This window comes from Streptomyces sp. NPDC048415 (assembly GCF_040651675.1).
Classification (GTDB): Bacteria; Actinomycetota; Actinomycetes; order Streptomycetales; family Streptomycetaceae; genus Streptomyces.
The window spans coordinates 1-46,795 of sequence record NZ_JBEZKJ010000065.1; the positions used below are offsets into that span (position 1 = coordinate 1).

Below are 46,795 nucleotides of genomic sequence, written 5' to 3' on the forward strand. Positions count from 1 at the left end.
GCGGTCGCCGGCCGGGGCTCACCCGTGCGAAGTGTTACGCCGCCTTCGCCTTCGTGGCGTACATGTCCACGTACTCCTGACCCGACAGGCGCATGACCTCGGTCATCACGGAGTCGGTCACGGCCCGCAGGACGTAGCGGTCGCGGTCCATGCCCTCGTACCGGGAGAACTCCATGGCCGCGCCGAAGCGGACCGTGACCCGGCCGGGGCGCGGGAAGCCGGCGCCGCCGGGCTGGATCTTGTCCGTGCCGATGATGGCGAACGGGACGACGGGCGCGCCGGTCATCAGGGTCAGCCGGGCGATGCCGGTACGGCCCCGGTAGAGACGGCCGTCGGGGGAGCGGGTGCCCTCCGGATAGATGCTGAAGACCTTGCCCTCCTCCAGCACCCGGCGCCCGGTCATCAGCGCCGCCACACCGCCGCGACCACCGTCCCGGTCGACCGGGATCATGCCGACGCCGGTGAAGAACCAGGCCATCACCCGGCCCTTGAGGCCCTTGCCGGTGACGTACTCGTCCTTGCCGATGAAGAAGACCTGACGGTCGCAGAAGAGCGGCATGATCATCGAGTCGATGAACGTGAGGTGGTTGCCGGCCAGGATGACCGGACCGTCGCCCGGGATGTGCTCCACGCCCTCCACCCGTGGGCGGAACATCAGGCGCATGATCGGTCCGAGCACTGCCTTGATGAGCGCGAAGCGGGACAACGGGCCCTCCGGTGTCAAGGGATTCGGTATGAGTCTGTGCAGGTGAGGACGATACTCGCGGCCCCGGGGGTATTGCACATCGGGCACGTCGGGTTCACCGAGGTCTTACTCATTGTTGACGCACGTTTACCTGCGGTGTCGCGCCGTGGGTCGCGCGTAACGTGACCGCCACGATGTGACGGAGATCGCCCTTGGAGCCCGCCGGACGCGTACCCGATACGGTCCGCGCCAAGCCGACGCATCGTCAGATCGTTGTCCTCGGACGACATCCAGCGTCACCCTCGTGTTCCCGCCGGCGTCTCCCCTCCGTCATGCGCGCGCCCCTACGATCGGCCCGCACTGGCGACGACAGGACGACGGAGGCGCTCATGGGAACGCAGGACTCGGACGAGCGGGCACGCGGGACCGGACGGCGGGCACTGCTCGGCGCGGCGGTGCTCGGGGCGGGCGCGGTGCTCGGGGCGGCGGGCACGGCGAGAGCCGCCGACGCGCGGCACGCGGGCGGCGGGCTGAAGAGCCTGCCCGTGCCTACGGTCATCGGACACCGCGGGGCCAGCGGCTATCGGCCGGAGCACACCTTCGGCTCCTACCAGCTGGCCCTCGACCTGGGCGCGGACATCATCGAGGCCGGTGACCTGGTGCCCACCAAAGACGGCCACCTCGTATGCCGTCACGAGCCCGAAATCGGCGGGACGACGGACGTCTCGGCACACCCCGAGTTCGCCGACCGCAAGACCACCAAGACGCTCGACGGGGTCGCCACGACAGGCTGGTTCACCGAGGACTTCACGCTCGCCGAGCTGAAGACCCTGCGGGCGATAGAGCGCATCCCCGCCAACCGCCCGCACAACACCCTCTACGACGGCCGCTGGGAGATTCCCACCTTCGAAGAGGTGCTCCAGTGGCAGGACGAGCAGACCCGGCGGCGCGGCAAGCAGGTCTGGATCTACCCCGAGACCAAGCACCCCACCTACTTCCGGGCCCTCGGCCTCGGCCTCGAGGAGCGGGTCGCCACGCTGCTGCGCAAGTACGGCAAGGACAAGAAGAACTCGCCGGTCATCCTGCAGTCCTTCGAGCCGAGCAGCATCCAGCGGCTGAACAAGCTCCTCGGCAACCCGCTCGTCGTGCTGCTCTCCAGCGCGAACACCCGGCCCTGGGACTTCGTCACGGCGGGCGACCCGCGCACGGTCGCCGACCTCGTCACGCCCAAGGGCCTGGAGTGGATCGCCTCGTACGCCCAAGGCATCGGCCCCACCCTCGACCTGGTCATACCGAAGGACGCGAGCGGCAACCTCACCACGCCGACCACGCTCGTCGCCGACGCGCACGACGCGGGCCTGATCCTGCACCCGTACACCATGCGCAACGAGAACCCCTTCCTGCCCGCGAACTTCCGCAAGGGCACCGACCCGACCGCCTACGGTGACGCCTTCGGCGCGTTCAAGACGTACTTCGAGACAGGTATCGACGGCGTCTTCTCCGACAACGCGGACACCGCGCTGATGGCCCGCGCGGCCTTCGTCAACGGATGACCCCGCCACCCCGGATGGGGTGACAACCGGCCGCCCCGGCAACCTCCTGCCGGGGCGGCCGCGTCGTGCCGCATATGACCCACGAGATGGTTTCCACGCTGCGCCCGCTGCTCGCCGCCGAGGCCTCCGCCGAGGCATATGCGTCCGGCGCCGAGCAGAGCGACCTTGAACAGGCCGTCTGGCTGCGCCTGCTGGAGCGCCTCGACTCGGACAGGCCGCCCGTCGATCCGCAGGGGTGGTTGCGCCGCGCCGTGCGCTCCGAGGCCCGGCGTAGCCGTCGTACGGCCCGCGCCGAACAGCCGTACGCCTCCGATCCCGCCGATGACAGCGGGCCGGGACCCGAGCAGCAGGCCATGACCGCCGACCGCCATCGCGCCCTGCACGCCGCGGTGCGCCGCCTGCCCGGCCGCTGCCCGAGTCTCATGGCGGCGCTGCTCTCCCCGAAGGACCTCACCTACCGGGAGATCGCAGGGGAGTTGGGTATCTCACAGGGCAGTCTTGGTCCGGAACGTTCCAGATGCCTGGGATGTCTGCGTCGATTGCTCGCGGTGGAGGTTGCGACTCGCTGACGGCGGGGATAGGAGTGAGGGACGACTGGTGGAACAGGTGAGCGGGAGGCATGCACACATGGGCATGAGCGTGACCATCTCGGCGGCGACCGAGCAGGACGCCGAACAGATCCTCAAGCTGCAGTACCTCTGCTACCAGAGCGAGGCCGAGCTGTACGGCGACTACGGCATCGAGCCGCTCACGCAGCCGCTCGACTCCCTCAGGGCGGAACTGGCCGAGGGCACGGTGCTGGTGGCCCGGCTCGGAGCGGAGGTGGTGGCCTCGGTGCGCGGCGCCGTGGACGCGGAGGGCACGGCCCGCATCAACAAGCTCATCGTCCACCCGCGCATGCAGCACCACGGCCTCGGCGGACGCCTGCTCGCCGCGATCGAGGCGCGGCTCGGCGCCGACGGCACGGCCAAGTCCTTCCAGCTCTTCACCGGCCACCGCAGCGAGCGCAATCTGCGCCTATACCGCAAGCACGGCTACGCGCCGGTCTCCCAGGAGCGCGTCGACGACCGGCTCACGCTGGTGACCCTGGCCAAGGGCGCCGACGCGAGCGCGTACGCCGCCAGCGCCTGACCTACGCCGACTGCTCGGCCGTACGCGCCTTGCGCAGCCAGTACATCGCCGACAGCGGCAGCAGCACCGGGATGAACAGATAGCCCATGCCGTAGTCCGACCACACCGTCGCGTCGGGGAAGGCGGACGGCTCCACCAGCGTCCAGGTCCCGACGGTCAGCACGCCCGCGAGCTCGGCGGCGCAGCACACCAGCGCCGCCTTGCGTGCCGTCTCCCCGCCGCGTACGAGCGAGTACGTGATGAACCCGTAGACGACGCCGGCGACCGCGGACAGCGAGTAGGCGAGCGGGGCCTTGTCGAACTCCGTCGAGATCTGCACGGCGGAGCGCGAGACCGCGCCGACGACCATCACGCCGTACAGCCACAGCAGCAGGATGCCCGGGCCGTTGATGAGCCGCGTCCGCTTCTTCTTCTTCTTCTTCTCGACCACGGTGACCTCGGCCTTCGTCACGTCAGCCTCCCCAGATGTCATACAGGCGCACTTCGAGCACGGCGAGGACCACACCGCCGGCCGCCACCGTGACCGAGCCCCAGCGGGTGCGCTCCGCCAGCGACATGAAGCCCGCCGCCGGAATGCACGCGAAGGCGCCGAGCAGATAGGCCACGAAGATCGTCGTGCCCTGGTCCGGCTTCTCGCCGCGCGCCAGCTGGACAATGCCGATCACGAGCTGGATCACGGCGAGCAGCGACACCACGGCCATGCCGATGAAGTGCCAGTCCTTCGTGGGCTGATCACGGTAGGCGGCCCAGCCGCACCAGGCGGCGAGCGCGAGCGCGGCGACGGCCGTCGCGACCGTCAGGGCATCAAGCATGCCGTGACCCTATTACGGGCCAAAAGACCCGATGCGCTCGACCCCGGGGTGCCCCGTAGGGTCGAGGGCATGAAGATCCACGCTGAAGCCCTCCTGTTCGACAACGACGGAACGCTCGTCTCATCCCTCGAGTCGGTGAACCGGTGCTGGACGCGCTGGGCACAGGAGTACGGCATCACCGCCGAGGACTTCGCCCGGATCGAACTGCACGGCCGTCCCGCCATCGAGATAGCCGCCGACCTGCTGCCCGCCGACATCGTCCCCGAGGCCCTCGCGCGCATCGAGCAGCTGGAGGTCGAGGACGTGCCCGGCGGGGTCGTGGCGCTGCCCGGCACCCTCGCGCTCCTCGACTCGCTGCCCGCCGAGCGCTGGGCCGTGGTCACCTCCGCCACTCGCCGGCTGGCCGAGGCCCGGCTCGACGAGGTCGGCATCCGCCCCAAGACGCTGATCGCCGCCGACGACATCACCCGCGGCAAGCCCGACCCCGAGCCCTACCTCCTCGCCGCCCGCGAACTGGGCGTCGACCCGGCCCGCTGTGTCGTCTTCGAGGACGCCCCCGCCGGTCTCCAGGCCGGCCGCGCCGCCGGCATGACCACCGTGGCGTTGGCCACAACCCACCAGCCCCACGAGCTGCACGCCGACCTGGTGGTCGAGGACCTCTCCGCCCTGTCCGTACTGGTCACGGCCCAGGGAGTGGAGATCTCCGGCTGAGGCCGCACAGTGTCCACCGCTGTCCGCTATTCGGACAGCGGTGGCGGGCCCCAGCTGTGGGTCTGCTTTACTTGATCCCATGACCACGACGAGCAGCCGCACCTTTGCGACCGAGGCGACCATGACGCCCGGTGCTCGTTGTATGTGTCGAATGTGCGCCTTCTAGAGGGCCCTCGCACCATCGCCTGATCTCGCGCCCCGAAGCGAGATCGCCGCGCCCTGTGTCCGTACCGCGTACGTGACCGGGCAGCCCCGCGCACAAGTTCTCCCTCCGGATCCCCGGATCCACCCGGTTTCATCGCCACCGCGAGAACCGTGCCGCGTTCAAGACCGAATGCACCCGTGCCCGGCGCACACCCACGCCCTGCACTCGACAGTGACGGAACCCCAGTGATCACGACAACGGGCCTCACCAAGGTCTACCGCTCGCGCGGCCGTGAAGTGACCGCCCTCGACGGCGTCGATCTGCACGTCCGCGAAGGAGAGGTGTACGGCGTCATCGGCCAGTCCGGCGCCGGCAAGTCCTCGCTCATCCGCTGCGTCAACCTCCTGGAGCGCCCCACCTCCGGCACGGTCAGCGTCGCCGGACAGGACCTCACCGCCCTCGCGGGGCGCGGCCCGCGCGCGGGCAGGGAACTCCGCAGGGCGCGCAGCCACATCGGGATGGTCTTCCAGCACTTCAACCTGCTGTCCTCGCGCACCGTCCAGGACAACGTCGAGCTGCCGCTCGAAATCCTCGGCAAGGCGGGGAAGGAACGCTCCGCCAAGGCGCTCGAACTGCTCGACCTGGTCGGCCTCTCCGACAAGGCCAAGGCCTTTCCGGCGCAGCTCTCCGGCGGTCAGAAGCAGCGCGTCGGCATCGCCCGCGCCCTGGCCGGCGACCCGAAGGTGCTGCTCTCCGACGAGGCGACCAGCGCCCTCGACCCGGAGACCACCCGCTCCATCCTCCAGTTGCTGCGCGACCTGAACCGGCAGCTGGGCCTGACCGTGCTGCTCATCACCCACGAGATGGACGTCGTCAAGACCATCTGCGACTCGGCCGCCCTCATGGAGAACGGCCGCATCATCGAGTCCGGCACGGTCAGCGAGCTGCTCGCGACGCCCGGCTCCGAGCTGGCCGAGTCGCTCTTCCCGGTCAGTGGCGAGGCCTCCGGCGACGACCGCACCGTCATCGACGTCACCTTCCACGGCGAGGCCGCGACCCAGCCCGTCATCTCCCAGCTCTCGCGCACGTACAACATCGACATCTCGATCCTCGGCGCGGCGATGGACACCGTCGCGGGCAAGCAGGTCGGCCGGATGCGCATCGAACTGCCCGGCCGTTACGAGGAGAACGTCGTGCCGATCGGGTTCCTCCGTGAGCTGGGCCTGCAGATCGACGTCCTTGGCGAGGAGCCCGTACTGGTGAAGGATGGTGCCAAGTGACCTGGTCCGAGATGCAGCCGCTGCTGTCCCAGGCGTGCTGGGACACGCTCTACATGGTCGGCTGGTCCACCCTCATCGCGATCGTGGGCGGTCTGCCGCTCGGCATCCTGCTCGTCCTCACCGACCGCGGCGGACTGCTCCAGAACGTCGTCGCGAACAAGGTCATCGGGCAGGTCGTGAACATCGCCCGCTCGATGCCGTTCATCATCCTGATGGTCGCGCTGATGAACTTCACCCGCACGATCACGGGGACGACGATCGGCCGCGAGGCCGCCATCGTGCCGCTGGCCATCGGCGCGATTCCCTTCTTCGCGCGTCTGGTTGAGACGGCTGTCCGTGAAGTGGACGGCGGGCTCGTCGAGGCCGTGCAGTCCATGGGCGGCAACACCTGGACCGTCGTGCGCAAGGTCCTCGTACCTGAGTCGCTGCCTTCGCTGATCTCCTCCGCGACCACCACGATCGTCGCCCTCATCGGCTACTCCGCGATGGCCGGCACCGTCGGCGCCGGCGGCCTCGGCGACATCGCCATCCGCTACGGCTACCAGCGCTTCGAGACCGGACTGATGTGGATCACCGTGGCGATCCTCGCCGTGGTCATCTCGCTCATCCAGTTCGCGGGCGACTACGCCGCCCGTGGTCTGCACCGACGCGGCGGGCAGTCCGGTGCCGCGCCGAAGCTGAGGCTGCTGAAGGCCAGGGAGCCCGCGACCGCGGACGTCGGCAAGGTCGCCTGAGGTCGTCCGAGTTCCCCGCTCACCCACCCGCAGATTTCCCCGTACCACCCCACACGGGGACAGCTACACCCAAATGGAAAGGCACTTTTCGTGCGTAACGCCACCAAAATCACCACCGCCGTCTTCGCCGCCGGAGCCCTTACGCTCGGTCTCTCCGCCTGCGGTTCGGACAAGGGCTCCGCCTCCTCCGACACCAGCGGTCCGCTGATCGTCGCCGCGAGCCCCACCCCGCACGCCGAGATCTTGAACTACGTCAAGAAGAACCTGGCGAAGAAGGCGGGACTCGACCTGGAGGTCAAGGAGTTCCAGGACTACATCGTGCCGAACACGGCGACCGAGGACGGCTCGGTGGACGCCAACTACTTCCAGAACCAGCCGTACCTCGACGACTTCAACAAGAAGCGCGGCACCCACATCGTGCCCGTCGTCACGGTGCACCTGGAGCCGCTCGGCCTCTACTCCCACAAGGTCAAGAGCGCCGACGCGCTGAAGAGCGGTGCGACCATCGCCGTCCCGAACGACGCCGTCAACGAGGCGCGCGCCCTGAAGCTGCTCGCCGCCAACGGGCTCATCACGCTCAAGGACGGCGCCGGCACTGAAGCGACCCCGCAGGACATCTCCAAGAACCCGAAGAACCTCAAGTTCAAGGAGGTCGAGGCGGCCCAGACCCCGCGCTCCCTGGACGACGTGGACGCCGCGGTCGTCAACGGCAACTACGCCATCTCCGCCGGACTCAAGCCCGCCAAGGACGCCCTCGTCCTGGAGTCGGCGAAGAACAACCCGTACGGCAACTTCCTCGCCGTCAAGAAGGGCAACGAGGACGACCCGCGTGTGAAGAAGCTCGCCAAGCTCCTCACCTCGCCCGAGGTCAAGAAGTTCATCGAGGACAAGTACGCCGGCTCCGTCATCCCGTCCTTCTAAGCCGTTCCAGGGGGCGAACGCGCTGCGCAAGCACGGCATATCGGCGGCGGCCGCCGCACTGGCCCTCGGCCTCGGCGTGAAAGCCCGTGGCTCGGGTTCGGACTCCGGAAGCGGTGGTGGTGAAAGCGACGCCCTGGTCGTCGGCGCCACCGCCGTCCCGGCGGGCGAGGTCCTGTCGTAGGTGGAGGACACCTCACTGGTCGCGAGCCCCTGAAGGCACGAACCGGGCACCCGGTTGTAGTCGGCGATGACAATTCTGGTGTCGCCGTAGCCTCCTGCCGACGTTCATGTCGTGGGGCCCCGTCAGCGATCCCGTCCGAGGTGAAGAAGTTCATCGAGGACGAGTGCAAGGGCTCGTCCCGCCGGTCACCTCCGGCTGAGGCGCCGCTCTCGTCACCGCACGGGGTTCACTCCATTACCCGGAGTGGACCCCGTTGTGCGGTTCAGTGGTTTCATGCTGCATGCTGGGCAGTTCAGCGGGCCGACTGGTTTCCCGGGCCCGAAGTCCCCGACGGTTACGGAGCGGCGCATGACGAGCACCTTCCCCGACATCTCCATCAGCACGGAGCGGTTGGTCCTGCGTGCGCTCGACGAGGACGACGTGCCCGCGCTGGCCGAGATGATGAACGACGAGATGGTGGCGGCCTGGACGTCGGTGCCGCAGCCCTTCACCGAGGACGGCGCCTGCACCTGGATCACCGAGTACGCGCCCACGGAACGTACCGCGGGCCGTGGACTCGACCTCGCCGTCACCGAGTTCCTCACCCAGCGCCTGGTCGGCGTCATCCAACTGGGCAAGACGAACTGGCATGTGCGGTCCACCGAACTCTCGTACATCATCGCCCCCTGGGCACGCGGCGAGGGCTACGCCTCCGAGGCGGCGCTCGCCACCGCCCAATGGCTCTTCCGCGACCAGAAGTTCGAGCGCATCGAACTGCGCACGGCCGCCGACAACACCGCCTCGCAGCAGGTCGCCCAGAAGATCGGCTGCATCAGTGAGGGAGTGCTCCGCAACGCCTGCATAGCGCGCACCCGTACCGAGGACGGCCGCTGGGTCGACCTGCGCACCGACTTCATCGTGTGGAGCCTGCTGCCGGAGGACCTCGACGGTGTCGGCGAGCAGCTCGCCGACACCGGCGGTTTCACGTCGTTCTCCGACTGGAACTGAGTAGCTACGTCCGACAGGGACACCGAGAAGATCCGAAGTACGGGAGACCTCGAACCGGGCCCCGAGAGCCACTGGAGTCTGGGATTCCGGGAGCTCCGGACCGGAATCCGCGGGACCGCTCCCACGCCCGGAGCCCGTCGCGGCGCGGCCCCGGCCGCACCAGGTACCCTCACGGAGCCCGCTCTCGGGCTGCCCCCTGACTACCTGCGAAGACCTTCTGGAGACTGACGACGATGGCCGACCGGGTCACGGTGATCGGCTGGGACGGCTCGCCGCTGACCGCCGCGGCGCGCTCGGCGCTCGGTGCCGCCACGCTGGTGGCCGGCGCGGCACACCACCTCGCGCTCCCCGAGGTCCCCGCGACCGCCGAACGCATCCGCCTCGGCAGCGTCGCCCTCGCCGCTCGCCGGATCGCCGGCCACCGGGGCACCGCCGTCGTCCTCGCCGATGGGGACCCGGGCTTCTTCGGAGTCGTACGCACCCTGCGAAGCCCCGAGTTCGGCCTGGAGGTCGAAGTGGTGCCCGCCGTCTCCTCGGTGGCCGCCGCCTTCGCCCGCGCCGGAATGCCCTGGGACGACGCACACGTGGTCGTCGCACATCCCCGCACCCTGCGACGCGCGGTGAACGTATGCCGCGCCCACACCAAGGTCGCCGTTCTTACGTCCCCCGGTGCCGGACCCGCCGAACTCGGCCTGCTCCTCGAAGGGGTGCACCGCACCTTCGTCATCTGCGAGGAACTCGGCACCGCGCGCGAACAGGTCACGATCCTCACCTCCGACAAGGCCGCCGACCACACCTGGCGCGACCCCAACGTCGTCATCGTCATCGGAGGCTTCGTGGCCGCGGCCGAGGGCGGCGGCTGGATCGCCGGACGTGACCCGGGAGCCGGACCGCGCGGCTGGGCGCTGCCCGCCGGGGCGTACGGCGGCGCGCTCGGCGAAGGAGAAACGGATCTGCTGCGCGCCGCCCAACTCGCCCGTCTGGGACCGCGCGTCGGCGACCTCGTATGGGACATCGGCTCCGGCAGCGGCGCCTTCGCCACCGAGGCGGCACGCACCGGCGCCGCCGTCATCGCGGTCGACCGCAACCCCGGCTCCTGCGCCCGCACCGAGGAATCCGCCCGCCGCTTCGGCGTCCAGATGCAGATCGTGCACGGCAGCGCGCCGCACATTCTGGACAACCTCCCCGAACCCGACGTCGTCCGGGTCGGCGGCGGGGGAGTGGCGGTGGTCTCGGCCGTCGCCGACCGCCGTCCGCAGCGCATCGTCACGCACGCCGCGACCCGTGACGCGGCCGAACTCATCGGCCGCGACCTGACGGAGCACGGCTACCAAGTCGAGTGCGCGCTCATTCAGTCCGTCGAACTCGATACGAGGGCCTGGACGGAGAAGGAGCGGAGCGTCGCGTTCCTGCTCAGCGCACTGCTGCCCGACCGCGCCCCGTGATCCTGTTGTCGTACTGCGCGCGGTAGGCTGGCCGATCGTTGTACCGCTCCGGGTGATCGACCTTTCGTCGGTCAATGTCCGGAAAACGCGCCCGTTTTGAGGCGTGTGTGGTACGGCAGAACCTGAGGACGCGCAACGTGGCGCAGTCCACAGCGGGCGCTCGCGGATCAAGCTGTCGCGAGGGCGGGACGACCGGGACAATGCCAGTTAATGGCTTTGTCGTCTTTGTTGGCCGGTCGTTCGTGCCGCTGGGCACGCACGCTCGTTCTTCACTGTGGGGCGGTCGGTGCGCCGTTCCGGGCGAGCTGGACTTGGAAGCACTAACCGATGGGCGAGGGGTACGCATGACCGACACCGGCCAGGTCCCGGGCGAGGGACTGCCGGAGAACGCAGGCATGGTGGAGCAGCCGGGCGTCACCGCGCCGGGCGCGTACACCTTCCTCGACCCCTCCGAGAACCCCGCCGAGGACGACGACCTGCTCCTGATGCCGGGCGCGCCGGGAGCACAGGGCGCGTGGGGCAACGAGGTGCCGCCGCCGACTCCGATGCCGTTCGTCCATGAGCAGGGTCTCGTGCACGAGCAGGGTCTCGTTCATGAGCCCGGCCCGCACGAGATGGCCGGGCGCGACAGTGGTTCGGTCGACCTCGGCGGCGTCCGCGCGCCGAACCCGGCGCCCGCCGCGCAGCCCACGCCGCCGCGTCGTCCGCTGCACCTCGGGCCGCCCACGCCGGACGGCTCCTCGAGCCCGGTGCGCTCGCTGGCCGACCGCGGCCCGGCCGGTGCGCCGCCGAGCCCCGCTCCCGTAACTCCCGTACGGCATGCCGGACCGCCGACGGTCGGGCCCGAGTACCTCGACGTGGCGCAGTTCGGCGAGACTCCGCCGCAGGGTGCGGTGCCGTGGGGCGCTCCGCCGGTGACGCCCGAGGCAGCGGCTGCAGAAACGGTCGTCCCAGAGGCGGGAGAGCTGCCCGAGGCGGCGACGGACGCCGACTCCGTGACGGCCGCCGAGCCCGACTTCGTCGTTGACTCCGGGACGGTTCCCGAGGCAGCGCAGGGCACGGAGGACCAGCAGGCTACGCAGGCCCACCAGGCCTCGGACACCCACCAGACGTCGGACGCCGACCAGTTCGCGGACGCCGCTCAGATCCCGGGTCCGGCGCACGCCCCTCAGGCCCCGGAGACGGCCGAGGCATTCCAGGCCCCGGAGGCGGCGGAGGCCCAAGCGCCCCCAGCCCCGGTCCCGGCCCCGGAGGCATCCCTCGCCCCCCAGGCGCCGTTGGGCGAGCAGGCTCCCGACGCCGCGGCCGCGCTGGATGGCTCGCCCGCCCCTCATACCCCGGCCGCGACGCCCTTCCCGGCGACCCCGGACATCTCGCAGGCCGTACAGGCGCGGGACAGCGCGGCGCCCGCCGATGATCCCCACGCGCCCGCACTCGCCCAGCCTGTGTCGGACGAAGAGCACTTCACGCCCGCGCAGCACCTGACATCCGTACAGCACGCCTTGCCCGTACAGCACGCCGTGCCCGTACAGCACCCCGTGCCCGTACAGGACCCCGCTTTCGCGCAGGACCCCGCTTCCGCGCAGGACTCTCAGGCAGCGCACGCGGGCCCGTCGCAGGTCTCCGACCCGGCGGCGTACGGAGCCGACTCGGCCGGTGCCGAGACCCAGGGCCCGGGTCGGCCCGCGCAGTTCGCGGACCCCGGTGTCCATATTCCGGGACCCGCCGCTCAGTTCGCGGACGCGGTGTCCCCCGGGCAGTCCGCGCAGCCGCTCGTGGCCGCCGCAGCGCACGCTCCCGAGGCCGCGCACGCTGCCCACGCGGCGCTCGCCCCCGACACCTCGCACGGCCGGGCGGTCCCCGGCCTGGAAGCCTTCCCGGTCCAGGAGTTCGCGCAGGCCGCCACGTTCTCGGAGACCGGCACGGCCGAGCCGCTGCACGCTGTTCCGGTCGGCGTGGCCGCCCACGCGGAGGCGATCGCGGGCCAGTCGCACGGTGAGCAGCGCGTTCCTGGCGACGCGGCCGGAGCGTCCGGGCACCTGAGCGTCCCGCGCGAGCCCGACGCGGACCAGTCCCTCGGCCAGTTCGTACCTGTCGAGGGCACGGTGCCTACCACCCCGCACCTGGCGCCGACCCCACCGCACGCCATGACCGTGCCCCCGCTCCCCGTCGAGGAGCAGCCCCCGGCCGACGAGGCGGACGACGTGATCACGGTGGCACCCGCCCCCGCCGAGGAGGACGTGATCACGGTGGCACCCGCCCCCGCCGAGGAGCCCACCGAGCCGGTGGCGGCTCCCGTCGCCGAAGCGGAGCCTCTCGCTCCAGCGGTGGTGCCGGCTCCCCGCGCCGCCGAAGCCCCGGTCGAGACCGAGACCGAGACCCCACCCGTACCGGAGCCGCTCGACGCGGACCCGGAGCCCGTAGTCGCACAGCTAGCGGAGGACCTGGACACCCAGGTCGCCGAACAGGAAGAGAGCACGGCCGCAGTGGAAGACGTACGAGAGTCCACCGGCCCGGCGGCCCCTGGTTACGACGACGCCGAGCGGGAGGCCGTGCTGCGCGTGATGCGCGAGCGCCGCGACATCCGCAACGGCTTCCGCAGCGACCCCATCCCGCACGACGTGCTGCTCCGCGTTCTGGAGGCCGCGCACACCGCGCCGTCCGTCGGCCACTCCCAGCCCTGGGACTTCGTCGTCATCCGCTCGGCCGACACGCGCCGCTCGATGCACGAACTCGCCCAGCGCCAGCGCGAGGCCTACGCGAAGTCGCTGCCCAAGGGCCGCGCGAAGCAGTTCAAGGAACTGAAGATCGAGGCCATCCTCGACACTCCCGTGAACATCGTGGTCACGGCCGACCCGACCCGCGGTGGCCGCCACACCCTGGGCCGTCACACCCAGCCGCAGATGGCCCCGTACTCCTCCGCGCTCGCGGTCGAGAACCTCTGGCTCGCGGCCCGCGCCGAAGGCCTCGGCGTCGGCTGGGTCAGCTTCTTCGACGAGCGCGAGATGGTCCGCGCGCTGGGCCTTCCCGAACACCTCGAGGTCGTCGCCTACCTCTGCGTCGGCTATGTCGACGAGTTCCCTGACGAGCCCGAGCTGATGCAGGCCGGCTGGTCCAAGCGCCGCCCGCTGTCATGGGTCGTGCACGAGGAGACGTACGGCCGTCGCGCGCTGCCCGGTGAGGAGCCGCACGACCTGCTCGCGGAGACCGTTTCCAACATCCGCCCGCTGGACGCCAAGGCCCTGGGCGAGGCGTGGGAGCGCCAGAAGCGGATGACCAAGCCCGCGGGCGCGCTCGGCATGCTGGAGATCATCTCCGCGCAGCTGTCGGGCCTGTCCCGGATGTGCCCGCCGCCGATCCCGGAGCCCGCGGCCGTCGCGATCTTCGCGGGCGACCACGGTGTGCACGCCCAGGGCGTCACCCCCTGGCCGCAGGAGGTCACCGCTCAGATGGTGGCCAACTTCCTGGGCGGCGGCGCGGTCTGCAACGCGTTCGCCAACCAGGTGGGCGCCGAGGTCTGCGTCATCGACGTGGGCGTCGCCTCCGACCTCCCCGCCACGCCGGGCCTGCTGCCGCGCAAGGTCCGCGCCGGCACCGCCGACATGACGACGGGCCCCGCGATGACGCGCGAGGAGGTCATCGCGGCGATCGAGGTGGGCATCGAGACGGCCCGCGACCTGGTGGCAGCGGGCAACAAGGCCTTGCTCACCGGCGAGATGGGCATCGCGAACACCACGGCGTCCGCGGCCCTGATCTCGGTCTTCACGGACACCGACCCGTCCGAGGTGACGGGTCGTGGCACCGGCATCAACGACGAGACCCTGGCCCGCAAGACCGAGGTCGTACGCCGCGCCATCGAACTCCACCAGCCCGACCCGGCCGACCCCATCGGCGTCCTCGCGGCCATCGGCGGCCTCGAACACGCCGCCATGGTCGGCATCCTCCTCGGCGGCGCCTCCCTGCGTACGCCGGTGATCCTGGACGGCGTCAGCGCAGGCGCCGCGGCCCTCGTCGCCCGCGCCATCGCCCCCGAGGTCCTCGCGGCCTGCATCGCGGGCCACCGCAGCGCCGAGCCCGGCCACGTGGCCGCCCTGAACAAGCTCGGCCTGCGCCCCCTGGTCGACCTCGACCTCCGCCTGGGCGAGGGCACGGGCGCCCTGCTGGCCCTCCCGGTGGTCCAGAGCGCGGCGAGGGCGATGCACGAGGTGGCGACGTTCGATTCGGCAGGGGTAACCGAAAAGTAGGCGTCAGGGCTGTGGGCAGTCGTTCCGCTGGGGCGAAACGGGTGGGCGCAGCCCGCCCACCGGGCTGCACGACGGGGGTCCGGGGGCGAAGCCCCCGGTTTCGGGAAGGGGCGGGCTTGGGGAAAGAAACCCCACCCCACCCCGGCCGCACCAGACCCGTACCTTAATATCCGCACGTCAGGGGCACCTCCAAAGCCGCAGGGACCCCGTCACGCACCGCCCCGCACGAGGAGCCGCACCTCCATGGCCGAACATCCCGCCTACCCCGTAGGCCTCCGCCTCACCGGCCGCCGCGTAGTCGTCCTCGGCGGCGGTCAGGTGGCCCAACGCCGCCTCCCGGCGCTCATCGCGGCGGGCGCGGACATCCGACTCGTGTCTCCGAGGGCGACCCCGTCCGTCGAGGCGATGGCGGACGCGGGTGAGATCACGTGGACGAAGCGCTCGTACGAGGACGGCGACCTGGCGGACGCCTGGTACGCCCTGATCGCCACCAGCGACCACGAGGCGAACACGGCCGCCTCCGCCGAAGCTGAGCGTCACCGCGTCTGGTGTGTGCGCTCGGACGACGCCGACGCGGCGACGGCGTGGACCCCGGCGACGGGCCACAGCGCGGGCGTGACGGTCGCGGTCCTGACCACGGACGCCCGGGGCCGGGACCCCCGCCACACGGCCGCCATCCGCGACGCCGTGGTGGAGGGCCTCCGTGACGGCACCCTGGTCGCGCCCCACCACCGCACCCGTACCCCGGGCGTCGCCCTGGTCGGCGGCGGCCCCGGCGACCCCGACCTGATCACGGTGCGCGGTCGCCGCCTGCTCGCCGAGGCCGACGTGGTCATCGCGGACCGGCTCGGCCCGCGCGACCTGCTCGCCGAACTCCCGCCGCACGTCGAGGTGATCGACGCTGCGAAGATCCCGTACGGCCGTTTCATGGCTCAGGAGGCGATCAACAACGCGCTGATCGAGCACGCGAAGCAGGGCAAGTCGGTCGTCCGTCTCAAGGGCGGTGACCCGTTCGTCTTCGGCCGCGGGATGGAGGAGGTGCAGGCGCTCGCCGCGGCGGGCATCGCCTGCACGGTCGTCCCCGGCATCTCCAGCTCGATCTCCGTCCCGGGCGCGGCGGGCATCCCCGTCACCCATCGGGGTGTCGCCCATGAGTTCACCGTGGTCAGCGGTCATGTCGCCCCCGACGACGAGCGCTCCCTGGTCGACTGGCCGTCGCTGGCGAAGCTGCGCGGCACGCTCGTCGTCCTCATGGGCGTCGACAAGATCGGCAAGATCGCCGAAACCCTGGTCGCGCATGGCAAGGCGCCCGACACTCCGGTCGCCCTGGTCCAGGAGGGCACGACGGCCGCTCAGCGCCGCGTCGACGCGACCCTGGCCACGGTCGGGGAGACCGTCCGGGCCGAGGACGTGAAGCCCCCGGCGGTCATCGTCATCGGTGAGGTCGTGAACGTGGGCGCCGCAGGCCCCGTGAAGGCTCCCGAGTAACCACGGGTAACCAAACCCGTTCCCAGCCGTTGGCACCGCACCAAGGACAAGGCAGTATCACCCTGTGGCCGATCTCATCACCGTTGAGAACCCCGACGACCCGCGTCTGCGCGACTACACGGGCCTGACCGACGTGGAGCTGCGCCGCAAGCGCGAACCCGCCGAGGGCCTGTTCATCGCCGAGGGCGAGAAGGTCATCAGACGGGCCAAGGACGCCGGGTACGAAATGCGCTCGATGCTGTTGTCCGCCAAGTGGGTCGACGTCATGCGCGACGTCATCGACGAGCTGCCGGCCCCGGTGTACGCGGTCAGCCCGGAGCTCGCCGAGCAGGTCACCGGCTACCACGTGCACCGCGGCGCGCTCGCCTCCATGCAGCGCAAGCCGCTGCCGACGGCGGAGGAACTCCTGCGGTCCGCGCGCCGCGTGGTCGTCATGGAGTCGGTCAACGACCACACCAACATCGGCGCGATCTTCCGGTCCGCCGCCGCCCTCGGCATGGACGCGGTCCTGCTGTCCCCGGACTGCGCGGACCCGCTCTACCGACGGTCCGTGAAGGTCTCCATGGGCGCCGTCTTCTCGGTGCCGTACGCCCGTCTCGACTCCTGGCCCAAGGGCCTGGAGTCGGTCCGCGAGGCCGGCTTCAGCCTGCTCGCCCTCACCCCGGACGAGAAGGCGAAGTCCCTCGACGAGGCGGCCCCGCACCGCATGGACCGGGTCGCGCTGATGCTCGGCGCGGAGGGCGACGGCCTGTCGACCAAGGCCCTGATGGCGGCGGACGAGTGGGTCCGCATCCCGATGGCCCACGGCGTCGACTCCCTCAACGTGGGCGCGGCAGCCGCGGTCGCCTTCTACGCGGTGGCGACGGGCCGCCCGCAGCCCTGACTGCGCTGCCGGGCGGTGGCCGCGGTCGTGACTGTGCTGACGGGCGGTCGCCCGCGGCCGTGACGTGACTGTGCTGACGGGCGGTCGCCCGCGGCCGTGACGTGACTGTGCTGACGGGCGGTCGCCTGCGGCCGTGACTGTGCTGACGGGCGGTCGCCTGCGGCCGTGACTGTGCTGACGGGCAGTCGCCCGCGGCCATGACTGCCCTGACGGGCACTCGCCCGGGCCCTAGCCGTCCTTCTGGAACTCGCTCCGGTACCGCTCAGCCATCAAATGCCCGGCGGGCAGCGGTTGGTACGACGCCTGCTCCTGTCGTACGTCCTTCCGCACGCCTCCGTCGTCCAGCCCGCGCGCCGGTCCCTGGCACCCCTGCGCCGCCGCGATGCCGAGGGCGACGAGCAGTGTCACCACGACGAACACGAAGAGTCGCTGGCGCAGCAGCCGTGGGTTGGCGGGCCGCCGCCCCGTGCCCGTGGTCCGGGGCGCCGGACGCCTGGCACCGCTGCGGGGAGCGGGCCTGCTCCCGGAGCGGCCGGTGTTCCGCGGGGGCGCGGGGCGCGAACCGGACCGGGTTGCGCCGTTGGTCCCGCCCGTGCGCGGCGGGGGAGTGCCCTGCGGACGCCGCTGGGTGCGCTGCTCGGCGTACTGCTCGGCAAGGCGTCCCGTCGGCCGGTCTGGATCCGTGCGCGGCACAGGCGGCCGTACGTCTGGCATGCCCTGTGCCTCGCGGGCCGCGATCTCCTTGAGCCGCAGGGACAGTTGGAGCGTGCTGGGCCGCTCCTCGGGATCCTTGGCCAGACACGCCCGTACGAGCGGCGCCAGCGCGTCCGGGACGCCGTGCAGTTGGGGCTCCTCGTGCACCACGCGGTACAGCATCACTTCGGAACTGCCTTGCCCGAAGGGCGAATCCTGGGTCGCGGCGTAGGCGAGAGTGGCGCCGAGCGCGAACACGTCGGTGGCCGGGGTGACGGCGGCGCCGCGCACCTGCTCGGGCGCGAGGAAGCCGGGAGACCCGACGGCGGTGCCGACGTGCGTGAGCGTGGAGGCGCCCGTCGCCCAGGCGATGCCGAAGTCGATGATCCGCGGCCCCTTCGGGGACAGCAGGATGTTGGACGGCTTGAGATCCCGGTGGACGACACCGGCCTCGTGCACAGCGACGAGCCCCTCGGAGAGGGCAGCACCGACGGCGGCGACATCGGCGGCCGACAGCGGTCCCTCCTCGGCGACCTTGTCGTGCAGGGAAGGGCCGGGCACGTACTGGGTGGCGAACCACGGGCGCTCCGCCTCGAGATCGGCGGCGACGAGCCGGGCCGTGCAGCCGCCCCGGATGCGCCGGGCCGCCGAGACCTCGCGCGCGAACCGCAACCGGAATTCCTGATCCTCCGCCAGATCAGGTCGGATCACCTTCAGCGCGACCCGCTGGCCACGCCGGTCGGAGCCCAGGTAGACAACGCCCATCCCGCCCGCGCCGAGCCGTCTGTGAAGCCTGAACGAGCCGACGACACGCGGGTCCTCGCGCCTCAGGCGCATCATCGCCATGTCCATCCCCGCTGCCCGGTCCGTTTGACGAGCCATAGCTTACGTTTCCGTGGCCGGGTGCGCGCAGAGGCCGCGCCCTCTCGGCCCGATCGATTGTCAGTGCCGGGTGGGAAACTTGAAAGGTGGTCAGGGAGCGTGTGAACAGGACGGCTTTGAGCTGCCTGTGATCCCAACCATCCGTCGCAGAAGGGGGATTGAGCCCGTGAAGGGTGACCGTGTGGAAATAGTCGTGGACGCCGGTGACACGACGCGTACGTACGAGGTGGTGGCAAGCAGGGCAGGCCGCCGGGTGGAGACGGCGGTACGCCGAGGTGTGGTGGAAGTGAGCGAAGTCACCCGAAACGGATCGGTGGTGCGTACCGCCCGCTTCATGGCGACACGGGTGCTGGCGCTGGTCGAGCAGCCGGTGCCCAGGGAGGACAGCTCGGAACAGGCGGGGCACTCCGGGCGCCCCCTCCGGGAAGACCCTGAGACCTAGGTCCTCATCTCCACCCAGGGGAGTACACCGCAGGTCATCGCTCATCCTCCGGGAGGCCCGGCAATCGGTACGAGGGCATGACGACCCACCGGCGCGGCGCGCCTAGATTTGAGGTCAAGCGGCGGGTGTAGCACTCGTCCCCCGAGGTCAGACACCCGCCGCTGCAAAACACAACAGAAGCTCGGTCAGGAGAGGGACCATGGCCCACACGGCACCGCGGACAGTGCTCCGCACGCAGGGACGCAAGGCGTACACCGCCGCGTTCGGCACCCGCCGCACGGGTCGACGCCACCCGTTGGTGGCGACAGCGATGGTCCTTCCCCTGGCGGCCCTGCTCGTAGTCGTCTTCGGCGGCTGGGAGTCAGTGGTCACACAAGCGTCGTCCGTGGGCGTGATGCTGGGGCGCTGAGCGGCGCCCCAGGCCCGGAAGAGCGGTCCGGGCGGGGACATCCGGCCATGAAACCCCGTGGGGACGGGGGTGCGGCGGACGGCACAAAATGCCCGCGCAGCTGGGGAGCTGCGCGGGCATTTTCTTTTTCGGAGGCTACGGGGGCGGTGACGAGCCGCCCCAGCGGCGGGGCAGAGGCGCCGCGAGGGGCGGTGACCCACTTCGCGACTGCGGACAGTCGTGGCGCGAGGGTGGCGACCCCCTTCGTAGCTGCGGGTGGCCGTGCGCCAGGGATGCCTTCGTAGCTGCGGGCAATCGTGCCGCTGGAGCGGCACCCGCCCCAAGGAGAGCGGCACCCCGCCGACGCAGGCAAGCGCACCCGCCCCGAGCCCAGCACCCATGCCGGGGTCCCCGCACCCGCGCCGGTGCCTCTAACCCGCACCGGGTGGCGTTCACCCCGCACCGGGTGGCGTTCACCCCTCGCCGGGTGGTCTCACCCCGCGCCGGGTCCCGGCACCTCCGCCGCCCACCCCGGCACCTCCGCCGCCCACCCCGGCACCTCCCCCGTGAACCCCGGCGCCGGCTCCCGGCACGCACGCCGGACACCCTCACCCCCGCGGCACGTCCCTGCGTACCCTCGCTCCCAAACGTCGTACACACCCAAGGGGACCCGTGACCGCAGACGCCCTGCTGCCCGCACTCACCGCCAAGGTGCGCCGAGCGGTCCATCCCGCGGCGGCGGACCCCTGCCCCTGCGGGGCCGAGGACATGGTGCTCGCGGACCGAGGCGACGGCACCGTCGTCCGTCACGGCGAGACGGTCGCCAAGGCGCACGCCCCCGGTACGGACCCCACCGAGCTGTCCCTCCGCCTCGCCGTCGCCGCCGAACTCCCCGGCACCCTCCTGCTCCCACTGACCCCCACACCCGTGGACGTCCATGGCCGCCTGGTGACCTTCTGGCCGTACGGCAGCCCCGTCGACCCGGAGCACCCCGAGGCCGCCCCCTGGGAAGCGGCCGCGGCCCTGCTGGCCCGTCTGCACCAAGCCCCCGCGCCGCGCGGCCTCCCGCCGATGCGCGGCCCCGCCAAGGCCGCCCGCGCGATCGCCCGCCTGCACGCGGCCGGCCCGTACCCGGCCGCCGCCCCGGTCCTGCGCGCCTGGGCCGGCCTGCCCCGCTGGGCCCGCGGCGAGGCGCCGATGCCGGACGCCACGACCCTGTGCCACGGAGACCTGCACCTCGGCCAGCTCGTACGCCACCCCGCCCCGTCCGGTCCCTGGCTCCTCATCGACGTCGACGACCTGGGTGTGGGCGTCCCCGCCTGGGATCTGGCCCGCCCGGCCGCCTGGTACGCCTGCGGCCTGCTGCCCACCGAGGAATGGCTCCGTTTCCTGACCGCCTACCGGCGCCACGGCGGCCCCGCCGTCCCCGCCGAGGGCGACCCCTGGCCCGCCCTGGAGGTCGCGGCCCGCGCTCTCACCGTGCAGGCCGCGGCCCTGGCCATCGCCAAGTCGGCCGCCGCCGGCCGCCCGTTGGACGAGGTGCAGCAGGCCGTGATCGACGCCTGTGACCGGATGGGTGCCGTACCGCCCGAGTTGGCGCGCGGTTTCGCGACGTAAGGTGCAACCGACCGAAGCCGGGCGGAGTCCCTCCTGGCGGAAGCAGTACCGACCGGCGAGGAGTTGAGCCGAGCATGCAGTGTCCGAAGTGCCATGCGCCGATGCACACGTACAACCGCAATGGTGTCCAGATCGAGCAGTGCAGCGGCTGCCGCGGGATATTTCTCGACTACGGCGAGCTGGAGGCGCTGACCCGCGTGGAGTCGCAGTGGTCGCAGCCCGCACCGCCGCCCCCGGCCGCACCGCAGGCCTACCCGTCCGCGCCGGCGCCCGCCTGGGGTGCCCCGCAGCACGGCGGACACGGCGGTCACTACGGCGGCCACGGCGGCCACCAGCGCCACAAGAGCTTCGGCCACATGCTCTTCTCGTCCTGAACGACCGAAGGGGCTCTCTTCCTTGGCGGAGGGGCCCCTTCGACGTACCCACGGACACGCAGCGGATACGACGAAGCCCCCGACCGTACGAGACGGCCGGGGGCTTCGGCTGGTGCGCGATACTGGGATTGAACCAGTGACCTCTTCCGTGTCAGGGAAGCGCTCTCCCGCTGAGCTAATCGCGCAGGTGAACTGCTGGTGGTGCGTGCTGCGTGCGCGATACTGGGATTGAACCAGTGACCTCTTCCGTGTCAGGGAAGCGCTCTCCCGCTGAGCTAATCGCGCGGGTACGGATCTTGCCGTAGCTGCTGGAAGATCCAGTGGACGATACTGGGATTGAACCAGTGACCTCTTCCGTGTCAGGGAAGCGCTCTCCCGCTGAGCTAATCGTCCTTGGAGGTGGAGACGGGATTTGAACCCGTGTAGACGGCTTTGCAGGCCGTTGCCTCGCCTCTCGGCCACTCCACCAGGAGTGTAGGGGTTCGGGAAGATCCCCCACTTCCTGCGAGCGGACGACCAGGTTCGAACTGGCGACCTCAACCTTGGCAAGGTTGCGCTCTACCAACTGAGCTACGTCCGCTTGTCGTTTCCGATGCGCTTGCGCGTCCCGGCGACGTGTTGAACTCTAGCGGATTCCGGGGCCAGTACAAAAACGCGTTTGTGCAGCGTGCTGCGGTCTGTCCGCCCAAGGGCCCGCCCAAGGGTCCGCCCAAGGACATGGTCAGGGCACCCGCAGGTCACGCGCCCTAGACTCGTCTGCGTGCTCGACCTCCCTCCTCTCGCCCGCTTCGGTGGCCTCGTCGCGACCGGTCTCCTCGATGTCACGAGCGACCCGGCGGCCCTGGACTCGACCGGTTTCTGGGCCGTCTCGGCCGACTTCGAGGGCCGTCTGACCTGCGCCCGCTTCCGGGACGTACGAGAGGAGCCGGTTCCCGCGCCGGTGGCCGGCAGGTGGCGGGGGCCGGTGGCCGGTGACTGGAAGTCATCCCTCGACCGCGCCGCGTACACCGCGGGCGTACGACGGATCCGCGAGCACATCGCGGCGGGCGAGGTCTACCAGGCGAACCTGTGCCGGGTGCTCTCCGCACCCATCGCACCCGACGCGGACGTGGACGCGCTGACCTCCCTGCTGGCACTCGGCAATCCGGCGCCGTATGCAGGAACGATTCGGCTGCCCGCGCACGGCGTGGAGACGGCCACCGCCTCCCCCGAGCTCTTCCTGCGCCGCGACGGCCGGATCATCGAGTCGGGCCCGATCAAGGGCACCGGGCGCACCGAGGCCGACCTCCTGGACAAGGACTACGCCGAGAACGTGATGATCGTGGATCTCGTCCGCAACGACCTCGGCCGGGTCTGCGCCACCGGCACCGTGAGCGTGCCCGACCTGTGCGTCGTCGAGAAGCATCCGGGCCTGGTCCACCTCGTCTCCACCGTCCGCGGGGAACTGCGCGACGACGCCGGCTGGCCCGAGCTCCTCGCCGCCGCCTTCCCGCCCGGCTCCGTCACCGGCGCGCCCAAGGCCAGCGCCCTGCGGATCATCGACGCCCTGGAGACAGCGCCACGCGGCCCGTACTGCGGAGGCATCGGCTGGGTCGACGCCGACCGCGGCACCGCCGAGCTCGCCGTCGGCATCCGTACCTTCTGGATCGACCGGCAGGACGGAGTCCTGCGGTTCGGTACGGGCGCGGGCATCACCTGGGGTTCGGACCCCGAAGGGGAGTGGCGGGAGACCGAGCTGAAGGCCTCCCGGCTGCTCGCGGTAGCGTCGGGGGAGTACGAGGCAAGTGGAGGGACGTTCACGTGAAGATCTGGCTCGACGGCGGGCTGCAGGACATCGAGACCGCCCGCGTCTCCGTCTTCGACCACGGGCTTACCGTGGGCGACGGCATCTTCGAGACCGTCAAGGCGGTCCACGGTCGGCCGTTCGCGCTGACCCGTCACCTCGACCGGCTGTCCCGCTCGGCGCGCGGCCTCGGCCTGCCCGAGCCCGACCTCGACGAGGTGCGCCGCGCCTGCGCCGCCGTCCTCGACGTCAACCCGATGCCGTTCGGCCGGCTGCGGATCACCTACACAGGTGGGCACGGCCCGCTCGGCTCCGACCGCGGCGAGCACGGTCCCACCCTCGTCGTCGCGCTCGGCGAGTCCACCCGTCGCCCCGACACCACAGCCGTCGTCACGGTCCCCTGGACCCGCAACGAGCGCGGCGCTCTGACGGGCCTGAAGACCACCTCGTACGCCGAGAACGTCGTCGCCCTGGCACGCGCCCGTGAACAGGACGCGTCCGAAGCCCTGTTCGCCAACACGGTCGGTCAGCTCTGCGAAGGAACGGGCTCCAACGTCTTCGTCGTCCTCGACGGCGAGATCCACACCCCGCCGGTCGCCTCCGGCTGCCTCGCCGGCATCACCCGCGCCCTCACCGTCGAGTGGACCGGCGCCAAGGAGACCGACCTGCCGCTGGACGTCCTCGAGCGTGCGGACGAGGTCTTCCTGACCTCCACGCTGCGGGACGTGCAGGCCGTGCACCGCGTCGACGCCCGCGAAGTCCCCGGGGCGCCCGGCCCGGTGACCGCCAAGGCGATGCGTATCTTCGACGAGCGGGCCGGGGACGATCTCGATCCCTGAACGACGGACCGCTGAACCAATTCAACGGACCGCTGAATTAATTCAGCTGACCTCGTGCTCGGTAGCGGGTACAACAGCCCTGATGACCACCACCCTGCGGCCGACCGAGCCGCTTCAGCACGCCGCCGACGGGACGCGCTCGCGCCACTACCAGGTGTGCGTGAACAGCCGTCCCGTGGGCGCGATACACCTCGCGACCCACCCGCACTTCGGGCCGTCGGTCGCCAAGATCCACGAGCTCCGCATCGAGGAGCGGGACCGCCGGCGCGGCCGGGGCACAGTGGCGGCGCTCGCCGCCGAGGAGGTGGCGCGCGGCTGGGGCTGCAAGCGGATCGAGGTGAGCGTCCCCGGCGGCGCCGAGGCCGGGCTCAGGCTCACCAAGGCGCTCGGCTACGTCACCCGCAACCGCGGGATGGAGAAGGCACTCGGCACCGCCCCGCCCGAGCTGCCCGACGGGAGCGTCGGCCGCCCCATGACGCGGGACGAGTACGAGGGCTGGAACCGGCACGGCCGGGAAGAGTTCGCCCAGGACTGGATCCGGCGCGGCGTGCCGCAGGCGGAGGCTTACGCCAAGTCGGCGCGGGACCACGACCAGTTGCTGCCGCGGGGCTTGGCCACCGAGGACATGCTCTTCACCGTCCTGGAACACGAAGGAACCCCGGTCGGCGACCTCTGGCTCGGGCGGCGCGAGGGAACCGCCTTCGTCTACAACGTCGAGGTCTACGCCGCCCAGCGCGGCCGGGGCCACGGCCGTACGCTCATGCTGCTGGCCGAAGCCCGGGCGGTGGCCGCGGGGCAGAGCCGCATCGGTCTCAACGTCTTCGCGGGCAACACCCCGGCCGAGCGGCTCTACGAGTCACTCGGCTACGAGACGACGGCACACCACCTCTACAAAGACCTGCTGTAGGCCGCCGGTTGGCAGGCCCGGTGCGGGTGTCAGCCCTGCTCGGCCAGGAGCCGGTCGGCGATCTCCTCGACGCGCTCGCGCAGGCCCTCCTGGCTCTTGCCGCCGTCGAGACGTTCGCCGCCGATGACGTACGTCGGAGTGCCGGTCACGCCGATGGCCTTGCCCTCGGCCTGGTCGGCGTCGACGATCAGGATGTGCCGGCCGTCGATCAGGGCCGTGTCGAACTCCTCCGCGTCCAGACCGAGTTCACGGGCGACCTCGACCAGGAAGGGTTCTCCCCCACGGTCCAGCTCCTCGACGCGGCCGAGCACCGCCTCGACGTACGGCCAGGACTTCCCCTGCTCCGCGGCCTCCTCGGCGGCCTGCGCCGCGGCGAACGCGTGCTTGTGCTTCTCCAGGGGGAAGTGCCGCAGCCGCAGCTCCAGACGGTCGCCGTAGCGGGCGCGCAACGCGCGCAGGTCGGCGAGGGCGCCGCGGCAGTCGGGACACTGCAGTTCGCACCAGACGTCCAGGACGGCGGCGGCCGGGCGCGCGGAGGAGGAGTCGTTCATGGAGACCAGTCTCCCAGCCCGGGCGGCAGCGGCCCAACCGGGACCGGGGACGCCCTGGCCACGCCCCGACCGGGGACGCCCTGGCCACGCCCCGACCGGGGACGCCCTGGCCACGCCCCGACCGGGGACGCCCTGGCCACGCCCCGACCGGGGACGCCCCGGCCACGCCCCGACCGGGGACGCCCCGGCCACGCCCCGACCGGGACCTGGGGATGACCACCGACCCGGAGATGTCCCTGAGGTACGCCCGGAGCATGGCATACCGGGCACCCGGCGGTGCAGGATGGAAGGGACGAACCGCCCCTGCCCGACCGCGCCCCTGCCTGGAGGACCGGATGATTGCCGAGACCGTCTGTTCCGCCGTCTCCGCGGCCGGCCTGGGCATTGCCGCGGTCACGGCCTACCGCAAGCGCTTCCTGGCTGCCGCCCGCATCGCCGCCTACTCGCTGGTGCCGGTGGGCCTGGTGATGACCGGGGTCGTCGGCTGGCTGGCCGACACCGCGTTCAGCCCGACCGCCTGGGCCGGCTTCGTCGTGCTCGGCGGTGCCTGGCTGCTGTTCATGACCACACGGGCCGTGGAGCGGCGCGGCGGCGGGACCCGCAAGGAGCGCAAGGCGGCCAAGGCCGCCGCTGGGCGTGAGGCGGTGGCCCCCGCGGCCTCGGCGCCCTCGCTGGGCCCGGGGTCCCGACCGGCAGCCCGTCCCGCGGCGACGCCCCGGGGCTCAAGCTCCTCGGACGACTTCAGCGACATCGAGGCCATCCTGAAGAAGCACGGCATATGACCGGCTGAAACGACACAAGGCCGCACGGGAGGCTCCCCGGAGCGCGCGGAAGTGATCACGTTTGAGCGCGCGTCTCACATGATCCGGCGAACTCCCATATGTTCCGGGCGTGTTGATCGCACGGGAGCCCTCGGCTGCGCCATCATCGCCCGCGAGATGCTGGACACAACACAGAGCGACACCGCCGCCCCGCCCGCGGAGCGGCGCGGTTGTCTCTTCGCGCTCTCCCAGCCGCCGCTGATGATCTTCCTTGCGGTGATTGGCTGTCTGCTGCTCATGGCTTCGCTGCACGACCTGCTGCTGCTCTGAGCCGTACACGGAGCCCCTGGCGTCACCCGCCGAGGGCTCCGTCAGTCCACCCCCTCCGCGCCTCAGCTCGCCGCTTCCTTGCGGCGCGCCCGATAGGCGGCCACATGGAGCCGGTTTCCGCAGGTGCGGCTGTCGCAGTAGCGGCGGGAGCGGTTGCGGGAGAGATCGACGAAGGCCCGTCGGCAGTCCGGGGCCTCGCAGCGTCGCAGCCGCTCCTGCTCCCCGGCGACCACGAAGAAGGCCAGCGCCATGCCGCAGTCGGCCGCTAGATGGTCGGAGATCGAGGCGCCCGGCGCGAAGTAGTGCACATGCCAGTCGTAGCCGTCGTGATCCGTCAGTCGGGGCGTGGTGCCCGCCGCCGCGACCAGCTCGTTGATGAGCGCCGCGGCGGTCCGCGGGTCCTCGGCGGCGAAGATCCCGGCGAACCGGTCGCGGATCTTGCGCACGGCCGCGAGATCGTGCTCCGAGAGCACCCCGACGTCACTGATCTCGTGCTTTCGTACGAAATCGGCGAGGGACGCGACATCCGCGAGCCCGTCCGTCGTCTGGTCCTCCGGCGCGGTGTTCACCAGATCCACCACGGCGTCGAGGGCGCACCGGGTGTCGTGGGTGATCAGCACGTGTTCGCTCCCTGGCCTGGGGGTCGGGCGGGCGCCCGCCCGATGCTGGCCGATGGTAGTGGCTTCCCGGCCCGGGGGAGCGGGCGCGGGTGGCGGACGTGGAGTGGGAACAGGGCCGGGGCCGGGAGTGGGAGGAAGGTCCGGGGCCGTGGGAGCGGGTGCGGGGCCCGCGGCTTGGGGTGGGGTGTGGGTCAGTGGCGGGGTGCGTGCCTGCGGTGTCGGGCGAGATGTGGGTCAGTGGTCGGGCGGGGGTGCGTGACTGCGGCTATGGGCGGGGTGTCGGCCGGCGGCCGGGGGAGGGTGCGGTCAGCGGCTGGGGGAGAGGGGTGCGGGGGTCAGTGACAGGGTGACGGGCCTCCGGACGGCGGCTGGGAAGGGGGCGCGGGCGCGCGCGTACCGGCGCCGCCTCCGCGGACCTTCCGCGGCGACGGCGCCGGTACGTGCCCTATGCGGTTGTCTAGGCCCGAGCCGTCTCCCCGAGTGGACGGCGCCGGGCGGCTCTGTGGTGCCTCGCTAGCTCTCGGCCAGGATGTGTGAGAGCTCCGTGTCGAGATCGAAATGCCGGTGTTCCGTGCCCGGAGGCACGGCGGCGTCCGTTCGCTTCAGGAACGACTCCAGGGCCCGCGCCGGGGCTTCCAGCAGGGCCTCCCCTTCCGGGGAGCTCAGGGCGATGCATACGACGCCCTGGCCATGACTCCGGGACGGCCAGACTCGGACGTCGCCGGTACCGGTGGGCCGGTGCAGGCCCTCGGCGAGGAGGTCGCGGGCGAACACCCACTCGACGGTTTCCTCGGCTCCGGTGTGGAAGGTGGCGTGCACGGCGTAGGGATCGGCCGTGTCATACCGCAGTCCTGCGGGAACAGGCAGTGAGGACTCGCTCGACACAACGAGGCGCAGGTGCAGCTCGCAGCTGACCGTGGTGTTCATAAGCGCCAGGGCCTTTCGCTCAGTGTGCGCTCGGGGATTCGCACGTCGGCGAAATCGACATGCCACCTACGGTGCCGTTGTAAACCCCTCTGAGTGTTTTGCGTGCCTTTACGTAACTCATCCGGCCGAGAGACCGTTCGCCGGATAGGGCCATTCCGGTGACTGGTTTCTCTCGGGTAGGGTCTGACCGCATGAATACGGGGAGTGACGAGCCGGGCGAGGTCGCCATGGCTGATGACGGGGCGAAGTCCGAGCGAGGGCTCGGTTCGCGGGCGCCGGAATTCATCAAGGCGCGTCGCGCGCTGCACGTGAGCTGGCAGGTGGGCGTTTTCGTCGTGGGGCTCGCGGTGGTCGGCGCGGGCGTGATCATGCTTCCGCTGCCGGGGCCCGGCTGGTTGGTGATCTTCGGCGGCATGGCGATCTGGGCGACCGAGTTCGTCTGGGCGCAGTTGGTGCTCCGCTGGACGAAGCGCAAGGTCACGGAGGCGACGCAGTGGGCGCTCGACCCCAAGGTGCGGCGCCGCAACATCATCCTCACGACCGTGGGTCTCGTGATCGTCGCCGCCCTCGTCGCCGTCTACGTCTGGAAGTTCGGCTTCGCGATGCCCTGGAACATCAAGGAGTGACGGGCCCGCTCGGCGCTGCCCCGAGCCTCCTCCGCTGGTCGAAGCGACGCGCTGACATGGGGTAATGTTCTCCCTGCGCCCGGGCGATTAGCTCAGCGGGAGAGCGCTTCGTTCACACCGAAGAGGTCACTGGTTCGATCCCAGTATCGCCCACAAGCAGGATGGCGACCCTGGTCCACGGAATGCGTGGACCAGGGTCGCTTTTGTCATTTCGGCGGGGCCGCCGGGGCGGGGTGAGGGAGCCCGGCGTCGGCGTTGCTTGGGGGAGCCCGCGGGAGTTCTCCCGCTTGGGGCGGGGTGTCGATCCGGTTGGAGCGCCGATGTTGGCCTCGCCGGGGAGTCGAGGGATCCCCGGGTCGCTGGGGAAGGCGGTGCCAGGGGGCGTCGCCGAGACGCCGAAGCCGAGGGCGCGGTGCCGGGCGGGCGCGGGAACTGGTGGACTGATGCCGGGCGGGTGCGGAATCCGGCGGCTGATGCCGGGATGGCGCCGAGGTCAGTGGGCTGTTGCCGGGGCTGGCGCAGAGTTCGGTGGGCTGTCGGTGGGTGCTGAAGTCGGCGGTATGACTTGGTCTCCGAGTCGATGGGGGCTGCGCGACGCCGGGCCCTCCGTTGGCGCGCGCCTGCTGGTCCGCTGACGTGTATCGATCCAGGCACACCGGACGCGGGGCATCTGCCTCGAGCACGCATTTTTCGTCAAGACCCCTGCGGTGTATGTACGGCTATGTACGGCCCTGAGTCGAGCGTGGGACCGCCTTCGCGACGCCGAGGCCCGTGGGTCGAGCCGATCGCGCTACCAGGGCTTTACTTGAGTAGAAGCGCCCTCGCGGCGCCTGGCCTCCGCGTGTGTGAAGCCCTTCCCGGTGCTCGCCTCCCGCACGAGCGGGAGCCTTCCTTGCCCGCCCTACCTTCTCCATAAGCGGGCTGGGCCTTCCTGGCGCCGGGACGCCGGCTTTGATGCCTCCAAGCCACGGCTGGTGCCCAGCACTTAGCAGCCTCGGCCACCTGCCCGGGCGGGTCCCTGCCAACCTCGAGCTCGTGCTGGCGCGGAGCGTTTCGCGGGCCGTGCTGCCTGCCCGAGTGGGTCCTCAGCCATCCCGAGCTCATGCTGGCGCCCAGCACTTAGCGGCCCCGGCTACCTGCCCGACCGGCTCCTTCGCAACCTCGAGCTCGTGCTGGCGCGGAGCCATTCGCGGGCCCCCGCCGCCTGCCCGGGCGGGTCCCTGGCGACCTCGAGCTCGTGCTGGCGCGGAGCCTTTCGCGGGTCCTCGCCACTTGCCCGGGCAGGTCCCTGGCAACCCTGAGCTCCCGTTGGCGCCGGGCCCTTCGCGCGGGTCCCCGCCGCCTCCCCGAGCGGCCCCTTCGCGCGGGTCCCGCCGCCTGTCCAGGCGGCCCCTTCGCAACCCCGAGCCCCTGCTGGCGCGGAGTTCCGCGAGCCCCCGCCACCCGCCCACCCGACTCCCTCGCACCCCCAATCTCCCGCTGACGCCGACCCGGTCGCGCCCCCGCCACCCGCCCTAGCCAAAGCCCCCCGATGCCCCGCCCCTGCCGGCAGCCGTCGCCCCCCACACCCCGCCCCTGCCAGCAGCCGTCGCCCCCGGCCCCCCCTCACGCTGAGTTCCCCCCACCCCTCGCCCAGCCGCCCCCAACCTCCCCATCACAGTAGATTTTCAGCCCCGCCCCCCCACTCACCCGAGCCACCGAATCGCGTTCGGTGGGTCGGCCGCACACGCCCGACCTGCGCAGTCCCGCAAGCGCGGACGAGCCGTGTCGTCGTTCTCGCCGTCGCGCAGGCGCACCGCATGCCATCAATTCCTGTCCGAATCATTGACGCGCGCGAAACCCCTCCGTACCTTGTGCCAGCAAGCGCTTACTTGAAACGATTCATGCAGGCGGCGACGACGTGCGGGGAGGCCCGACTGTGGGGAACAACGGGAGTGTTGAGAGGCGGACGGTCCTCAAGGCGGCCGGAGCTTCGCTGGCCACACTGGGGCTGGCCGCGACGACGGGCTGCGGCGGGGGCAGCGGCAGTTCCGGGGACGGCACGGTGACGATCCGTTACGCCTGGTGGGGTGCCGACGAGCGGGCGAAGCGGATCAACCAGTCCATCGCGCTCTTCGAGAAGAAGTACCCGAAGATCAAGGTGAAGACCGACTTCCAGGATTACGTGGCCTTTTGGGAGAAGTTCCAGACCCAGGCCGCCGGCGGTAATCCGCCGGACGTATTCCAGAACGCCGTCGGATTTCTTCGGAAGTACGACAAGAGAGGCGTGCTGCTCGACCTCAAGTCGCAGATAGACGCCGGAAATCTCAGCCTGGAAAACTTCCGAGCCGGAGTGGAGAAGGTCGGCCAGGTCGACGGAAAGCAGCTCGGTATCCCGGTCGGATCCAACACCATGTCACTTGTCATCGACGAGAAGGTGTTTGAGAAGGCGGGCATCACGCCCAGGCAGGGCTGGACCTGGGACGAGTACTTCGCCGCACTCAAGAAGATCCACGACACCCAGAAGGTGGCCGGCGACACCGGCTACTTCAGCATCATGTACCTGTACGACCTCTACCTCCGGCAGAACGGAAAGGCGTTCTTCACCAAGGACGGACTCGGTTTCGACGAGGCCGACCTGACGGAGTGGTGGACCGACGGCTACAACCGCGTCAAGGCCGGCATCATCACTGATCCCAAGCGGGTCGAGCAGGACAAGCCGAAGTCCTCGCTCTCCGCGGGTCACGCCGCCTCCGAGTTCACCTGGGACAACTTCACGGTCCGTTACACGGCGGAGGGCGACAGCAGCTACGGCCTCGCGCCGATCCCGACGACCGACGGCAAGCAGACCGGCCAGTACCTCGCCTCACTGATGCTGAGCGCCTCCGCGCGTACCAAGCACCCCAAGGAGGTCGCCCAGTTCATCGACTTCATGGTCCACGACCCCGAGGTCGGCAAGATCATGGGCTACGACCGCGGCATCCTCGCCACCACCGAGCAGTTCGACGCGTACAAGCCGACCGACGCGCCCAACAAGGCGATCGCGAAGTACGAGACGGATGTCGCCGCGGCCGGAGTGCTCGGCACCATCACCCCCCACCCGGCCGGCGCCGACACCGTCGAGGCCGCCTTCCTGCGCATCGGCGGTGACATGTCGCAGGGCACCACCAAGGTCTCCGACGCGGTGAAGCAGTTCTTCTCCGAGGCGAAGACCGCCCTCGCCGCCTGATGGGAACCGCCGTGACGCTCGTCAAGGACTCGTCTCCGCCCGACGCTCCGCAGATACGCCCCGAGGCCCCCGCCGCCCGAATGCGGCGGGGTCGCCGGGAGAATCTCGCCGGCTATCTCTTCATGTCCCCGTGGATCGCGGGCTTCCTGCTGCTCACCGCGGGCCCGATGGTCGCCTCGCTCTACTTCGCCTTCACCGACTACAACCTCTTCAATTCACCGAAGTGGATCGGCTTCGACAACTTCACCAAGATGTTCGACGACCCCCGGTGGCAGAAGTCGGTGGAGGTGACGGCCAAGTACGTCATCATCGGTACGCCGCTCAAGCTGCTGCTCGCGCTCGGGGTCGCACTGCTGCTCGCGCAGAGCCGCCGCGGCCAGGCCTTCTACCGGGCCGCCTTCTACGCCCCGTCGCTGATCGGTGCGAGCGTCTCCGTCGGCTTCGTATGGCGGGCGCTGTTCTCCGACGACGCCGTAGTTGACCGTACGCAGTCGTTCCTCGGCTTCCACACGGGCGGCTGGGTCGGTGACCCGAACTGGGTGCTCTACAGCCTGGTCGCGCTCACCGTCTGGCAGTTCGGCGCGCCCATGGTGATCTTCCTCGCCGGTCTCAAGCAGGTGCCGAGGGAGTTGTACGAGGCCGCCGAGGTGGACGGCGCGGGACCCTTCCGGAGGTTCTGGAGCATCACGCTGCCGATGATCTCGCCGGTGCTCTTCTTCAACGTGCTCCTGGAGACCATCCACTCCTTCCAGATCTTCGGCTCGGCGTACGTGGTCTCCAACGCCACCTGCGGACCGGCCGACGCCACGCTCGTCTACACCTGTTACCTGTACCAGAAGGGATTCAAGGAGTCCCAGATGGGCTTCGCGTCCGCGATGGCCTGGATGCTGCTGCTCGCTGTCGCACTGGTGACGGCCGTCCTCTTCTGGTCGCAGAAGCGGTGGGTGCACTACGAGGAGGACGCCCGATGAGCGCCACCACCAGCAAGCCGATGGCCCTCGGCCGAAAGCGCACCGGCTCCCTCGCCTGGCACCTCGGCGCCCTGGCAGTTCTGGCCGTCGTCCTCTACCCCGTCATCTGGGTCCTCGGAGCCTCCTTCAAGCCCAGCCGCGAGATCATCGGCAGCCTGGACCTGTTCCCGACCAGCCCGATCCTCGCCAACTTCAAGGGGCTCGCGGACGGCATCGCGGACATCTCGATCGCCACCTTCTTCCAGAACTCCCTCTTCTACGCGCTCGGCTCCGTCGTCGGCATCCTCATCTCCTGCTCGCTGACGGCGTACGCCTTCGCCAAGATCCGGTTCGCCGGCCGGAACCTGCTGTTCTCGCTGATGATCGGCACGCTCCTGCTGCCGTATCACGTACTGCTCATTCCGCAGTACGTGATGTTCCAGAAGATGGAGCTGGTCAACACCTACGTACCGCTGCTGATCGGCAAGTACCTGGCGACCGAGGCGTTCTTCGTCTTCCTCATGGTGCAGTTCATGCGCAACCTGCCCCGGGAGCTGGACGAGGCGGCCCGCCTCGACGGCTGCGGGCATCTGCGGATCTACTGGTCGATCGTGCTGCCGCTGTGCCGCCCGGCCCTCATCACCAGCGCGATCTTCACCTTCATCAACGCCTGGAACGACTTCATGGGCCCGCTGATCTACCTCAACGAGCCCAGCAAGTACACGGTCTCGCTCGGCATGATGATGTTCCGCGACCAGGAGGGAGTCGCCAACTACGGCGGCATGATCGCGATGTCGCTGGTCGCGCTGCTGCCGGTGCTCCTCTTCTTCCTCGCCTTCCAGCGGTATCTGATCGACGGCATGGCGACATCCGGATTGAAGGGCTGACATGGCCACCACCCAGCCGCCGGCGAAAGCGAACGCGACAGCGAAGGCGAGAACGAAGGCGAGAGCGAAGGCACCCCGGGCACCCCGGGAATCGGTCTTCGCCGAGCGGTTCGCCGTGTTCGCCGAGTGCCTGCTCACCGGCGTGTGGATCGCGCTGGCCTCGCTGCCGCTGGTCACCTACCCCGCCGCGTTCGCCGCGGGCGCGCGGCATCTGCGGCGGCGTACGGCCCACGAGGCGGGCGGCTCGCGGGAGTTCGTCGCCGACTTCCGGGCGGCCGTCAGGGGCGGCTGGATCGTCGGGCTCGCCGGATGGGCCGTGGCGATCGCCGTCTGGGTGGACGTCCAGGCCGTGCGCGCCGGGATCCCAGGGGGCCCGCTCGTCGGGGCCGTCGGACTCTTCGCCCTGATCGCAGGGGCCGTCGCCGGACTGCGTGCCGCCGCTGCCTGGGAGCCGGGCTCCGCGTGGCGCGAGCTCCTCGCGGAGGCCGGGCGCCGGACCGTTCTCGACCCCGCGGGGTCCTTCCTGCTCGTCGGCGGACTGGCCGTGGTGACCTCCTCCGCGTGGCTCATCGCGCCGCTGGCGGTGCCCGTCCTGGGAGCCGTCGCCGCGGCGGCCGTCGCCGTGGAGGAGCGGTACCGGCGCCGCTGACCCCGCCCTGAAGACCGTACGCAAGGTCGGCGCCCCTGGCGTCGCCCCTTCTTCTGTCATGCCCCTGACCTCCCCGCACGGAAAGGAAAGGCCATGTCCCCCATCCCCCGCAGGTCCCTTCTCAAGGCGGCCGCCGTCGCCGGCGCCGCAGCGCAGTTCAGCTGGGCACTGGGCTCCACGAACGCGCAGGCCGCACCCAGAACCGGGTCCGCCGACGCGGACCCGGTGACCCTGGACTGGCTGGAGGACGGCGGCCTCGGCGCCGCCCCCGGCTCCACGGTCGGCGTGCCCTGGCCGAAGGGCGCGTACCAGGAGGATCAGACCTTCGCGCTCACGGACGCCGACGGCAAGGCCGTGCCCGTGCAGTCCTGGCCGATCGCCTACTGGCCGGACGGCTCCCTCAAGTGGACCGCGCACGCGGTGAGTTCGGACGCGGGCAAGCTCACGCTCACCGCCGGGGAACCCACCACGCCCGACAAGAAGGTCACCGTCGACAAGAGCGGCGGCACCATCGACATATCGACCGGAATCATCACCGCGAAGATCGGCAAGAGTGGCTCGACGCTGGTCAAGTCCGTGAAGCGCGGCTCGACCGAGATCGCCAAGAACGGCCGGCTGGTCCTCATCCGCCAGCCGGAGATCGAGGACGAGGACCAGGGAGCCGAGAAGTCCGAGCGGTTCGAGAGCGCGATCTCCGAGGTGGAGGTCGAGCAGGACGGCCCGGTACGTGCCGTCGTCCGCATCGACGGCAAGCACCGCAAGGGCGACCGGAGCTGGCTGCCCTTCTCGATCCGGCTGTACTTCTACGCGGGCGCCGACTCCTTCCGCATGGTGCACACGATCACGTTCGACGGGAAGCAGGAGCCGGGCAAGGCGAGCGGCGACTTCATCCGCGGTCTCGGCGTGCGCTTCACCGTGCCGATGCGCGACGCCTCGTACGACCGGCACATCCGTATCGGCGGCGACGGCACCGGTCTGCTGCGGGAAGCCGTCAAGGGCGTCACCGGACTGCGCCGCGACCCGGGAGCGGCCGTACAGGCGGCGCAGTTCGCGGGGGAGAAGCTGCCCGATCCGTCCACCTGGGACCAGCGGGTGACGACGCGGCTGCAGTACATCCCCGAGTGGGGCGACTACACCCTCGCCCAGCTCTCCGCCGACGGCTTCACGCTGCGCAAGCGCACGAAGAAGGGGTACGGCTGGATCGGCGCCGGCGGCGGGCAGCGCGCGTCGGGCTTCGGGTACGTCGGCGGGCCGAGCGGCGGGTTCTCCTTCGGCCTCCGTGACTTCTGGGAGAAGTTCCCGGCGCAGCTCGACATCCGCGACGCGCACACCGACGAGGCCGAGGTCACCCTCTGGCTGTGGTCGCCCGAGGCGCAGCCCATGGACCTGCGCTTCTATCACGACGGCATGGGCCAGGACACCTACGCCGAACAGCTCGAAGGCCTCAACATCACCTACGAGGACTACGAACCGGGATTCGGCACCCCGTACGGCATCGCACGCACCTCCGAACTCCTCTTCTGGGCCAACGAGTCGACGCCCACCCCCGAGAAGCTCGCCGAACAGGTCGCAGCCGTACGGGTGTTGCCGCAGCTGGCCGCCCCGCCCAGGCAGCTCATCAAGGCGAAGGTCCTCGGCCCGGGCCTCTACTCCGAGCCCGACCGCTCGACGCCCGCCAAGGCGAAGATCGAGGACCACCTCGACTTCCTCTTCACCTATTACAAGGACCAGGTGGAGATGCGTCGTTGGTACGGCTTCTGGGACTACGGCGACATCATGCACTCCTACGACCCGGTCAGGCACCAGTGGCGCTACGACGTCGGCGGCTACGCCTGGGACAACTCCGAGCTGTCACCCGACCTCTGGCTCTGGTTCGCGTACCTCCGCTCGGGCCGCGCGGACATCTTCCGCTTCGCCGAGGCGATGACCCGGCACACCGGCGAGGTCGACGTCTATCACCTCGGCCAGTGGGCGGGCCTCGGCACCCGGCACGGCGTGCAGCACTTCGGCGACAGCGCCAAGCAGCAGCGCATCGCCAACACCACGTACCGCCGCTACTACTACTTCCTCACCGCCGACGAACGTGTCGGCGATCTCATGCACGCCAACGTGGACTCCGACGAGACCTTCCTGGTCCTCGACCCGATCCGCAAGATCCGCACCGAGCCGTACACGCCCGACCGGCACGCGCTGTCGGTGGGCTTCGGTACGGACTGGAGCGGGCTCGTGTCGGCGTGGCTGACCGAGTGGGAGCGCAAGGGTCCGAAGTGGGAGAAGGCCAAGGCGCGCGTGCTGTCGACGATGGAGACGATCGCCGCGCAGCCGAACGGATTCGTGCAGGGCAGCGGCCTGTACGACCTCGACACCGGCAAGTTCGCGATCGCCGCGACACCCGTGGTCGGCGTCTCGCACCTCTCCGCGGTCTTCGGCCTGGGCGAACTGTGCGCCGAACTCATCGACCTGGTCGACATGCCCAACTTCAAGGAGGCATACCTCGACTACTGCCGTTACTTCAACGCCACCAAAACCGAGCAGGCCGCCCGTTACGGCTCCAACTTCGGGACCCTGCTGCTCTTCCAGGGCCATTCGCGCCTCGACGCGTACGCCGCCGTACAGACCGGCGACGCGAAGCTCGCCACGCGCGCGTGGACGAAGTTCTACAGCTCCGACGGATACACGGAGTCCTCGCCCTGGAAGACGGAGAAGCTGAGCGGCCCCGTCACGCTGGTGCCGGGCAGCGAGGCCAACTGGGTCTACACGAACGACACGGCCCTGTACGGACTCGCCGCCATCGAGAACCTCGCGCTGCTCGGCGACAAGATGCCGTAAGACGCTAGTCCATCCTCCCCAGCACCTCCCGCACTCGCCGTGCGTCGCGCATCCGCTGCTCGTACGTGGCACCCAGCGCGAGCAGCAGCAGACCGGCGAGTGCGGGAGGCACCCAACGGGGGAGCGCGTCGACCACCTGCACGATGTACGGGGCGAGTTCGTGCAGCGCGTCCAGCGCGAGCACCGTGCCGCCCACCACCAGCGGCGCCTGGAGGCGATGCCGGGCGCCGACGAGGGTGGCCAGGAGCGCCGCCGCGCCGAGCAGCAGCGGGCGCAGCCAGTGCGGGTCGCCCCACGCGGCGAAGAGGCTCGGCACGAGCGTCACGGACAGGCCGGGTCCGTACGCCGTCCACGACGAGGTCGCCGTGTCCTCGCGGCGCCTGACCGCCCCCACGAGCAGCGCCGGGAGGGTCACCGCAAGCGTGTACGCCTCCGGTGAGCCCACATCCCAGGCCGCCAGACGGACCCAGGTGGCCAGCGCGAAGAGAGCGGCCGCCAGATAGCCGACGCGGCGCCGGTCCTCCCGTACGGCCGTGCCCGCGGCGATCACCCCGCACAGGGCCAGGACCAGGGCCGCCATCGGCGGATGGGTGACCGCGAGCCCCAGGGCGAGCAGTCCGGCGGCGGCACCCGTCACCTCGACCGCAACCGTCGTCGGCGAGTCCTCGATGCGGGCCGCCAGCAGCGCCGCGGCGACCGGCACCGCGAGGACGAGAAGCGCGGTCTGCTGTGGCTGCCAGCCGAGGGCGGCACCGGCCGCGCAGGCGAGGGCGGCGGCGTACACGAGGGAGGCGGGCGCGGCGACCGGGCCGAGGCCGGGGCGCCACGCGACGGTCGCGAACACGACGGACAGCACGGCGAGGACGGTGAGGGTCGCACCCTCGGAGGCCAGCGAGAGGAACGTGAGGCTGAGGGAGCTGAGGAGGGCCAGCAGGAGCGGGACCAGCTGTGCCTGGGTCGGGCGGGCGTACGCCAGAGCGGCCACCGTCGTCACCCCCTGCACCAACATCCCCACCACATAAGGGAGTTCCAGAGCGGCCGGGAGGACGAACGCCGTCGCCCAGGTCAGGATCAGCGCACAGGTCAAGGCCTGCGGGCGCCAGTCGGTACTGGCTCGCGACGCCACCACCAGGATCGCGGCGACGAGAGCGAGCACGAGCGGGGCCGTGGCCGCGTGCGCAGGCCAGGGCAGGTCGAGCGTCACCGCCTCGCGGGCGGTCGCCGGGGCGCCGGACCAGGCCTTCCCCGCCCAGTCGACCGGACCCAGCAGGGCGAGGGCGACCAGAGGCAGCGCCCACACCACCGCGACGGCCTGCACCGACCCCGACGCCCACGCGAGCCCGCGCCGCACGGACTCGGGCAGGTGAGTACGTACGACGGCCAACAGGGCGATACCGCATGCCAGATACCCCGGAACCGTCCAGTCGTCGGGCAGCGACGAGCGCAGGACGCCGCCGAGGCCGACGACGGTGATCAGGCCGCCGGCCGCCGCGGTGCCGGTGGCGACGCCCGGCTTCGGGGACTGCCACGCCGCCACCAGGGCGATCGACGCGGCCAGGAAAAGGAGCGCCGCCGCACGGGCGGCGGCGCTCGGGCCGGAGGCCGTCCAGGACAGCCAACCGGCGGCAAAGGTGCCCCAACCGCCCATGCCGTACGCCCCGATGGTGGCGACCACACGGACCGACTTCACGGGGATCCGGAGCGCGAGCGCCGTGTCGCAGGCGGCCGTCACCAGCAGTGCGGCCGTGACGGTGTGCGCGCCCGCGTCGGCCGCAACCGCCCCAAGGAGCAGCGGCAACTGGGCCGTGGCCACGGCGGCCGGCAGCGGGAGACGTACACCGGTCGCGGCCGCCCGCGCTCCTGCCGGCCGCTGCATGGCGCCGAGCGCGAGACCGTACGCCGCCCACACCGTGGCCAGCGCCGCCGACGCGATCGCCGTGTAGGAGAGGCCGTCGGTGTCCGGGAACGCGACCTCGTACAGCGCGTAGACGTCCAGCACCGTCAGCGCGAGGCCGAGCCCCGCCACCGACTCGGCCGTCGAGCTCAGCCCGCGGCGCAGCAGCGGCACCGGCGCGCCCAGCGCCGCCAGCGTCACCGCGCCGAGCACCAGCGCGCGCCCGGCGATCCCCAGGTGCCCCCAGCTGACGAGCGTGAACGCGATGGCGGCCACGGTCAGCAGGATGCCGCCGAGCAGCAGGAGTACGTTCTGAACGCCGGAGGCGCCGGTCTCCGGCCGGCGTGCCGGAGTGGCCTGGGGGACCTGCGGCGCGGGGGCCGGCCGAAGCGCGGAGATCAGCCAGGCGCGGCGGGCCAGCAACAGGGCCCGGCGGGCGTCGAGTTGCCGCAGCTCGGCATCGAGGTGCCGCAACTCCTCGGCCGGGGGCGGGATGTGGGTCATGCTCCGGAGTGTGGTCCCGGTCACGTTCCCCGGCATGAGTGCGCGTACTCAGGCCGTACTCAGATCCGCGGGCGGGCACACTCGGTACATGGACTGGAGTCACTACCGCTTCCGCAGTCTGTGGGCCCTGCCCGCACCGCCCGCCGACGTCTACACCGTCCTGGAACAGGCCGGGGACTACCCGCGCTGGTGGCCCCAAGTGCGCGAGGTGACCCGGATCGACGACCGCAGCGGCGTCATGCGTATCCGGTCCCTGCTGCCCTACGACCTGACCTTCACCGCGCGTGAGGTGCGGCGCGACCGCGCTGCCGGTGTCCTGGAGATCGCCATGACCGGGGACGTCGACGGCTGGGCACGCTGGACGCTCACCGCCGACCGGCCGGGCACCCGCGCCCGGTACGACCAGGAGGTACTTGTCAGCAAGCCCCTGCTGCGGCGGCTCGCGGTGCCGGGGCGGCCCCTCTTCCGCGCCAACCACGCCGTGATGATGCGCGCGGGACGGCGTGGCCTCACGGCTTACCTCGAAGCGGTTTGAACCACACCCGCCGGGACCTGTATGGTTCAGTGCGTTCCCGGGCGATTAGCTCAGTGGGAGAGCGCTTCGTTCACACCGAAGAGGTCACTGGTTCGAACCCAGTATCGCCCACCCGGAGAAAGCCGGTCCGTCACCGATGGACCGGTTTTTCTGTTCTCTCTGTGGACGAAGGCCGCCGCTCAGGCCGCCGCCGGCAGGTCCGGACGCAGCGGCCACGCGGGATCCACCGCCTCCTCCGAGCCGCTGCGCGCGAACCACGCCTGCAGGCCGCGCGCCTGCGCCGCGTGCCACACGGCCTGCAACGTGTGCAGCTCCGCAGGTGAGAGCCGCTCGAGCCGGGTCGCGAACCGGCGTCCCACCGCCCGTACGACCTCCATCGCGGCCAGCGCGTCCGCCGCCGCGTCATGTGCGCCCTCCAGGACCACGCCGTAATGCGCGCACAGGTCGGTGAGGGTGCGGCGGCCCTTGCGATAGCGGTCCAGATGCTTGTCGAGGACCCGGGGATCGAGCACGCGCAGCGACGTCGACTCCAACCACCGGTCGAGCGAGGAGGCGCGATGCCGGCGCAACTCCCGGTCCAGCAGCGTCAGATCGAAGGGCGCGTTCATCACCACCAGCGGGCGGCCCGCCGAGGCCTGTTCGGCCAGCACCCTGGCTATCTCCTCCATCACCGGCGACGGCCAGCGGCCGTTGCGCTGCAGATGTTCGTCCGTGAGCCCGTGCACCGCCGTCGCCCCCGCGGGCACCGGCACTCCCGGGTTCACCAGCCATCGGGTCACCCGCGGACGGGAACCCGGGGCGTCCTGGACGACGACGGCGGCCGACACGATCCGGTCGGTCTCGACGTCCACGCCCGTGGTCTCCGTGTCGAACGCGGCCAAGGGGCCCTCGTACCAGCACGTCATACGCACACAACTCCTCGTTCACCCACGGCAGCTGACGCACCGTCTTCTGCCCGTTTGGTGATACCCGGGCTGTTTGCGCCGTACGCCGACAGGAGACAACAGAGGTACGGGTCTTTGCAGTTCAGCGGCCCGTCGCGGGGATTCACCTGGTTTGGAAGGCTGTTGGACTCATGGCACTCGCGCAGCCCGAACGGGGCGGGCTGCTGCCCCAGCGGACGGCACCCCATCGCGGCTCACTCGCCACCACCGCCTGCATGGAGACGTTGCAGGTGGGCTACTTGCACGCCGTCGCGGCGGCGGCGGGCTGCTCGCTGTCCCAGCCCTTTCCGGACAACGGCATCGACTGGCACGTCAGCCACAGCGCCCCCGGGCACACGGTCGACGACGAAGTCACCATCAAGGTCCAGCTCAAGTGCACGTACCAGATCCCGCCGAACCCCCCGGGGCCCGCCTTCTCCTTCACGCTCGACAACGAGCACCTGGCGAAGCTCGCCCGCACCCCGGTCTCGGTGCACAAAATCCTGGTCGTGATGCTCGTGCCCCGGTCCCAGGACGACTGGCTGCGCGCCAGCCACGACCGCCTCGACCTGCGGCACTGCTGCTACTGGATCAACCTCGCCGGGCACGCCATCACGGGCCGGCGCCGGACCACCGTCCGTATACCGACGGCCCGGATCTTCGACGACCGGGCGCTCTGCGAGATCATGACGCGGGTCGGGACCGGAGGCAGACCATGACGCACCGCCCGATCGAGGGAGCCCCGCGACCGGTACGGCCGCATCCCGCCGAGGCCTTCTGGAACGATCCGCCCACCCCCGACCAGGTCGACCCCGCCGTGCTCAGCGCGCTGTTGCACCGGCACGGCTGGCAGCGGCGCGGCGGAGCGGCGGGACGGTACGGCCGCTGGACCCCACCCGGGCCCGGTGGCGGCGGCACCAGCCTGCTGGTGCCGGAGAGCCGGGCCTTCCCCGACAGCGACGATCTGCTCGGCGAGGCGCTCGTCGCGCTCGCCCGCAGCGGATCGCCGTCCGCACGCGACGTGCTGGTCGCGCTCGCCGTGCCCAGCGACGAGATCCGCTGGTGGCGGGATGTCCCCACCGGGCCCGTGGGCGCCGCGCCCTGGACCGTCGAGGAACAGCTGCGCGCGTCCGCCCGCCAGATGCTGCTCGCCGCCGCGCTGGCCACGCGCGCGCGTGCGGGCTATTACGGCGCCCGCCACCGCAGGTCCGCCGCCGCCTCCCTGGAGAACGTCCTGGTCGGCGCCGAGCCCGGCGGCCGCCGCCTCACCGCCTTTGTACCCATCAGTACGGGCCGCCCGCTCGCCGTACGCCTGCACCACGCCCTCTACGCCGTCCGCGAGGCCATCGACTACCAGCGGGCCACCGGCGGCATGGACGCCTTCGACGCCGCCGTCGAGGCGGGAGTCAGCCGCGAGCTCACGGAAGCCGTGGTGGCACTCGTCCGTGGCACCGAGGGTGCCCGGATCGCCGTCGAGTGGGCGCCCGCCGCCGGGGTCCCGGAGGGCGGTGCCGCGCCGGCCGAGGCGGTCGAGTTCTCTCCCGGTGACCTCCCCGTCCTGCGCGAGGCCGGCGCCCGCTTTCTGCGCGAGGAGCCGTCCGTGCCGGTGCGCATCACCGGCGCCGTGGTGCGGATGCGCAGGTCGGGGCCGCGCGGCGAGGGCACCGTACGGCTGCGGGTCGTCGCGGGCGCCGAGATCCCGCACGTCCGGATGACGCTCGACGAGGAGGCGTACCGGATAGCGGGCCACGCCCATCTGGTCGGGCTGCCGGTGCGGGTGCACGGACGGCTGGAGAGCCGGGGCGGCTTCCGCCGACTCACGGACGCCTCCGAGGTCGTACCCGTGCAGGTGGACGAGGCCGAACGGGACCGGCTGATGAAGTCGCTCCAGGAGAACCTGGACTTCTTCGAAGAGGCGTGCAGCGGGGACTGACGGGAACCGTTTCGCTCAGGACGCCACGAGGTCGGTACGATCGCCTATTGCGTAACGCGATAGTTCTGCGGTTGCGCTTCCACCTTCAGGCAGGAGAGTCCGGTGTCAGACGTCCGTGTGATCATCCAACGCGATTCCGAGCGGGAAGAGCGCGTGGTGACGACGGGGACTACGGCCGCCGACCTCTTCGCCGGCGAGCGCACCATCGTCGCGGCCCGCGTGGCCGGCGAGCTGAAGGACCTCGCGTACGAGGTGAAGGACGGCGAGGAGGTCGAGCCCGTCGAGATCTCCTCCGCGGACGGCCTGAACATCCTGCGCCACTCCACCGCCCACGTCATGGCGCAGGCCGTGCAGGAGCTCTTCCCCGAGGCCAAGCTGGGCATCGGTCCGCCGGTCAAGGACGGCTTCTACTACGACTTCGACGTCGCCGAGCCGTTCACGCCCGAGGACATCAAGCGCATCGAGAAGAAGATGCAGGAGATCCAGAAGCGTGGACAGAGGTTCTCGCGCCGGATCACCAATGACGAGGATGCCCGGGTCGAGCTGGCCGACGAGCCGTACAAGCTGGAGCTGATCGGCCTCAAGGGCAACGCGGCGCAGGCCGCCGAGGGCGCCGACGCCGAAGTCGGCAGCGGCGAGCTGACGATCTACGACAACCTCGACGCCAAGACGGGCGAGCTGTGCTGGAAGGACCTCTGCCGTGGTCCCCACCTGCCCACCACCCGCAACATCCCGGCGTTCAAGCTGATGCGCTCGGCCGCCGCGTACTGGCGGGGCAGCGAGAAGAACCCGCAGCTCCAGCGGATCTACGGCACCGCCTGGCCGTCCAAGGACGAGCTGAAGGCGTACCTCGACTTCCTCGTCGAGGCCGAAAAGCGCGACCACCGCAAGCTCGGCGCCGAGCTGGACCTCTTCTCCATCCCGGAGGAGCTGGGCTCCGGCCTCGCGGTCTTCCACCCCAAGGGCGGCATCGTCCGCCGCGAGATGGAGACCTACTCGCGCAAGCGTCACGAGGACGCGGAGTACGAGTTCGTCAACACCCCCCACATCTCGAAGGAAAACCTCTTCGTGACCTCGGGGCACCTGCCGAACTACGCGGACGCGATGTTCCCGCCGCTGGAGTTCGACGGGCAGAACTACCGCCTCAAGGCGATGAACTGCCCCATGCACAACCTGATCTTCAAGGCACGCGGCCGCTCCTACCGCGAACTGCCCCTCCGGCTCTTCGAATTCGGCACGGTGTACCGCTACGAGAAGTCGGGCGTCGTGCACGGACTGACCCGCGCCCGCGGCTTCACGCAGGACGACTCGCACATCTACTGCACCAAGGACCAGATGGCGAGCGAGCTGGACTCGCTGCTCACCTTCGTCCTGGACCTGCTGCGCGACTACGGCCTGAACGACTTCGAGCTGGAGCTGTCCACCCGCGACGACTCCCCGAAGTTCATCGGTGAGGACGCGGAGTGGGAGGAGGCCACCGACGCGCTGCGCCAGGCGGCCGAGAAGCAGGGCCTCCCGCTGGTTCCCGACCCGGGCGGCGCCGCGTACTACGGCCCGAAGATCTCCGTCCAGGCCAAGGACGCCATCGGCCGCTCCTGGCAGATGTCCACCATCCAGGTCGACTTCCAGCAGCCCAAGCGGTTCAACCTGGAGTACACGGCCGCGGACGGCTCCAAGCAGCAGCCTGTCATGATCCACCGGGCTCTCTTCGGCTCCATCGAGCGCTTCTTCGCCGTGCTCCTCGAGCACTACGCGGGTGCCTTCCCGGCGTGGCTGGCGCCCGTGCAGGCGATCGGCATCCCGATCGGCGATGCACACGTCGAGTACCTGCGGAAGTTCGCCGCCGAGGCGAAGAAGAAGGGCCTGCGCGTCGAGGTCGACGGCTCCTCGGACCGCATGCAGAAGAAGATCCGCAACGCGCAGAAGCAGAAGGTGCCCTTCATGGTCATCGCGGGCGACGAGGACATGACGGCCGGCGCCGTCTCCTTCCGCTACCGCGACGGCTCGCAGGAGAACGGCATCCCGGTCGACGAGGCGATCGCCAAGATCGTGAAGACGGTCGAGGACCGCGCACAGGTCTGACGCGTACGTGGTGAGGCCCCCGGGAATTCAGCTCCCCGGGGGCTTTTCCTCGCCCTCACCCTCGCGTGAGAACACCTGCAACAGCCACGACGAGAACGACCCCGTCACGGCTCCGAGGAGCGCGAGCCCGCATCCCATCAGCCCCACCGCGATCACGCGACCCCAGGGCGTCACCGGTGCGACATCCCCGTACCCCACCGTCGCGAGCGTGGCGCAGGTCCACCAGACCGCGTCCCCGAAGGTCCGCATCGTCGCGTGCGGTGCCCCGCGCTCCTGCTGGTAGACGGCGAGGGCGCCCGCGAAGCCGAGCAGCAGGGACGACAGACCGGCGTAGAAGATCACCCGCGCCTGCAGCGCGAGGCTGGGCTGCCCGCGTCGGCGCAGTACGGCCTCGTAGACCTTGACGATGCGCAGCGGCCGCAGGAGCGGCAGCACCAGCACCATCGTGTCCAGCCAGTGCCTCCGTACGAAACGTGGGCCCTGACCGCTCAGCCGCCAGCGCGCCGCGTAGTCGGCCCCGAACAACGCCCAGGCGGCCAGCATCGCCGCCCGGCAGGCGTCCAGCGCGGCAGCGGGCAGACCGTGATCCAGGACAAGGACCGCGTACGAGGCCAGAAAGACCAGCGAGGCCAGGGCGAGCGGGAACTCGGTGTGCCGCTCCCAGCGGGCCTGCGGGCTGTCGTCGTCCATCGCCCCAGCTTGGCCGCAGGCCCTTTTGTGCGACACCCGCCGACACGCCGCGAACGGGCGAAGCCATATGCTGCACCACATGACGAGTGAGCCGGAGCAGCAGATCGGAGTGGGGACACAGGACGCGTTCCAGCGCTTGTGGACGCCCCACCGGATGGCTTACATCCAGGGCGAGAACAAGCCCACCGGCCCGGGAGCCGACGACGGCTGTCCCTTCTGCTCCATTCCGGCCAAGTCCGACGAGGACGGGCTGATCGTGAGGCGCGGAGAGCAGGTGTACGCCGTGCTCAACCTCTACCCGTACAACGGCGGCCACCTCATGGTCGTGCCCTACCGCCACGTCGCGGACTACACGGACCTCACGGACCCGGAGACCGCCGAACTGGGTGAGCTGACCAAGCAGGCGATGACCGCGCTGCGCAGCGCCTCCGGCGCGCACGGCTTCAACATCGGCATGAACCAGGGCACCGTCGCGGGCGCCGGTATCGCCGCCCATCTCCACCAGCACATCGTCCCCCGATGGGGCGGCGACACCAACTTCATGCCGGTCGTGGGCCACACGAAGGTGCTGCCTCAGCTTCTGGCGGACACCCGCAAGATGCTGGCGGAGGCCTGGCCGACGGCTGCCTAGCGCCCTCGGGAGCGGGGCCGGCCTCGGGGGCCCCGCCGGCAGGCACTAGGCCGTTTCTGATGGCTCTTGGACGGTGTCGCGGAGCCAGATGACGATCGCCGTGACGGCCAGGGTGCCGTTGAAGATGTAGTCGCGTTTGT

The 46,795-nt window shown here is 70.8% G+C and carries 42 protein-coding genes and 7 tRNA genes; 34 read left to right on the plus strand and 15 right to left on the minus strand.

The features are described 5' to 3' along the window. Positions 1 to 34 precede the first annotated feature (34 nt). On the minus strand, positions 35 to 706 hold the full coding sequence (locus tag AB0D27_RS31780; protein WP_362515745.1) for a lysophospholipid acyltransferase family protein: 672 nt from the start codon (positions 704 to 706) through the stop codon (positions 35 to 37). 368 nt (positions 707 to 1,074) lie between these two features. On the opposite strand from AB0D27_RS31780, the gene AB0D27_RS31785 reads away from it, so the two are divergent. The 3 genes from AB0D27_RS31785 (at position 1,075) to AB0D27_RS31795 (ending at position 3,369) form a co-directional block, all read left to right on the plus strand. Continuing rightward, positions 1,075 to 2,238, plus strand: coding sequence for a glycerophosphodiester phosphodiesterase (locus tag AB0D27_RS31785; RefSeq protein ID WP_362515677.1), 1,164 nt, complete (start codon positions 1,075 to 1,077; stop codon positions 2,236 to 2,238). A gap of 74 nt (positions 2,239 to 2,312) precedes the next feature. Beyond that, the gene (locus tag AB0D27_RS31790) at positions 2,313 to 2,807 is read left to right on the plus strand and encodes a sigma-70 family RNA polymerase sigma factor (protein WP_362515679.1); all 495 of its coding nucleotides are present in this window, start codon (positions 2,313 to 2,315) and stop codon (positions 2,805 to 2,807) included. A 58-nt stretch (positions 2,808 to 2,865) separates the two neighbouring features. Then, the gene (locus AB0D27_RS31795) at positions 2,866 to 3,369 is read left to right on the plus strand and encodes a GNAT family N-acetyltransferase (RefSeq protein WP_362515681.1); all 504 of its coding nucleotides are present in this window, start codon (positions 2,866 to 2,868) and stop codon (positions 3,367 to 3,369) included. Position 3,370: 1 nt separating this feature from the next. Here AB0D27_RS31795 and AB0D27_RS31800 read toward each other — a convergent pair whose 3' ends face one another. Then, on the minus strand, positions 3,371 to 3,841 hold the full coding sequence (locus AB0D27_RS31800; protein ID WP_362515683.1) for a hypothetical protein: 471 nt from the start codon (positions 3,839 to 3,841) through the stop codon (positions 3,371 to 3,373). Further along, positions 3,822 to 4,181 (minus strand): hypothetical protein, encoded by a 360-nt coding sequence (locus tag AB0D27_RS31805; RefSeq protein ID WP_362515685.1) that lies wholly within the window; start codon positions 4,179 to 4,181, stop codon positions 3,822 to 3,824. Before AB0D27_RS31805 ends, AB0D27_RS31800 begins: the two co-directional genes overlap by 20 nt. A gap of 69 nt (positions 4,182 to 4,250) precedes the next feature. Here AB0D27_RS31805 and AB0D27_RS31810 point away from each other — a divergent pair, with 69 nt between their 5' ends. The 9 genes from AB0D27_RS31810 to AB0D27_RS31850 all read left to right on the plus strand — a co-directional run bounded on the left by AB0D27_RS31810 (position 4,251) and on the right by AB0D27_RS31850 (position 17,200). Beyond that, positions 4,251 to 4,892, plus strand: coding sequence for an HAD family hydrolase (locus AB0D27_RS31810; protein WP_362515686.1), 642 nt, complete (start codon positions 4,251 to 4,253; stop codon positions 4,890 to 4,892). A gap of 390 nt (positions 4,893 to 5,282) precedes the next feature. Further along, positions 5,283 to 6,317, plus strand: coding sequence for an ATP-binding cassette domain-containing protein (locus AB0D27_RS31815; protein ID WP_362515688.1), 1,035 nt, complete (start codon positions 5,283 to 5,285; stop codon positions 6,315 to 6,317). Beyond that, positions 6,314 to 7,051 carry a methionine ABC transporter permease gene (locus AB0D27_RS31820; protein WP_362515690.1) on the plus strand — a complete coding sequence of 246 codons (738 nt, stop codon included), beginning with the start codon at positions 6,314 to 6,316 and terminating at the stop codon, positions 7,049 to 7,051. The genes AB0D27_RS31815 and AB0D27_RS31820 overlap by 4 nt, the downstream gene beginning before the upstream one ends. Before the next feature lie 90 nt (positions 7,052 to 7,141). Further along, on the plus strand, positions 7,142 to 7,972 hold the full coding sequence (locus tag AB0D27_RS31825) for a MetQ/NlpA family ABC transporter substrate-binding protein (protein WP_362515692.1): 831 nt from the start codon (positions 7,142 to 7,144) through the stop codon (positions 7,970 to 7,972). A gap of 529 nt (positions 7,973 to 8,501) precedes the next feature. Continuing rightward, a complete protein-coding gene (locus tag AB0D27_RS31830; protein WP_362515694.1) occupies positions 8,502 to 9,140 on the plus strand; it encodes a GNAT family N-acetyltransferase in 639 nt (212 codons plus the stop codon). 233 nt (positions 9,141 to 9,373) lie between these two features. Beyond that, on the plus strand, positions 9,374 to 10,585 hold the full coding sequence (gene cbiE / locus AB0D27_RS31835) for a precorrin-6y C5,15-methyltransferase (decarboxylating) subunit CbiE (RefSeq protein ID WP_362515696.1): 1,212 nt from the start codon (positions 9,374 to 9,376) through the stop codon (positions 10,583 to 10,585). Between the two features lie 344 nt (positions 10,586 to 10,929). Then, the gene (cobT, locus tag AB0D27_RS31840; protein ID WP_362515698.1) at positions 10,930 to 14,829 is read left to right on the plus strand and encodes a nicotinate-nucleotide--dimethylbenzimidazole phosphoribosyltransferase; all 3,900 of its coding nucleotides are present in this window, start codon (positions 10,930 to 10,932) and stop codon (positions 14,827 to 14,829) included. 243 nt (positions 14,830 to 15,072) lie between these two features. Continuing rightward, positions 15,073 to 16,317 carry a uroporphyrinogen-III C-methyltransferase gene (gene cobA / locus AB0D27_RS31845; protein WP_362515700.1) on the plus strand — a complete coding sequence of 415 codons (1,245 nt, stop codon included), beginning with the start codon at positions 15,073 to 15,075 and terminating at the stop codon, positions 16,315 to 16,317. 64 nt (positions 16,318 to 16,381) lie between these two features. After that, complete coding sequence (locus tag AB0D27_RS31850) at positions 16,382 to 17,200, plus strand: RNA methyltransferase (RefSeq protein WP_362515702.1); 819 nt, start codon at positions 16,382 to 16,384, stop codon at positions 17,198 to 17,200. Positions 17,201 to 17,428: 228 nt separating this feature from the next. Here the strand turns inward: AB0D27_RS31850 and AB0D27_RS31855 are convergent, their stop codons facing one another. Next, the gene (locus AB0D27_RS31855; RefSeq protein WP_362515746.1) at positions 17,429 to 18,745 is read right to left on the minus strand and encodes a protein kinase; all 1,317 of its coding nucleotides are present in this window, start codon (positions 18,743 to 18,745) and stop codon (positions 17,429 to 17,431) included. A gap of 196 nt (positions 18,746 to 18,941) precedes the next feature. Here AB0D27_RS31855 and AB0D27_RS31860 point away from each other — a divergent pair, with 196 nt between their 5' ends. The 4 genes from AB0D27_RS31860 (at position 18,942) to AB0D27_RS31875 (ending at position 21,596) form a co-directional block, all read left to right on the plus strand. After that, a complete protein-coding gene (locus AB0D27_RS31860) occupies positions 18,942 to 19,217 on the plus strand; it encodes a hypothetical protein (RefSeq protein ID WP_362515704.1) in 276 nt (91 codons plus the stop codon). A 199-nt stretch (positions 19,218 to 19,416) separates the two neighbouring features. Next, complete coding sequence (locus AB0D27_RS31865; protein WP_362515705.1) at positions 19,417 to 19,626, plus strand: hypothetical protein; 210 nt, start codon at positions 19,417 to 19,419, stop codon at positions 19,624 to 19,626. A 651-nt stretch (positions 19,627 to 20,277) separates the two neighbouring features. Further along, the gene (locus tag AB0D27_RS31870) at positions 20,278 to 21,222 is read left to right on the plus strand and encodes a phosphotransferase (RefSeq protein WP_362515707.1); all 945 of its coding nucleotides are present in this window, start codon (positions 20,278 to 20,280) and stop codon (positions 21,220 to 21,222) included. 74 nt (positions 21,223 to 21,296) lie between these two features. Continuing rightward, positions 21,297 to 21,596: a zf-TFIIB domain-containing protein gene (locus AB0D27_RS31875; protein WP_362515708.1), complete on the plus strand. Its 300-nt coding sequence runs from the start codon at positions 21,297 to 21,299 to the stop codon at positions 21,594 to 21,596. 110 nt (positions 21,597 to 21,706) lie between these two features. On the opposite strand, the gene AB0D27_RS31880 is transcribed toward AB0D27_RS31875, so the two are convergent. The 5 genes from AB0D27_RS31880 to AB0D27_RS31900 form a co-directional block, all read right to left on the minus strand. Next, a tRNA-Val gene (locus AB0D27_RS31880) sits at positions 21,707 to 21,781 on the minus strand. A gap of 28 nt (positions 21,782 to 21,809) precedes the next feature. After that, positions 21,810 to 21,881 (minus strand) — tRNA-Val (locus AB0D27_RS31885). Positions 21,882 to 21,917: 36 nt separating this feature from the next. Then, positions 21,918 to 21,989, minus strand: a tRNA-Val gene (locus tag AB0D27_RS31890). Between the two features lies 1 nt (position 21,990). Further along, positions 21,991 to 22,064: transfer RNA gene (locus tag AB0D27_RS31895), tRNA-Cys, on the minus strand. A 39-nt stretch (positions 22,065 to 22,103) separates the two neighbouring features. Continuing rightward, positions 22,104 to 22,176 (minus strand) — tRNA-Gly (locus tag AB0D27_RS31900). A 180-nt stretch (positions 22,177 to 22,356) separates the two neighbouring features. Here AB0D27_RS31900 and AB0D27_RS31905 point away from each other — a divergent pair. From AB0D27_RS31905 to AB0D27_RS31915, 3 genes are all read left to right on the plus strand, one after another. After that, the gene (locus AB0D27_RS31905) at positions 22,357 to 23,400 is read left to right on the plus strand and encodes a chorismate-binding protein (RefSeq protein ID WP_362515710.1); all 1,044 of its coding nucleotides are present in this window, start codon (positions 22,357 to 22,359) and stop codon (positions 23,398 to 23,400) included. Continuing rightward, a complete protein-coding gene (locus tag AB0D27_RS31910; RefSeq protein WP_362515711.1) occupies positions 23,397 to 24,218 on the plus strand; it encodes an aminodeoxychorismate lyase in 822 nt (273 codons plus the stop codon). Before AB0D27_RS31905 ends, AB0D27_RS31910 begins: the two co-directional genes overlap by 4 nt. Positions 24,219 to 24,300: 82 nt before the next feature. Continuing rightward, entirely contained in the window at positions 24,301 to 25,125 is an 825-nt protein-coding gene (locus AB0D27_RS31915; protein WP_362515713.1) for a GNAT family N-acetyltransferase, read from the plus strand. A 29-nt stretch (positions 25,126 to 25,154) separates the two neighbouring features. Here the strand turns inward: AB0D27_RS31915 and AB0D27_RS31920 are convergent, their stop codons facing one another. Then, positions 25,155 to 25,676 carry a DsbA family protein gene (locus AB0D27_RS31920; protein ID WP_362515714.1) on the minus strand — a complete coding sequence of 174 codons (522 nt, stop codon included), beginning with the start codon at positions 25,674 to 25,676 and terminating at the stop codon, positions 25,155 to 25,157. A 335-nt stretch (positions 25,677 to 26,011) separates the two neighbouring features. Here AB0D27_RS31920 and AB0D27_RS31925 point away from each other — a divergent pair, with 335 nt between their 5' ends. Together AB0D27_RS31925 and AB0D27_RS31930 are read left to right on the plus strand one after the other, a co-directional pair. Beyond that, positions 26,012 to 26,458 (plus strand): hypothetical protein, encoded by a 447-nt coding sequence (locus tag AB0D27_RS31925; RefSeq protein WP_362515716.1) that lies wholly within the window; start codon positions 26,012 to 26,014, stop codon positions 26,456 to 26,458. A gap of 156 nt (positions 26,459 to 26,614) precedes the next feature. Further along, positions 26,615 to 26,767: a hypothetical protein gene (locus AB0D27_RS31930; protein ID WP_362515718.1), complete on the plus strand. Its 153-nt coding sequence runs from the start codon at positions 26,615 to 26,617 to the stop codon at positions 26,765 to 26,767. A 62-nt stretch (positions 26,768 to 26,829) separates the two neighbouring features. Here the strand turns inward: AB0D27_RS31930 and AB0D27_RS31935 are convergent, their stop codons facing one another. Continuing rightward, the gene (locus tag AB0D27_RS31935) at positions 26,830 to 27,387 is read right to left on the minus strand and encodes a CGNR zinc finger domain-containing protein (RefSeq protein ID WP_362515720.1); all 558 of its coding nucleotides are present in this window, start codon (positions 27,385 to 27,387) and stop codon (positions 26,830 to 26,832) included. A gap of 513 nt (positions 27,388 to 27,900) precedes the next feature. After that, positions 27,901 to 28,314: an SsgA family sporulation/cell division regulator gene (locus AB0D27_RS31940; RefSeq protein ID WP_003959770.1), complete on the minus strand. Its 414-nt coding sequence runs from the start codon at positions 28,312 to 28,314 to the stop codon at positions 27,901 to 27,903. Positions 28,315 to 28,505: 191 nt separating this feature from the next. Here AB0D27_RS31940 and AB0D27_RS31945 point away from each other — a divergent pair, with 191 nt between their 5' ends. From AB0D27_RS31945 to AB0D27_RS31975, 7 genes are all read left to right on the plus strand, one after another. Further along, positions 28,506 to 28,940, plus strand: coding sequence for a TIGR02611 family protein (locus AB0D27_RS31945; protein WP_362515722.1), 435 nt, complete (start codon positions 28,506 to 28,508; stop codon positions 28,938 to 28,940). 81 nt (positions 28,941 to 29,021) lie between these two features. Then, positions 29,022 to 29,093 (plus strand) — tRNA-Val (locus AB0D27_RS31950). Between the two features lie 1,765 nt (positions 29,094 to 30,858). Then, positions 30,859 to 32,148 (plus strand): extracellular solute-binding protein, encoded by a 1,290-nt coding sequence (locus tag AB0D27_RS31955; protein WP_362515724.1) that lies wholly within the window; start codon positions 30,859 to 30,861, stop codon positions 32,146 to 32,148. An 11-nt stretch (positions 32,149 to 32,159) separates the two neighbouring features. Further along, on the plus strand, positions 32,160 to 33,119 hold the full coding sequence (locus tag AB0D27_RS31960; protein ID WP_362515726.1) for a sugar ABC transporter permease: 960 nt from the start codon (positions 32,160 to 32,162) through the stop codon (positions 33,117 to 33,119). Then, positions 33,116 to 33,985: a carbohydrate ABC transporter permease gene (locus AB0D27_RS31965; RefSeq protein WP_362515727.1), complete on the plus strand. Its 870-nt coding sequence runs from the start codon at positions 33,116 to 33,118 to the stop codon at positions 33,983 to 33,985. The genes AB0D27_RS31960 and AB0D27_RS31965 overlap by 4 nt, the downstream gene beginning before the upstream one ends. Before the next feature lies 1 nt (position 33,986). Next, entirely contained in the window at positions 33,987 to 34,634 is a 648-nt protein-coding gene (locus tag AB0D27_RS31970; protein ID WP_362515729.1) for a hypothetical protein, read from the plus strand. Positions 34,635 to 34,727: 93 nt separating this feature from the next. Further along, on the plus strand, positions 34,728 to 37,463 hold the full coding sequence (locus tag AB0D27_RS31975) for a Tat pathway signal sequence domain protein (protein WP_362515731.1): 2,736 nt from the start codon (positions 34,728 to 34,730) through the stop codon (positions 37,461 to 37,463). Between the two features lie 4 nt (positions 37,464 to 37,467). Here the strand turns inward: AB0D27_RS31975 and AB0D27_RS31980 are convergent, their stop codons facing one another. Further along, positions 37,468 to 39,861: a hypothetical protein gene (locus tag AB0D27_RS31980; RefSeq protein WP_362515733.1), complete on the minus strand. Its 2,394-nt coding sequence runs from the start codon at positions 39,859 to 39,861 to the stop codon at positions 37,468 to 37,470. An 88-nt stretch (positions 39,862 to 39,949) separates the two neighbouring features. On the opposite strand from AB0D27_RS31980, the gene AB0D27_RS31985 reads away from it, so the two are divergent. Together AB0D27_RS31985 and AB0D27_RS31990 are read left to right on the plus strand one after the other, a co-directional pair. Further along, the gene (locus AB0D27_RS31985) at positions 39,950 to 40,396 is read left to right on the plus strand and encodes an SRPBCC family protein (protein ID WP_362515734.1); all 447 of its coding nucleotides are present in this window, start codon (positions 39,950 to 39,952) and stop codon (positions 40,394 to 40,396) included. A 39-nt stretch (positions 40,397 to 40,435) separates the two neighbouring features. After that, positions 40,436 to 40,507: transfer RNA gene (locus AB0D27_RS31990), tRNA-Val, on the plus strand. Between the two features lie 68 nt (positions 40,508 to 40,575). Here the strand turns inward: AB0D27_RS31990 and AB0D27_RS31995 are convergent. After that, positions 40,576 to 41,301 (minus strand): 3'-5' exonuclease, encoded by a 726-nt coding sequence (locus AB0D27_RS31995; RefSeq protein ID WP_362515736.1) that lies wholly within the window; start codon positions 41,299 to 41,301, stop codon positions 40,576 to 40,578. Between the two features lie 170 nt (positions 41,302 to 41,471). Between AB0D27_RS31995 and AB0D27_RS32000 the strand changes: the two genes are divergently transcribed. The 3 genes from AB0D27_RS32000 (at position 41,472) to thrS (ending at position 45,334) form a co-directional block, all read left to right on the plus strand. After that, on the plus strand, positions 41,472 to 42,038 hold the full coding sequence (locus AB0D27_RS32000; RefSeq protein WP_037621207.1) for a DUF4365 domain-containing protein: 567 nt from the start codon (positions 41,472 to 41,474) through the stop codon (positions 42,036 to 42,038). After that, entirely contained in the window at positions 42,035 to 43,252 is a 1,218-nt protein-coding gene (locus AB0D27_RS32005; RefSeq protein ID WP_362515738.1) for a hypothetical protein, read from the plus strand. The genes AB0D27_RS32000 and AB0D27_RS32005 overlap by 4 nt, the downstream gene beginning before the upstream one ends. Positions 43,253 to 43,354: 102 nt before the next feature. Next, positions 43,355 to 45,334 carry a threonine--tRNA ligase gene (gene thrS / locus AB0D27_RS32010; protein WP_362515740.1) on the plus strand — a complete coding sequence of 660 codons (1,980 nt, stop codon included), beginning with the start codon at positions 43,355 to 43,357 and terminating at the stop codon, positions 45,332 to 45,334. A gap of 27 nt (positions 45,335 to 45,361) precedes the next feature. Here the strand turns inward: thrS and AB0D27_RS32015 are convergent, their stop codons facing one another. After that, a complete protein-coding gene (locus AB0D27_RS32015) occupies positions 45,362 to 46,024 on the minus strand; it encodes an ion channel (protein ID WP_362515742.1) in 663 nt (220 codons plus the stop codon). A gap of 67 nt (positions 46,025 to 46,091) precedes the next feature. On the opposite strand from AB0D27_RS32015, the gene AB0D27_RS32020 reads away from it, so the two are divergent. Further along, a complete protein-coding gene (locus AB0D27_RS32020; protein ID WP_362515743.1) occupies positions 46,092 to 46,655 on the plus strand; it encodes an HIT domain-containing protein in 564 nt (187 codons plus the stop codon). Positions 46,656 to 46,795: the final 140 nt, after the last annotated feature.

Bases quoted from the DNA above. Each gene is read 5' to 3' on its own strand.
- cobT (WP_362515698.1), top strand. From the start codon at position 10,930: ATGACCGACACCGGCCAGGTCCCGGGCGAGGGACTGCCGGAGAACGCA.
- AB0D27_RS31995 (WP_362515736.1), bottom strand. From the start codon at position 41,301: ATGACGTGCTGGTACGAGGGCCCCTTGGCCGCGTTCGACACGGAGACC.
- AB0D27_RS31940 (WP_003959770.1), bottom strand. From the start codon at position 28,314: ATGAACACCACGGTCAGCTGCGAGCTGCACCTGCGCCTCGTTGTGTCG.
- AB0D27_RS31945 (WP_362515722.1), top strand. From the start codon at position 28,506: ATGAATACGGGGAGTGACGAGCCGGGCGAGGTCGCCATGGCTGATGAC.
- AB0D27_RS31925 (WP_362515716.1), top strand. From the start codon at position 26,012: ATGATTGCCGAGACCGTCTGTTCCGCCGTCTCCGCGGCCGGCCTGGGC.
- AB0D27_RS31830 (WP_362515694.1), top strand. From the start codon at position 8,502: ATGACGAGCACCTTCCCCGACATCTCCATCAGCACGGAGCGGTTGGTC.
- AB0D27_RS31800 (WP_362515683.1), bottom strand. From the start codon at position 3,841: ATGACATCTGGGGAGGCTGACGTGACGAAGGCCGAGGTCACCGTGGTC.
- cbiE (WP_362515696.1), top strand. From the start codon at position 9,374: ATGGCCGACCGGGTCACGGTGATCGGCTGGGACGGCTCGCCGCTGACC.
- AB0D27_RS31855 (WP_362515746.1), bottom strand. From the start codon at position 18,745: ATGGACATGGCGATGATGCGCCTGAGGCGCGAGGACCCGCGTGTCGTC.
- AB0D27_RS31795 (WP_362515681.1), top strand. From the start codon at position 2,866: ATGGGCATGAGCGTGACCATCTCGGCGGCGACCGAGCAGGACGCCGAA.
- AB0D27_RS32000 (WP_037621207.1), top strand. From the start codon at position 41,472: ATGGCACTCGCGCAGCCCGAACGGGGCGGGCTGCTGCCCCAGCGGACG.
- AB0D27_RS31790 (WP_362515679.1), top strand. From the start codon at position 2,313: ATGACCCACGAGATGGTTTCCACGCTGCGCCCGCTGCTCGCCGCCGAG.
- AB0D27_RS32020 (WP_362515743.1), top strand. From the start codon at position 46,092: ATGCTGCACCACATGACGAGTGAGCCGGAGCAGCAGATCGGAGTGGGG.
- cobA (WP_362515700.1), top strand. From the start codon at position 15,073: ATGGCCGAACATCCCGCCTACCCCGTAGGCCTCCGCCTCACCGGCCGC.
- AB0D27_RS32015 (WP_362515742.1), bottom strand. From the start codon at position 46,024: ATGGACGACGACAGCCCGCAGGCCCGCTGGGAGCGGCACACCGAGTTC.
- AB0D27_RS31875 (WP_362515708.1), top strand. From the start codon at position 21,297: ATGCAGTGTCCGAAGTGCCATGCGCCGATGCACACGTACAACCGCAAT.
- AB0D27_RS31930 (WP_362515718.1), top strand. From the start codon at position 26,615: ATGCTGGACACAACACAGAGCGACACCGCCGCCCCGCCCGCGGAGCGG.
- AB0D27_RS31805 (WP_362515685.1), bottom strand. From the start codon at position 4,181: ATGCTTGATGCCCTGACGGTCGCGACGGCCGTCGCCGCGCTCGCGCTC.
- AB0D27_RS31865 (WP_362515705.1), top strand. From the start codon at position 19,417: ATGGCCCACACGGCACCGCGGACAGTGCTCCGCACGCAGGGACGCAAG.
- AB0D27_RS31785 (WP_362515677.1), top strand. From the start codon at position 1,075: ATGGGAACGCAGGACTCGGACGAGCGGGCACGCGGGACCGGACGGCGG.
- AB0D27_RS31965 (WP_362515727.1), top strand. From the start codon at position 33,116: ATGAGCGCCACCACCAGCAAGCCGATGGCCCTCGGCCGAAAGCGCACC.
- AB0D27_RS31970 (WP_362515729.1), top strand. From the start codon at position 33,987: ATGGCCACCACCCAGCCGCCGGCGAAAGCGAACGCGACAGCGAAGGCG.
- AB0D27_RS32005 (WP_362515738.1), top strand. From the start codon at position 42,035: ATGACGCACCGCCCGATCGAGGGAGCCCCGCGACCGGTACGGCCGCAT.
- AB0D27_RS31985 (WP_362515734.1), top strand. From the start codon at position 39,950: ATGGACTGGAGTCACTACCGCTTCCGCAGTCTGTGGGCCCTGCCCGCA.
- AB0D27_RS31920 (WP_362515714.1), bottom strand. From the start codon at position 25,676: ATGAACGACTCCTCCTCCGCGCGCCCGGCCGCCGCCGTCCTGGACGTC.
- AB0D27_RS31915 (WP_362515713.1), top strand. From the start codon at position 24,301: ATGACCACCACCCTGCGGCCGACCGAGCCGCTTCAGCACGCCGCCGAC.
- AB0D27_RS31980 (WP_362515733.1), bottom strand. From the start codon at position 39,861: ATGACCCACATCCCGCCCCCGGCCGAGGAGTTGCGGCACCTCGATGCC.
- AB0D27_RS31810 (WP_362515686.1), top strand. From the start codon at position 4,251: ATGAAGATCCACGCTGAAGCCCTCCTGTTCGACAACGACGGAACGCTC.
- AB0D27_RS31975 (WP_362515731.1), top strand. From the start codon at position 34,728: ATGTCCCCCATCCCCCGCAGGTCCCTTCTCAAGGCGGCCGCCGTCGCC.